Annotated in this window: 42 protein-coding genes and 1 riboswitch; of the genes, 31 read left to right on the forward strand and 11 right to left on the reverse strand. The window is 65.8% G+C overall.

The window, feature by feature from the left end:
* Positions 1-31: 31 nt before the first annotated feature.
* The 5 genes from SD72_RS09890 to SD72_RS09910 all read right to left on the reverse strand — a co-directional run bounded on the left by SD72_RS09890 (position 32) and on the right by SD72_RS09910 (position 6,082).
* A complete protein-coding gene (locus tag SD72_RS09890) occupies positions 32-1,699 on the reverse strand; it encodes a long-chain-fatty-acid--CoA ligase (RefSeq protein WP_042544293.1) in 1,668 nt (555 codons plus the stop codon).
* The gene (locus tag SD72_RS09895; RefSeq protein ID WP_084767098.1) at positions 1,696-2,610 is read right to left on the reverse strand and encodes a CoA transferase; all 915 of its coding nucleotides are present in this window, start codon (positions 2,608-2,610) and stop codon (positions 1,696-1,698) included. Before SD72_RS09895 ends, SD72_RS09890 begins: the two co-directional genes overlap by 4 nt.
* Before the next feature lie 84 nt (positions 2,611-2,694).
* Entirely contained in the window at positions 2,695-3,387 is a 693-nt protein-coding gene (gene nucS / locus SD72_RS09900; protein ID WP_042544294.1) for an endonuclease NucS, read from the reverse strand.
* A 9-nt stretch (positions 3,388-3,396) separates the two neighbouring features.
* On the reverse strand, positions 3,397-4,665 hold the full coding sequence (locus SD72_RS09905) for an MFS transporter (RefSeq protein WP_042544295.1): 1,269 nt from the start codon (positions 4,663-4,665) through the stop codon (positions 3,397-3,399).
* Positions 4,666-4,726: 61 nt separating this feature from the next.
* Positions 4,727-6,082: an MATE family efflux transporter gene (locus SD72_RS09910; protein WP_042544296.1), complete on the reverse strand. Its 1,356-nt coding sequence runs from the start codon at positions 6,080-6,082 to the stop codon at positions 4,727-4,729.
* 93 nt (positions 6,083-6,175) lie between these two features.
* On the opposite strand from SD72_RS09910, the gene SD72_RS09915 reads away from it, so the two are divergent.
* Positions 6,176-8,164 (forward strand): M13 family metallopeptidase, encoded by a 1,989-nt coding sequence (locus tag SD72_RS09915; protein ID WP_042544332.1) that lies wholly within the window; start codon positions 6,176-6,178, stop codon positions 8,162-8,164.
* A 64-nt stretch (positions 8,165-8,228) separates the two neighbouring features.
* Here the strand turns inward: SD72_RS09915 and SD72_RS09920 are convergent, their stop codons facing one another.
* Positions 8,229-9,143 carry a hypothetical protein gene (locus SD72_RS09920; RefSeq protein WP_198141930.1) on the reverse strand — a complete coding sequence of 305 codons (915 nt, stop codon included), beginning with the start codon at positions 9,141-9,143 and terminating at the stop codon, positions 8,229-8,231.
* Between the two features lie 124 nt (positions 9,144-9,267).
* A riboswitch (TPP riboswitch) is annotated at positions 9,268-9,362 on the forward strand.
* On the opposite strand from SD72_RS09920, the gene thiM reads away from it, so the two are divergent.
* The 3 genes from thiM to SD72_RS09935 all read left to right on the forward strand — a co-directional run bounded on the left by thiM (position 9,353) and on the right by SD72_RS09935 (position 12,491).
* Positions 9,353-10,294, forward strand: coding sequence for a hydroxyethylthiazole kinase (thiM, locus tag SD72_RS09925; RefSeq protein WP_042544297.1), 942 nt, complete (start codon positions 9,353-9,355; stop codon positions 10,292-10,294). (Overlaps the previous riboswitch by 10 nt.)
* Positions 10,291-10,938 (forward strand): thiamine phosphate synthase, encoded by a 648-nt coding sequence (thiE, locus tag SD72_RS09930; protein WP_042544298.1) that lies wholly within the window; start codon positions 10,291-10,293, stop codon positions 10,936-10,938. The genes thiM and thiE overlap by 4 nt, the downstream gene beginning before the upstream one ends.
* Entirely contained in the window at positions 10,935-12,491 is a 1,557-nt protein-coding gene (locus SD72_RS09935; RefSeq protein ID WP_042544334.1) for a bifunctional hydroxymethylpyrimidine kinase/phosphomethylpyrimidine kinase, read from the forward strand. Before thiE ends, SD72_RS09935 begins: the two co-directional genes overlap by 4 nt.
* 168 nt (positions 12,492-12,659) lie before the next feature.
* Here the strand turns inward: SD72_RS09935 and SD72_RS09940 are convergent, their stop codons facing one another.
* Both SD72_RS09940 and SD72_RS09945 read right to left on the reverse strand, forming a co-directional pair.
* Positions 12,660-13,601, reverse strand: a complete 942-nt coding sequence (locus SD72_RS09940) for a tRNA uridine(34) hydroxylase (protein WP_042544299.1) — start codon at positions 13,599-13,601, stop codon at positions 12,660-12,662.
* A gap of 66 nt (positions 13,602-13,667) precedes the next feature.
* Entirely contained in the window at positions 13,668-14,789 is a 1,122-nt protein-coding gene (locus SD72_RS09945) for a hypothetical protein (RefSeq protein ID WP_042544300.1), read from the reverse strand.
* A gap of 930 nt (positions 14,790-15,719) precedes the next feature.
* On the opposite strand from SD72_RS09945, the gene rpmB reads away from it, so the two are divergent.
* The 25 genes from rpmB to SD72_RS10075 all read left to right on the forward strand — a co-directional run bounded on the left by rpmB (position 15,720) and on the right by SD72_RS10075 (position 39,559).
* Positions 15,720-15,956 (forward strand): 50S ribosomal protein L28, encoded by a 237-nt coding sequence (gene rpmB, locus SD72_RS09955; protein ID WP_042544302.1) that lies wholly within the window; start codon positions 15,720-15,722, stop codon positions 15,954-15,956.
* The gene (gene rpmG, locus SD72_RS09960) at positions 15,956-16,123 is read left to right on the forward strand and encodes a 50S ribosomal protein L33 (RefSeq protein WP_042544303.1); all 168 of its coding nucleotides are present in this window, start codon (positions 15,956-15,958) and stop codon (positions 16,121-16,123) included. The genes rpmB and rpmG overlap by 1 nt, the downstream gene beginning before the upstream one ends.
* 2 nt (positions 16,124-16,125) lie before the next feature.
* The gene (gene rpsN / locus SD72_RS09965; protein WP_042544304.1) at positions 16,126-16,431 is read left to right on the forward strand and encodes a 30S ribosomal protein S14; all 306 of its coding nucleotides are present in this window, start codon (positions 16,126-16,128) and stop codon (positions 16,429-16,431) included.
* A 319-nt stretch (positions 16,432-16,750) separates the two neighbouring features.
* Positions 16,751-17,029: an HU family DNA-binding protein gene (locus SD72_RS09970; RefSeq protein WP_042544305.1), complete on the forward strand. Its 279-nt coding sequence runs from the start codon at positions 16,751-16,753 to the stop codon at positions 17,027-17,029.
* Between the two features lie 78 nt (positions 17,030-17,107).
* On the forward strand, positions 17,108-18,604 hold the full coding sequence (locus SD72_RS09975; protein ID WP_269745578.1) for a DHA2 family efflux MFS transporter permease subunit: 1,497 nt from the start codon (positions 17,108-17,110) through the stop codon (positions 18,602-18,604).
* Positions 18,605-18,682: 78 nt separating this feature from the next.
* The gene (locus tag SD72_RS09980) at positions 18,683-20,551 is read left to right on the forward strand and encodes an ABC transporter ATP-binding protein (protein ID WP_042544306.1); all 1,869 of its coding nucleotides are present in this window, start codon (positions 18,683-18,685) and stop codon (positions 20,549-20,551) included.
* A gap of 121 nt (positions 20,552-20,672) precedes the next feature.
* Complete coding sequence (locus tag SD72_RS09985; protein ID WP_042544307.1) at positions 20,673-21,947, forward strand: sensor histidine kinase; 1,275 nt, start codon at positions 20,673-20,675, stop codon at positions 21,945-21,947.
* Positions 21,935-22,636 (forward strand): response regulator transcription factor, encoded by a 702-nt coding sequence (locus SD72_RS09990; protein ID WP_042544308.1) that lies wholly within the window; start codon positions 21,935-21,937, stop codon positions 22,634-22,636. Before SD72_RS09985 ends, SD72_RS09990 begins: the two co-directional genes overlap by 13 nt.
* Positions 22,633-23,493, forward strand: a complete 861-nt coding sequence (locus SD72_RS09995) for a hypothetical protein (protein ID WP_052492595.1) — start codon at positions 22,633-22,635, stop codon at positions 23,491-23,493. The genes SD72_RS09990 and SD72_RS09995 overlap by 4 nt, the downstream gene beginning before the upstream one ends.
* A gap of 127 nt (positions 23,494-23,620) precedes the next feature.
* Positions 23,621-24,850 carry a pyridoxal phosphate-dependent aminotransferase gene (locus tag SD72_RS10000; RefSeq protein WP_232299718.1) on the forward strand — a complete coding sequence of 410 codons (1,230 nt, stop codon included), beginning with the start codon at positions 23,621-23,623 and terminating at the stop codon, positions 24,848-24,850.
* A gap of 40 nt (positions 24,851-24,890) precedes the next feature.
* Positions 24,891-25,349: a 23S rRNA (pseudouridine(1915)-N(3))-methyltransferase RlmH gene (rlmH, locus tag SD72_RS10005; protein ID WP_198141931.1), complete on the forward strand. Its 459-nt coding sequence runs from the start codon at positions 24,891-24,893 to the stop codon at positions 25,347-25,349.
* A 66-nt stretch (positions 25,350-25,415) separates the two neighbouring features.
* Positions 25,416-25,775 carry a hypothetical protein gene (locus SD72_RS10010; RefSeq protein ID WP_157000537.1) on the forward strand — a complete coding sequence of 120 codons (360 nt, stop codon included), beginning with the start codon at positions 25,416-25,418 and terminating at the stop codon, positions 25,773-25,775.
* A gap of 372 nt (positions 25,776-26,147) precedes the next feature.
* Positions 26,148-26,381, forward strand: coding sequence for a glutaredoxin-like protein NrdH (nrdH, locus tag SD72_RS10015; RefSeq protein ID WP_042544310.1), 234 nt, complete (start codon positions 26,148-26,150; stop codon positions 26,379-26,381).
* A gap of 21 nt (positions 26,382-26,402) precedes the next feature.
* The gene (gene nrdI / locus SD72_RS10020) at positions 26,403-26,804 is read left to right on the forward strand and encodes a class Ib ribonucleoside-diphosphate reductase assembly flavoprotein NrdI (RefSeq protein ID WP_042544339.1); all 402 of its coding nucleotides are present in this window, start codon (positions 26,403-26,405) and stop codon (positions 26,802-26,804) included.
* Complete coding sequence (nrdE, locus tag SD72_RS10025; protein ID WP_042544311.1) at positions 26,804-28,945, forward strand: class 1b ribonucleoside-diphosphate reductase subunit alpha; 2,142 nt, start codon at positions 26,804-26,806, stop codon at positions 28,943-28,945. The genes nrdI and nrdE overlap by 1 nt, the downstream gene beginning before the upstream one ends.
* Before the next feature lie 64 nt (positions 28,946-29,009).
* Positions 29,010-29,978 carry a class 1b ribonucleoside-diphosphate reductase subunit beta gene (gene nrdF / locus SD72_RS10030; protein WP_042544312.1) on the forward strand — a complete coding sequence of 323 codons (969 nt, stop codon included), beginning with the start codon at positions 29,010-29,012 and terminating at the stop codon, positions 29,976-29,978.
* Between the two features lie 531 nt (positions 29,979-30,509).
* The gene (locus SD72_RS10035) at positions 30,510-31,553 is read left to right on the forward strand and encodes an ABC transporter substrate-binding protein (RefSeq protein WP_198141932.1); all 1,044 of its coding nucleotides are present in this window, start codon (positions 30,510-30,512) and stop codon (positions 31,551-31,553) included.
* Entirely contained in the window at positions 31,546-32,361 is an 816-nt protein-coding gene (locus SD72_RS10040; protein WP_042544314.1) for an ABC transporter ATP-binding protein, read from the forward strand. The genes SD72_RS10035 and SD72_RS10040 overlap by 8 nt, the downstream gene beginning before the upstream one ends.
* Positions 32,362-32,365: 4 nt before the next feature.
* Complete coding sequence (locus SD72_RS10045; RefSeq protein ID WP_084767103.1) at positions 32,366-33,211, forward strand: ABC transporter permease; 846 nt, start codon at positions 32,366-32,368, stop codon at positions 33,209-33,211.
* Between the two features lie 35 nt (positions 33,212-33,246).
* A complete protein-coding gene (locus SD72_RS10050) occupies positions 33,247-34,752 on the forward strand; it encodes an aldehyde dehydrogenase family protein (RefSeq protein ID WP_042544315.1) in 1,506 nt (501 codons plus the stop codon).
* Positions 34,753-34,787: 35 nt separating this feature from the next.
* On the forward strand, positions 34,788-35,816 hold the full coding sequence (locus SD72_RS10055; RefSeq protein ID WP_232299719.1) for a membrane dipeptidase: 1,029 nt from the start codon (positions 34,788-34,790) through the stop codon (positions 35,814-35,816).
* A complete protein-coding gene (locus SD72_RS10060) occupies positions 35,813-37,387 on the forward strand; it encodes a phytoene desaturase family protein (RefSeq protein WP_042544316.1) in 1,575 nt (524 codons plus the stop codon). Before SD72_RS10055 ends, SD72_RS10060 begins: the two co-directional genes overlap by 4 nt.
* Positions 37,384-37,680, forward strand: coding sequence for a muconolactone Delta-isomerase (locus tag SD72_RS10065; protein WP_198141933.1), 297 nt, complete (start codon positions 37,384-37,386; stop codon positions 37,678-37,680). The genes SD72_RS10060 and SD72_RS10065 overlap by 4 nt, the downstream gene beginning before the upstream one ends.
* 5 nt (positions 37,681-37,685) lie before the next feature.
* On the forward strand, positions 37,686-38,702 hold the full coding sequence (locus SD72_RS10070; protein ID WP_084767107.1) for a LacI family DNA-binding transcriptional regulator: 1,017 nt from the start codon (positions 37,686-37,688) through the stop codon (positions 38,700-38,702).
* An 80-nt stretch (positions 38,703-38,782) separates the two neighbouring features.
* Positions 38,783-39,559 carry an isocitrate lyase/PEP mutase family protein gene (locus tag SD72_RS10075; protein ID WP_042544318.1) on the forward strand — a complete coding sequence of 259 codons (777 nt, stop codon included), beginning with the start codon at positions 38,783-38,785 and terminating at the stop codon, positions 39,557-39,559.
* A 53-nt stretch (positions 39,560-39,612) separates the two neighbouring features.
* Here the strand turns inward: SD72_RS10075 and SD72_RS10080 are convergent, their stop codons facing one another.
* Positions 39,613-40,836: an MFS transporter gene (locus SD72_RS10080; RefSeq protein WP_042544319.1), complete on the reverse strand. Its 1,224-nt coding sequence runs from the start codon at positions 40,834-40,836 to the stop codon at positions 39,613-39,615.
* Between the two features lie 144 nt (positions 40,837-40,980).
* Here SD72_RS10080 and SD72_RS10085 point away from each other — a divergent pair, with 144 nt between their 5' ends.
* Positions 40,981-42,705: a long-chain-fatty-acid--CoA ligase gene (locus SD72_RS10085; RefSeq protein WP_042544320.1), complete on the forward strand. Its 1,725-nt coding sequence runs from the start codon at positions 40,981-40,983 to the stop codon at positions 42,703-42,705.
* Between the two features lie 108 nt (positions 42,706-42,813).
* Here SD72_RS10085 and SD72_RS10090 read toward each other — a convergent pair whose 3' ends face one another.
* Together SD72_RS10090 and SD72_RS10095 are read right to left on the reverse strand one after the other, a co-directional pair.
* Positions 42,814-43,248 carry a TFIIB-type zinc ribbon-containing protein gene (locus tag SD72_RS10090; protein ID WP_042544321.1) on the reverse strand — a complete coding sequence of 145 codons (435 nt, stop codon included), beginning with the start codon at positions 43,246-43,248 and terminating at the stop codon, positions 42,814-42,816.
* Positions 43,249-43,342: 94 nt separating this feature from the next.
* Positions 43,343-44,512 carry a PucR family transcriptional regulator gene (locus SD72_RS10095; protein ID WP_042544322.1) on the reverse strand — a complete coding sequence of 390 codons (1,170 nt, stop codon included), beginning with the start codon at positions 44,510-44,512 and terminating at the stop codon, positions 43,343-43,345.
* A gap of 207 nt (positions 44,513-44,719) precedes the next feature.
* Here SD72_RS10095 and SD72_RS10100 point away from each other — a divergent pair.
* The coding region (locus SD72_RS10100) for a sodium:solute symporter family transporter (protein ID WP_420038425.1) at positions 44,720-45,160 on the forward strand (441 nt) is incomplete at its 3' end.

The following is a 45,160-nucleotide window of genomic DNA, read 5'->3' on the forward strand; positions in this document are numbered from 1 at the left end:
TAGTACCGATGGTCGTCCTGGCGCGACATCATCACTCCGCCTGCGCGTACGCGCCCTCGTGCTCGTTGCGCAAGACCTTCTTGTCGAGCTTGCCGACCCCGGTGCGCGGGAGCTGGCTCACGTGAATGACCAGATCGGGAAGCTGCCACTTGGCGAATGCTCCTGCGAGCGCAGCGTGCACCTCGGCTACGGAAATCGGCTCCCCGTCGGTCGTGACGACCAGGGCGAGCGGGCGCTCCTCCCACTTCGGGTGGGGCACGCTGATCACGGCGGCGTCAGCAACGCGATCCATTCCGACGATGGCGTTCTCCATGTCGATGGAGGAGATCCACTCGCCCCCACTCTTGATAACGTCTTTGAGGCGGTCCGTGAGTTTCAGGTACCCGTGCTCGTCGAGGCTTCCCACATCGCCGCTGCGCCAGTAGCCGTCGAAGAAGTGCTCGGAATCGTCGTCTTGGTCGTGATACCGGTCGGCGATCCACGGGCCGCGAAGCAGAACCTCCCCGACGGTCTTCCCGTCGCGCGGGACGTCGTTGCCCTCGGCGTCGACTACGCGAATGTCGACGCCGACGATCGGAAGGCCCTGACGGCGCTTAAGGTCCCACTGCTCCTCCTCGGAGAGCGTCCCACGCATCGCGGGTTTCATTCCCATGTTGACGCTCACAAACGGTGATGTCTCGGTCGCACCGTACGCGTGGATCACCTCGGCACCCGTGGTCTCTGCAAACTCGCGCATGAGCGAGAGTGCCGGCTCCGTCGAACCCGAGATGAGGCGAGCTCCGGAGAGATCTGGCGGCGCCGTGAGGGTCTTCATGTAGCCGAGCATCGGCTGGAAGATCGCCGGAGCGCCGTTCGCTACCGTCACCCCCTCCTCGATGAGTTTGTCGACGAGCGCAGGTAGATCCTCCGCCTGGTAGCGCCCGGGAAGCACGAGTCGGGCCGCGCTCAAGACGGCCGCCTGCGGAAACCCCCAGCTTTGGCAGTGGAACATCGGCGTCACCGGCATCACGGTGTCGTCAGGGCCCATCCCCAGCGCGGCAGCGGTCGTCATCGTGTGGAGGTAGATGCTGCGGTGCGAGTAAAACACGCCTTTCGGTCTGCCAGTCGTGCCCGTCGTGTAACAGGCGCTGTACGCGGAACGCTCATCAATGACGGGCCACGCAAACTCGGGGTCCGCCGCTGCGACGAGGTCCTCAAAGTGCCGCGCACCGGGGAGGCTGGTGGAGATCTCAGACATCGGCCTGTCAGACATGATGACCCACTCGCGCACGCCCGTGGACTGCGCGGCGAGCGCTTCGGCGACGGGAATAAGGGTTTCGTCGACGAGGATGACGGAGGCGCCGCTGTGCGCCACAACGTAGCCGAGATCCTGCGGTGCGAGTCGCAGGTTCATCTGGAGCATCACCGCGGCGGTTCCTGGGATCGCCCAATACAGCTCAAAGTGACGCTTGCTGTTCCAGTCGAGGATCCCGACAACGTCGCCGGGGGCGACGCCGAGACCGCCGAGCGCGTTCGCGATCCGCTGCGCCCTGGCGTACGCCTCCCCGTAGGTGTAACTCTCCCACCCTCCTGTCGGAGTGCGGAAGATGATCTCCTGCTCGGGGTAGGTGCGCGCTGCGTGGCGGATGATCGTGCTCGTGTTGAGTTGGTAGCTGTCCCCAATGGTCGATGGCAATCCGGTAACAAACTGAGCGGTCATGATTCCTCCTCGAAACGTTGACTCAGTGCGGGGTCTGGGAGTGGGGTCTGGGGGTGGGGGACACGCTGCGCGGCTGCTCCCGCGGTTGGATGCACGCGCGCGAGCGGCACATCGGCACTTTCGGCTCGCCGTAGCCACGCTTCGGTCGGCTTTGAGCGGAACGCGGTTGTGAGCGCTTCGCGTGAGGATCCGCCGACCATGGCGGCGAGTCGTCTGCGGAAGTGTGGTTCGAGGGCGGCGAGCGCGACGTGGCCGTCCGCGGTTTCGTAGATGCCGTAGGCCGGATCGCCACCGCCAAGCACGCCATCCGGAGTTGTGAGGCCGAAGCGACCGGGTGCACCGGCGTCGGCGGCGGCAGCTTCGATCACCACGCGCTGGTGGTCGCCGCGCCCTGTTCGCTTTTGGGTAAGGATCGCGAGCAGGGCGGCGGACACCGTGCGCTCCGCGGCGAGGAGGTCGGCGATGAGTGCCTGTGGCAGCGCGGGCGGTGTGAGGAGCCCGTGCTCGGCCTGGTAGGTGAGGTCGTGGCCTGGGGCCTCTGCTCGCTCCCCTGATGAGCCGACGATCTCAACGACGGAGAGCTTGGGGAAGCTGTGAGCGATTCCCGTGAGGCCGAGCCTGCGCGCGGCGGAGGGACGCAGCGAGGTGACGAGTATGTCCGCGCTCGCGAGCTCCTCCTCGAACGCAGCGTGATCCGTTGGGTCCTTGAGGTTCAACCGACGTACGAGTTGCCCCGCACAGAGCTCCTCGTACCAGGCTGGCGCGACCATCGCGAGCGGGTCGCCTGTTGGTGGCTCGATCTTCACGACCGATGCGCCGAGCGCCGCGAGCCGAGCAACGCCGATCGGCCCTGGCACGTTCAACGCCAGCGATGTGACCCGAACTCCGTGAAGTGGCAACGTGTGTGACACCTGCGTCTCCCTGTTTCACTACAACTGTACAGCGACTCGCTGTGTTGCGTGAGGGGTGATGCGATGCGCTGCCAAGCGCGGCGGCTAGAACAGGGTGTTCTTGTCTTCCATTCCGCGCATCGCGTCGTAATCGAGCACGAGGCAGCGGATCCCGCGATCCTCCGCGAGGGTTCGCGCCTGCGGCTTGATCTCCTGCGCCGCGAAGACGCCCTGCACGGGGGAAAGTTTCGGGTCGCGGTTCATGAGCTCAAGGTAGCGAGTGAGCTGCTCGACGCCGTCGATGCCGCCGCGGCGTTTGATCTCAACAGCGACCGAGGCGCCGCTCGCGTCGCGCGCGAGGATGTCGACGGGGCCGATCGCCGTCATGTACTCGCGGCGCACGAGCGAATGGCCGTCGCCGAGTAGATCGATCTGCTCCGCGAGGAGCTCCTGCAGGTGCGCTTCGACGCCGTCCTTGATCAGGCCAGGATCCACACCAAGGTCGTGTGAGGAGTCGTGGATGATCTCAAACAGCGACACGATGAGCTTGTCTGCGGTCTTCTTGTGCGTGACCTGCCACTGTTCGACGATGCCGGCCTCGCGCACCTCGTCGTCGAGTTCGAGTGTCTCGTGGGAGCATGGCGGGCTCATCCAGTTCAGCGGCTTGTATGAGCCACCGTCTGAGTGGACGAGGATACTCCCGTCGCCCTTCAGCATGAGCACGCGCTTGGCGCGCGGCAGGTGCGCCGAGAGACGACCCGCATAGTCAACGGAACAGTCAGCAACCACGATACGCACCGTGCCAGTTTAGCCGGTTGCGCCGCTTCCCGCCTTGCGCCCTGGCTCGCGTGCCGCGCCCGCAGCGAAGATCACGAAGATGAGGAACACCGCGATTGGGAGGAACGCCCTGAGGAGTCCGAAGTGTTCGCCAAGGAACCCGATCGCCATGGGGCCGACGAGGAACGCTGCGTAGGTGATGGCGGAGACAGTAGCGACACCGCGCACGGCTTTCTCCGGGTCGTCGGCTGCGGCAGACACCCCGATCGGGAAGCCGAGCGCGCTGCCGATGCCCCACAGCGCGGCGAAAACGTACGACGCCCACGGGAAGGGGACAACGTTCAACAGCACGATGCTGCTGCCAGCGACGACCGCACTCGCACGAAGAATCCAGACCCTGCCGAACCGGCCAAGCAACCAACTTCCCGCGGCTCGCGTCGACAGCATCGCGACGAAGAACACGCCGAGCGCGAGCGCAGCTGCCGGGTTCGAGAAGCCCCGGTGATCTGCGAGGGCGAGCGGGAGCCAGTCGGTCGCTGTTCCCTCCGTCAGCCCCATGCTCATCGCGAGCAGGCCAATCACAATGATGCGTGGGTCGCGCCACGGGTTGTAGCTCGCGGGTCGCTGCTTCACCGCCTCCACCGCGGGGGTGGCCAGCAACTGGATCGGGCCAGTGTTCGTGGTCACGACGAGCGGCTCGCCTGCCGGGGCCGCAGGCTCCACCCGCGGGATCCGCTGGATTGCGAAGAGGATGCCAACGACGATGACCGCGAAGACGATCCCGAGGTGGATGGGCACCGGAACCTTGAACGTTTCCGCGAGCGCACCGACACCCATGGCGCTCACCCCGCCGAGGCTGTAACCGCCGTGGAGCAGTGGCATGCGCGGCTTCCCAAGCGCACGCTCCGCCGCGGCCCCACTGACGTTCATCGCCACGTCGCTCGTGCTGAAAAAGAAACCAAAGACCGCGAGTGCGAGCATGCCGGGGGCCGCGAAACCAAACCACAGCAGCGTCGCGCCGAGCGGCATGAAGAGCGCCTGGCCGAGGGCGCCGTAGTAGATCGTTCGCCGCGGGCCAAGCCACGTGACCGTGCGACCGGCAATGACGAGCCCGATGACCGACCCGGTCGCGAGCACGAGACCGATGATGCTCATCTGCAGCGTGCTGGCGCCGAGATGGTCACGCACGGCAGGGATGCGGGCAAGCCAATTGCCGAACCCGAACCCGAACATCGTGAAGACGATGAGTACGCCAAACGTCCACCCCGAAGGCGTGATCTGAGAATCCTTTGCGGCCACAGAACTCCTGACGAAACAAGGTGACCGCGCGGCGGCTGAACTCCACCATTCTACGGCCGCGTTACGCTCCGAGCACGATCCATTTTCCGCCGCGGGTGCGCAACCCGAGCGTGGTTGCGCGCGCGAGCATGAACACGATCATGAAACTTGCGACGATCGCGACCAGCGCAGCCGTTCCGGTCGGCACCAGACGCGTCGCCAACCACAGCACAGGCAGGTACACGGCGAGGTTCAGCATGCTCGTCCACGCGAGATACCGCGCGTCACCCGCGCCCATAAGCACACCGTCGAGCACGAATACGAGGCCACCGAGTGGCAGTGACGCCCCGAGCACAATGAGGGCGGGTGGAAGGATCGCGAGTACGCCGGCGTCACTCGTGAATGCCATGCCAATGATGGGACTGCCGAGCGCGAGCACCGCCCCGATCGCCGCACCGGAGGCGAGCCCCCAGAAGATCGTTCGGGCAACCACACGACGCGCCTGCGCAGCGTTGCGGGAACCGAGCGCGTCACCGATGAGCGCCTGCGCCGCGATCGCGAGCGCATCGAGCGCGAACGCCGCTGTCGAGAAAATGGTGAACACCACCTGATATGCCGCAGTCGCCTCCGTGCCGTGGCTCGTCGCAGCGAAAACCGTTGCGAGGAACGCGGCCCTGAGTCCGAGCGTGCGGATGAAGAGCCAGCCACCTGAGCGCCCCGCCCGCGACAGGCCGTCGCGCTGTGGCAGCCAGCTCGCGCGTGCCTGCCTCGCGTGCCGCGCAACGACGACGACGTAGACGAGCACCATGCCCCACTGCGCGGCCACCGTGCCCCACGCGCTCCCAGCGATGCCCCACCCAAGGCCGTAAATGAACCACCAATTGAGCAGCGCGTTCGCGGAGAACCCGATCGTCGCTACATAGAGCGGTGTGCGCGTGTCTTGGAGGCCGCGGAGCAGGCCGGTGGCGGCGAACACGAGGAGCATCGCCGGGATACCGAGGCATGACACCGTGAGGTAGGCGAGCGCCTGCGCTGTCGTCTCAGCGCTCGCACCGAACGCGCGCACCAGCGGGGCGCTGAGTAGCCACAGCGCACCGCCAACGACGACGCCAATGCCGAGCGCAAGCCAGAACCCGTCGATGCCTGCCTGGACGGCGCCGCGCACATCCCCAGCCCCGCGCCTGCGCGCAACCATCGGGGTCGTGGAATACGCGAGGAAGATCATGAGGCCAACAGCGGTCTGCAGGATAGCGCTCGCGATCGCCAGCCCAGCGAGGGGAGCGGCCCCGAGGTGGCCGATGAAGATCGCGTCGAGGGTGAGGAGCAGCGGCTCGACGATGAGCGCGCCGAGCGCGGGAATCGCGAGCGCAGCGATCCGCCGATCGATAGCCCTGCGACTGTCGCGCCAAGGGCCGGCCCCGGCAACTTCCCCCACCATGGGCTACAGGCTACCCGTACCGCGACAGAGCCGTGAGGATCGCTGAGAGTGAACGCCCTGGGCACCCCGATCACCCGCAGCTAGGCTGTGGACATGAGCAACTCCGGTATTGACCTCACCGAACTCGACGCGTCGGTGCGCCCACAGGACGATCTGTTTCGGCACATGAACGGAAAGTGGATCGACCGCACCGAGATCCCAGCCGACAAGGCCCGTTACGGATCCTTCGCCGTTCTCGCGGAGAACGCCGAAGAGGCGGTGCGCGACATCATCACGGGAACCGATTCGCCTGCCCCCGGCCTCATCGAGGGCGGCGCAGACGCGGAGGCCGACAAGGTCGCCGCGCTGTACACGAGCTTCATGGACACCGAGCGCATCGACTCGCTCGGCGCCGAGCCGATCCGTGCCGACCTTGAGCGCGCCCTCGCCGTGCCCTCGATCCCCGAACTCGTGCGCCTCACGGCGGAGCTCGAGCGCCAGGGCCTCGGCGGCTTCTACGGCATGTTCATTGACAACGACCCAGGCGACCCGGCGCGCTACATCCTCTTCGTGATGCAGGGCGGCATCGGCCTGCCAGACGAGTCCTACTACCGCGAGGACCAGTTTGCCGAGATCCGCGAGCAGTACCGCGCGCACATCGCGCGCATGCTCACCCTCGCGGGCGTCGGATCCGAGACCCCCGGCGACGCCGAGCGCCTCGCGGGCCTCGCGTTCGACCTTGAGACGCGCATCGCGGCGAGCCACTGGGACACGGTCGCGAGCCGTGACATCCAGAAGCTCTACAACCTGCGCGACTTCGCTGGGCTGCAGGAAATCACCCCCGAGCTCGACTGGAGCGCGTACATCGCCGCGATGGGCGCTCCGGAGGCCGCGTTCGCCGAGGTCGTCGCCGCGCAGCCAGACGCGCTCGCCGGTCTCGCTTCCCTGCTCGTCGAGGACGAACTCGAGGCATGGCAGGCGTGGCTCGCCTGGTCGATCGTGCGATCCTCCGCCGCGCTCCTCACGCAGGAAATGTCGCGCGCAAACTTCGACTTCTACGGCACCGCGCTCACCGGGGCGACCGAGCAGCGCGAGCGGTGGCGCCGCGGCGTCTCCTTCGTCGAGGGTGCGATGGGCGAGGCCGTCGGCCGCATCTACGTCGAGCGCCACTTCGACGAGAACTCGAAGGCCGCAATGGACGAGCTCGTCGGCCACCTCATCGGCGCCTACAGCGACTCCATCAAGGAGCTCTCGTGGATGGGTGAGGGCACGCGCGAGCGCGCACTCGAGAAGCTCGGTAAGTTCACGCCGAAGATCGGCTACCCCGTGCAGTGGCGCGACTACGCTGCGCTCGCCGCAGACTCGAGCGACCTTGTCGGCAACTCGCGCCGCGTCGCCGAGTACGAGTTCCAGCGCGAGTTCGGCAAGATCGGCAAGCCCATCGACCAAAACGAATGGTTCATGACGCCGCAGACCGTCAACGCGTACTACAACCCCGGCATGAACGAGATCGTGTTCCCCGCGGCGATCCTGCAGCCCCCGTTCTTCGACGCAACCTGGGATGCTGCGACGAACTTCGGCGCGATCGGCGCCGTCATCGGCCACGAGATCGGCCACGGCTTCGACGACCAGGGGTCGCGCTACGACGGCGACGGCAAGCTCACCGACTGGTGGACCGAGCAGGACCGCGAGGCGTTTGAGAAGCTCACTGGCGCACTCATCGGCCAGTACAACGAGCTCTCGCCGGAGGGCGCTGACGGCCAGACCGTCAATGGCGAACTCACGATCGGCGAGAACATCGGCGACCTTTCGGGCCTCGAGATCGCGTGGAAGGCGTACCTGCGGTCGCTCGCAGGCGCCGAGTCACCCGTCATCGACGGCCTCACCGGCGCCGAGCGCTTCTTCCTCGCTTGGGCGCAGGCCTGGCAGCAGAAGTCGCGGCCGGCAGAGGTTGTGCGGCTCTTGACGATCGACCCGCACTCACCGAACGAGTTCCGTTGCAACCAGATCCTCAAGAACCTCGCAGCGTTCCACGAGGCGTACGACACGAAGCCGGGTGACGCGCTCTACCTCGCCCCCGAGGAGCGCGTGAGCATCTGGTAGCACTGGGCGTTCGACATTCTGGCTCGGCGCGCGCAAGCGTGCCGGGCCAGAATGTTGAGCGCTCCTAGTCGAGTGCGTCCGGGTCCGCGCCGAAGCGTTCGAGCTGTTTGCGCTCAGCTGCCACCTGTTTGCGCTCGCTGCTGAGCTGCTTGCGTTCAGCGCTCAACTGCTTGCGTTCAGCGCGCCGCACCTGCCGCGGAACCTTCGGCGGGATCGCCGCAAGGTTCTCGGGGTATGCAAACGGTGCCGGCCCAAACGCCGACCGCGCGGAGCGCACGACGCGACGGCCGAGCACGCGGTTGCCCGTCCCGCCGATGACCGCGCCAACCCCGTACGGAATCGCCTTGCCGATCATCGATGCCGTGCCGGTCTTCGCGAGCTTCTTGAGGAACATCGAGCGGAGCTGATCCACCGCCGGCGCAACGAGGTTCTTGGGCATCGCGGTCGTCACGATCTCGCTCCAGAACGTGTTCCGGGCAACCCCACCTGCAACCTGACCGGTGACCTGCCGCAGCAGCGTCGCACCCTCGTCCCCGAGCATGAGGGCGAGGATGAGCGCGTGCGTGCGGTCTCGGTCGGTGAGCACGATTCCGTGGACCTCTGCGACGGCGTGCGCGAACAGGGCTGTCGCCTCAATGAAGCCGAGGGTCTCAGCTCCGGCGAGCGCGAGCGCCGCCGCCGTGCCCACCGCGGGAATCGCCGCTGCCGCGCCCACCCCGGCTCCGCCTGCCATCACGGTCATGAGGTAGTGCCCCTCGAGCATCTCGACGAGCTGCTGCGGGCTCGCGCCAGGGTGGCGGGAGCGGATGCGCTTGAGGTGCGCGAGCACGATCGGTCGCTGCACGGTGAGCACACCGTCGAGCGCCTTCGCCACCGTCGGGTGCTGCTGGTGGTAGCCGCGGGCGGAGGGTCCCTGCTGCGCAGCATCGATCACGATGATGGGCTCTTCCGGCCGGGGCGCGTAGCGGGGCTGAGTCATAGGCACATGCTAGCCAGCGAGTCTGTGGGTGTGGCATGTGTTCGCTAGCGGGGGACGCGGGGTCCAGGGCGGGGGAGCGCGGGCGGAGCTTGCCAACCCCTTGCCCTGGTGGGCTAGGCTGGCCAGCAACGACACGGGGTGCCGCATCCAGCGGCTGAGATCAGACCCGTCGAACCTGCTCTCGTTAGTACGAGCGAAGGGATGTCCCTATGCACGCACCATTTTCCGCGCCCGCAGCTGAGCTCGCGGAGGTGACGGCCGCACTCCTCACGAGGCTCAGGCAGCGCACCCCGCTTGTGCACAGCATCACGAACGGCGTCGTCCAGGGTTTCACCGCGAACGTGCTGCTCGCCCTCGGCGCTGCCCCCGCGATGGTCGACATCACGGGTGAGGCTGGCGCGTTCGCGGCCGCCGCAGACGGGCTGCTCATCAACCTCGGCACCCCGGCCCCGGAGCAGCGCGACGCCATGCGCGAGGCGGTTGCTGGGGCCACGGCCGCCGGTACGCCATGGGTGCTCGACCCCGTCGCGATCGGCTCGCTCCCGATTCGCACGGCGCTCGCGCACGAGCTCGTCGCACTGCGCCCAACCGCGGTGCGGGGCAATGCCTCCGAGGTGCTCGCGCTCGCAGGCCTTGGGGCCGGCGGCAGAGGAACCGACGCGGCCGACGCGGGCGCAGCTGCGCTCCCCGCTGCGCGGAAGCTTGCGGTGGATCACGGCTCCGTTGTCGCCATCTCCGGCCCTGAAGATCTCATCCACGGCGCAGGCGGCACCCTTCGCGTGTTTGGCGGCGACCCGCTGCTCACCCGCGTCACGGGTGGGGGCTGCGCGCTCGGTGCCGTCGTCGCCGCATTCCTCGCCGTGCGCGGCGACGAGGCCGGGGCAGCGCCAGACGCAGCGGCGGTCGCCGCGGCGCACGCCGTTTACGGGCTCGCTGCGTCAGCGGCGGCCGAGGTTGCGGCAGGGCCAGGGAGCTTCGCGGTGCAGCTGATCGACGAGCTTTCGCGGCTCACCCCCGAGCGGGTGCGTGAGGCAGCCCGGATCGAGGAGTGGGATCCCTCCGAGGAGGGAGGCGAGGCGGCCCCCTCCCGCAGCACCGCAGGGACGAGCCACACCCCGCCCACCATCACCACAGGGGAGGCCAGCGCATGAGGCTCGACCTCTATCTCGTCACCGACGCAGCGCTCTGCGGTGACCGCGGGGTCGCCGAGACCGTGCGCCAGGCCGTGCAGGGCGGCGTCACGACCGTGCAGCTGCGCGACAAGCGCCGCACCGCGGCCGAGCAGCTCCGAGAGCTCGAGCTGCTCGCAGACGCGATCGAGGGCCGCGCCGACCTCGTCATCAACGACAGGCTCGACGTCGCTGTTGCGGCCCGCGAGCGGGGACTCCCCGTCGCGGGCGTGCACCTCGGGCAGGGCGATGACGCGGTGACGCGCGCCCGCGCCGAGCTCGGCCCAGACGCGATCGTCGGCCTCACCGCGAACACCCCCGCACACCGTGAGGCGGTCGCGCGGATGGCCCCTGGCACCGTCGACTACCTCGGCGTCGGCGTGATCCGCCCAACGTCGACGAAGCCGGACCACCCCGAACCGCTCGGCGTCGCGGGTTTCCGCGCCTTCGCGGCCGCCGCCGCGCTGCCGTGCGTCGCGATCGGCGGCGTGCGGTTCGCCGACGTCGCGCCGCTGCGGAACGCTGGCGCAGCTGGCGTCGCGCTCGTCTCGGCGCTGTGCGCAGCACCCGACCCCGAGGCGGCAGCACGAATGTTTCTTTCTGAGTGGCAGGAGGCCGCACGTTGACCGCAGGAGCAGTACCCACAGCAGAGCAGACCCCCAACATTCTGTCGATCGCTGGAACCGACCCGACGGGCGGCGCGGGCATCCAGGCCGACCTGAAGTCGATTGCGGCGGGCGGCGGCTACGGCATGGCCGTCGTCACCGCCCTCGTCGCGCAGAACACGCGAGGGGTGCGCGAGGTGCACGTGCCGGGAACGGCCTTCCTCCGCGCGCAGCTTGACGCTGTCTCCGACGATGTGCGCATCGACGCACTGAAGATCGGGATGCTCGCGAACGCCGACGTCATCACGACGGTCGCGGCCTGGCTCAGCGAGGTGCGGGGCCGTGGCGCGACGCCAGAGGGTGCGGCGGCGCAGCCGGCGTTTCCGGTCGTGCTCGATCCCGTCATGATCGCGGCGAGCAACGATCCGCTGCTCGATCCTGAGGCAATCGCGGCGCTGCGGGCCCTCGTGCCGCTCGCAGACCTCGTCACCCCGAACCTCTTCGAACTCGCCGAGCTCGTTGGCGAGCCTGTCGCTGTGGACTGGCCAGAGGCTATCGCCCAGGGCGCTCAGCTCGCGGCCACCTTCCGGGTACGGGTACTCGTGAAGGGCGGCCACCTGGCGGGCGACGCCACCCCGGACGCGCTCGTCGCACCCGACGGCGCGGTGACGGAGTTTCCGGGGGAGCGGATCCACACCCCGCACACCCACGGCACAGGCTGCTCGCTCTCCGCGGGCGTCGCGACCCGGATCGCGCGGGAGCCTGGGGACTGGGTGGCTGCGGTCGCGGGGTCTAAGGCGTGGCTGCGCGAGAGCCTCGCTGCGGCCGAGCTGCTGCGTGTCGGCCGCGGATCCGGCCCCCTCAATCACCTCGTCGGCCTCTGGCGCCGCGGCGGACTCGCGACAGCGCCCACCCCGGCTGCCGTGCGGGAGGCGTGGTGGGGCGCGATTGCGCCCGTGCGTGAGCAGACCGAGGAGCTCGGCTTCATCCGGGGGCTTGCCGACGGCACGCTCGACCGCGCGCACTTCCTCGAGTACATCGCGCAGGATTCCGTCTACCTGCACGCCTACGCGCGCGTGCTCGCGCGGGTCTCCGAGATCGCCCCGACCCCCGAGGAACAGGCGTTCTGGGCGCGCGCCGCGCACGGCGCGATCATGGGCGAGCTCGAACTGCACCGGGCGCGGCTCGGCGACGACGCACCGATCCACGTCGCAACGCAGGCACCGTCACCCGCAACGAGCGGCTACGTGAATCATCTGCTCGCCGCGAGCACGAAGGACTACGCGGAGGCCGCGGCCGCCGTGCTGCCCTGCTTCTGGATCTACGCCGACCTCGGCAGGCGACTGCTCGCGGGCGAGATCCACGAGCGCGCGCAGTCGCCAGAGCACCCGTACGCGGAGTGGATCGCCACCTACGACGACCCCGGCTTCGCCGCCGACAACGAGACCGCGATCGGCTTCGTCACGCGCACCGCGGCCGCGGCGACCCCCGAGACGCGTGAGCGCATGTGGCGCGCGTTCGAGGCCGGCGCGGTCTGGGAGCGGGAGTTTTTCGGGCAGACGCCTGCTGGGTAGCTGGGCGCGGCGGCCGGCCCAGGCGGGGCGCGACGGCCGGCTGCAGCAATACACATGGGATCGGCGATAGGTAGGTCAAGACCGGCCCAAAGCTGCAGAGTTACTGCAGAACACAGTGTTATTGACGACCTGTCGGGGTGGGGCTTGCGGGGAGCCCCGCCACGTCAGCTACTTCGTGACGAGCAGGTGCGCCTCGCAGCGCGGAGCGTCGTGCTCCGCGCATGCGACGAAGCGCTCGCGGCAGGATCCCTCGGCGCAGTCAACGAGATGCGAGGTGGGCGCCTGGCACACCGCGCAACTGCCGATCACCGCAGCACCGGGCGCGAAGTCCATCGCCTCGCGGCCGTCGAACACGGCCAGCGAACCCTCCCAGAGGCCGTCGTTGCCGAACGCCTCGCCGTAGCGGACGATGCCGCCGTCGATCTGGTAGACCTCCTCGAAGCCGCGGGCGACCATCGCCGCCGAGAGGATCTCGCAGCGGATCCCGCCCGTGCAGTACGTCACGATCGGCTTGCCCTTGATGTCGTCGAACGCACCCGACTCGATCTGCGCGATGAAGTCGTGCGTCGTCTTCACGTCGGGCACGACCGCGCCCTTGAACTTGCCGATCTCAGCTTCCCAGGCGTTGCGGCCGTCGAAGAACACCACGTCGTCGCCACGCTCGGCAACAAGCTCATTCACCTTCTCCGGAGAGAGATGCGTGCCACCACCGACGATCCCGGTCTCATCAACCACGGTCTCGGCGGGGATGCCGAACGCGACGAGCTCGTCGCGCACCTTCACGCTGAGCTTCGGGAAGTCGGAGATTGCCTGCCAGGGCACTGAGCGATCCACACCCTTGAGCATCGCGGGCGCGAGCTCGTCGAAGCCGGTCCCCTCGCTCCACTTCACGTCGAGCCCGGAGAACGGACCGAACTCTCGCGTGCGCTTGAGGTACTGCTTGCAGGCATCGATCTCGCCGCCGACGGTGCCGTTGATGCCGTGCTTGGAGATGATGATGCGGCCGCGCAGGCCGAGCGACTCGCACAGCTCGCGCTGCCACAGGCGCACGGCTTCGGGGTCGCTCACGGGGGCGAACGCGTAGTACAGCAGAATCTTTGGATGGCTCACGCCCTCAATGGTACGCGCTTCCGGATTTGCGCTCGCCGGGTGCGGGGCTTGGCCAGCTCCCGGGTCTCAGCCGCAGTTGCCTTCGTGGATGAGCCGGGCTCCCGTGTCGGAGGCCTCGCTCGTGAGGTAGGCGGGGGAGCGGCTGTTCGCGGCGTTCAGACGTTCCCGGTCGCCGCCGAAGAACAGCACCGCGTAAGAGCTTGTCGCGGCCTCGAAGTTAACGCCGGCGGGGAGGCTCGCGGGGTTTATCGTGTTGCACGTTCCCGCGATGCGCGCGTGCGCGAACTCGTGCTTGATCAGATCGACGAAATAGGGATCGTAGATGATGTTGCCGTGGTTCGGGTGCTGCTCGTTGAGATAGATGGTGAACGGCGTCGTCGGACAGTAGGCCCCGGCGAGCTCGTGCGGCTGCAGCACCATCTGATCCATGTTGGGGCAGGCAGCGGCGAAGTCGTCCATCGAAGTGCTCAGCTCCATGCCGAGGCCGCCAACGAGGTCGTTGACCGCCGCGACGTAGGTGCCGTTCGCGTCGAGGTAGGGAACAAAGCCGGTTGCGAACGCCTCGCGCTCGGCGTTGTAGGCGTCCGAGCCCTGCGGGTAATACTCGCCCATGTGGGAGTAGCGGCTGCCGTCAGGCAACTGGACGATGATCTTCCGGTTGAAGAACTCCTGCGCGAGGAACTTCCGCTCGAACTCGGTTGTCCCGTCGACAACATCCTGGATCGCCGTAGCGATCTCGGGCTCGGAGGCGCGCACGACGGCTGTGAGCCGCAGCTCCTTCGTCTGCGAAGAGAGGAACTCGACGAAGGCGCCAGCGTAGTCCTCGTTGTATCCGGCTCGGCCGTGGGGGAAGAACTCGGAGATCTCCTCTTCGCTCATCGCGGCGTACCGTTCGTAGGTCCCCGTGACGAACTCTTCTGCCGCAGCAAAGCTCGGGTGCTCCGATCCGAGAACCGTGTCTCCGAAGTCCGGCTCGGCGGGGGCGGAGGTGGCGGGGCCTCCCCTCGAGAGGGCACCGCCCAGGTCGGCAGCGGACCGTATGAGGTTCGAGAAGCTGACGACGAGCGCCACGATGACGATGATCGCGACCGCGCCGCCGGCAAGGGCCAGCCAGAGCCCGATGCGCCCCTTCTTCGCAGGCGGCGAGGTGGGCCAGGGGGTCTGCCCACTGGGCTGGCCGGGGGCCAAGCCTTGGGGGTGTCCCGAGGGTGGGGGCGGGGGTTGGGTCGGGGCTTGCCCGGCGTAGCTTGTGGGAGCTTGGCCCGGGTAGATCGGAGGGGCCTGGCCCGGGTAGACGGGAGGGGCCTGGCCCGGGTAATGCGCGGGCGCCTGCTGCGGGTAGGGGGATGGGGAGGGATGCTGCGCACCGGGCGGGTACGGTGCCTGCGCTGGAGGGTGCCCCGGCGCGAAATCCTGTGGCTGTAGCTGTGGCTGGCCGAAGGGTTGCGGCGGAAGGTTGGGGAAGGGTTGCGTTGGAGCCTGGCCGGGCTGTTGCGCGAGGGGCGGGGTGACGGTCGGCGCGCTCGGCTGCCGGGCCGGATCGAAGGGCTGAGCCTGCTGAGTGGGCTGAGTGGGCTGAGTGGGCTGAGCCGGTTGAACGGGCTGAGCGGGGTGAGCCGGCTGAACGGGGCGGGCCTGCTGAGCCTGCTGAGTGGGGTGAACCGGCGGGGCAGGCACCTGCCCCGGTACTTGCCCCGCCGCCTGCCCAGGCACCTCGGGCGGTGCCTGGCCAGGTGCCTGCGCGTGAGCCTGCCCTGGTGCGTGCGGGGGAGTCCCCGCTGGCGACTGCCCGTAGAGGCGCTGCAGCTCGTCTTGCGTGAGCTGGCGCGGGGGCTGTGCGGGATTCGTCACTGAAATCAGACCGTTTCTGCTGGCGGCGTGTGGACGGGTCGAGTCTACAAGCGCCTTCGCGCCGGGGGGTCAACCCGCGAGGGCGACGGCTCGCGCACCAACTGGGGATTGCGGTGAGGGCCGCGGGCGCGTAAGCTTGACCCTTGGTCGTGCGCCGTCCCAGTGCGCGTACCGCGGAGACCGTTTTGTGAGGCTTGCCTCGGCGGGTTTCGCAGACAAGAAATCTTGGGTGAGGCCGTCCGGCCTCACGGTATGAGAGGAAACATCATGGCAGCAGTGTGCCAGGTGACCGGCGCCGTTCCCGGCTTCGGACACAACATTTCACACTCGCACCGTCGCACCAAGCGTCGGTTCGATCCGAACATCCAGAAGAAGACTTACTACGTGCCGTCGCTTGGCCGTAAGGTGACCCTCACCCTCTCGGTGAAGGGCATCAAGGTCATCGATGCACGTGGCATCGAGTCCGTAGTCGCTGACCTGCAGAAGCGTGGGGTGAAGTTCTAATGGCGAAGGACAAGGACGTACGTCCGATCATCAAGCTGAAGTCGACGGCAGGTACCGGGTTCACTTACGTGACCCGCAAGAACCGTCGCAACACCCCCGACCGCCTCGTGCTGAAGAAGTACGATCCGGTCATCCGCAAGCACGTTGAATTCCGAGAGGAGCGCTAAGCATGGCTAAGAAGAGCATGATTGCAAAGAACAAGCAGCGCCAGGCGATTGTTGCGCGTTACGCTGAAAAGCGTCTCGAGCTCAAGAAGGCGCTCATCGACCCCAACGGTACCGACGAGAGCCGCGAGGCTGCTCGTGTCGGCCTGCAGAAGCTTCCCCGCAACGCGTCGCCCGTACGCGTTCGGAGCCGCGACGTCATCGACGGCCGCCCCCGTGGCGTGCTGACGAAGTACGGTGTTTCGCGTGTTCGCTTCCGCGACATGGCACACCGTGGCGAGCTGCCCGGTATCACGAAGTCGAGCTGGTAACAGCTCAACCGTTGCCGCTGCCGAGTTCGGCTTCCGCGTGCGGAATCTGGGCCGGTAACAGCTCTGCAGCATCGCTGTAGCAGAGGGGCGGGGTGGGATCGTAATTGATCCTCCCCGCCCCTCTTGCATGCCGCTTTGGGCGTTCACCCTGAGCGAATATGGCACCCAGTCCGAAGAAATCCGCGTAATCGCGCCGCTTTTCGGCAAACGTAGGGTAGATTCATACCGATCAAACTGATCGGAACCTCTTAGCGGAGGTGACACCCCGAATAGATCAGGGGCCGGCCACAATTCGGTCACCGCCCTGAAAGGACACAACATGGCACTCAACAAGACCGAGCTCGTCGCAAAGATCGCCGCTGAGACTGGCCAGAGCCAGGCTGCAGTTTCGAACGTGCTTGACGGACTGTTCGCTGCTGTTTCCGAGACTGTCGCCGCAGGCGAGAAGGTTTCGATCCCCGGCTGGCTCTCGTTCGAGACGGCGACCACCGCTGCTCGCACCGGCCGCAACCCGCGCACCGGCGAGACCATCGACATCCCCGCTGGCAAGCGCGTCAAGGTGTCGGTTGGTTCGAAGCTCAAGGCTGCCGTGAAGTAGCTTTCGCTTTCCGCGCGACCCCCGAGAGGCTCCGGCCTCCGGGGGTTTCGTGTTTTTTCCGGGGCGTAAGCTAGTGCGGTGCGCAAGAACTTTACAGATCAATCAGAGATCCGCCCGTGGGCTGCGCTCTGGACTCTCGTCCTCGGTTTCTTCATGATCCTCATCGACACGACGATCGTGTCGGTCGCGAACCCGACGATCATGGAGAGCCTGAACACCGATATGACGGCGACGCTGTGGGCGACGAGCGCGTACCTGCTCGCTTACGCGGTTCCGCTGCTCATCACCGGCAGGCTCGGGGACCGCTTCGGCCCGCGCCGCGTCTACCTCATCGGCCTCACAGTCTTCGCGCTGTCGTCGCTCGCGTGCGGGCTATCGCCAACCATTGAGATGCTCGTCGTTGCGCGTGTGTTCCAAGGTTTCGGGGCGGCGCTCATGACGCCGCAGACGATGTCGGTGATCACCCGCATCTTCGCCCCGCGCGAGCGCGGGCAGGCGATGGCGGTTTGGGGCATCACGGCCGGCGTTGCGACGCTCGTCGGGCCCATCCTTGGCGGGTTCTTGATCGACGCGGTTGGGTGGGAGTGGATCTTCTTCATCAACGTGCCCGTCGCGGTCGTCGGGTTTGTGCTTGCGTTGAAGTACGTGCCGCGGCTGGAGACGCACGCGAACCGTTTGGATTGGCTTGGCGTTGTGCTCAGCGCGGTCGGCATGTTCCTCGTCGTGTTCGGCATTCAGGAGGGCGAGAACTTCAACTGGGGCCAGATCTGGGGCCCGATCTCCGTGTGGCTCATCATTGGGGTTGGTCTTGTGGTGCTCGGCGCCTTCGTGTGGTGGCAGCATGTGCAGCGGGGCGAGCCGCTGTTGCCGTTGCGGATCTTCCGTGACAGGAATTTCTCGGTCGGCACCTCGACCATCACGACCGTAGGGTTCGCGGTGACGAGCATGAGCATGCCGCTCATGTTCTTCTTCCAGTTGGTGCGTGGGCTTACGCCGACGCAGTCTGCACTCATGCTTGTTCCGATGGCGGTGATTTCCGCTGGGCTTGCCCGCCCCGTGGGCAAGCTCATCGATCGTGGGGACCCCAGGCGTATCGCAACCTTCGGTCTGCTGCTCGTCGCTGCCGGCATGCTGCTGTACTTTGTGCTTCTGCAGCCGGGAACGCACCTCTGGTTGCTGCTCATTCCAAGCGCAGTACTCGGCGTCGCGAACGCGTGCATGTGGGGGCCGCTGTCTGCGATCACGACATTCAACCTGCCGATGGATCTTGCGGGCGCCGGTTCGGGGGTCTACAACACGAGTCGCCAGGTTGGGGCTGTGCTCGGCTCGGCTTCCATCACTGCGCTCATGGCGTCGCGGTTGTCGGCCGAAATTGGAACGGGCGACTTCTCGGGTGGTGGCGCGGGTCAGCTGCCCGAACCGCTGCGTGAGGGCTTTGCGCTCGCAATGGGGCAGTCGCTGCTGCTGCCCGTCGCGGTTATTGCGCTCGGTGCGGCGCTCACACTGCTCTTCGCACCGCGGCCGCCGCGCACTGGCCCGGTTCGCGTGACGGAGAGCCCCGCGAAGTCTGCCTAGGCTCGCGGCGCGGGGCGGGAAAAATCGGGCGCCTGTCGCCCGTTTCGCCCCGCGTCCGGGTACGCTCAAGTCATGAGCATGGGTGGAGGCGGCGGCGGCCGCGGGGGACGGGTTTCCGGGGGCGATTTCGCCGCGCAGCGCAAACTCAACGAGGCAGCTCCGAAGGTGGAGCGTCTCGGCGGACGCATCGCTGAACTGTTCCAGCCGTACAAGGGGCCGCTGGCGGCGATCATTGTGCTCGTGCTGTTTTCGGCGGCACTCGGCATCATGCCGCCGCTCATCACTCAGCGGGTATTCGATGATGGGCTCTTTCCCGTAGCTGGCGGCGGCCCGAACATGCCCGTGCTTGCGTGGCTGGTCGGGATCATGATCCTTGTCTTTCTTGTGTCGGCGCTGCTCGGGATCGTGCAGACCTACTTCACGGCTCGCGTCGGCAACCGGGTCATGGGCGACCTGCGGGTGAAGCTCTTCTCGCACCTGCAGTCGATGGAGCTCGGCTTCTTCACCCGCACGAAGACCGGCATTATCCAGTCGCGGCTACAGAACGACGTCGGCGGCGTATCGAACGTGCTCACGAACACCGTTTCGAACGTTATCGGGAACACGGTCACCGTGATCGCCGCAGCCGTCGCGATGATCCTGCTCAGCTGGAAGCTCACGATCATCGCCGTGATTCTCATGCCGGTGCTCGTCATTGCGCAGCGCCGCGTCGGCCAGGTGCGTGCCAGGATCGCGGGCAAAACGCAGGAGTCGCTCTCCGAGATGAGCGCGATCACGCAGGAGGCGCTGTCGGTCTCCGGCGTGCTCCTCGCGAAGACCTACTCGCGGCAGACGGCCGAGACCGAGCGCTACGCGAACGAGAACACGACCCAGGTGTCGCTGCAGGTGAAGCAGGCGATGAGTGGCCAGGTGTTCTTCGCCCTCGTGAACGTGTTCCTCTCGGCGGTGCCTGCGATTGTCTACCTGGTGTCCGGCTGGCTGATTGTGCGTGCGACCGGGCAGGGGCTCGACGCCGGCATCACGGCAGGCACCATTGTCGCGTTCACGACGATCCAATCACGGTTGCTCTTCCCGCTGATGGCCCTCATGCGCGTCGCCCTCGACCTGCAGACGTCGAGCGCGCTCTTCGCCCGCATCTTCGAGTACATCGACCTCAAGCCGCAGATCGTCGACAAGCCTGGCGCGAGCCAGCCGACGGAGGAGCCAGGTCTCGCCGGCCGGATTGAGTTCGACGACGTCGTGTTCGCGTACCCGGATGCCGGCCCCGACGACCGGCCGACGATCGACCACGTGTCGTTCGTCATCGAGCCGGGTGAGTTCGTCGCTTTCGTCGGCGCCTCGGGGTCGGGGAAGACCACGATTGGCTCGCTCATCCCGCGGCTGTACGACGTGAGCGGCGGAGCGGTGCGCTACGGCGAAGACGATGTGCGCGATCTCGGGCAGGAGGCGCTCATGGACCGCATCGGCGTTGTCACCCAGGAGCCCTACCTGTTCCACGCGTCGATTAGCGACAACCTCCGCTATGCGAAGCCAGACGCGACTGACGAGGAGCTCGCTGCTGCGGCGAAGCTCGCGAACATTCACGAAACAATCGACTCGTTTGCCGAGGGGTACGACACGATCGTCGGGGAGCGCGGCTACCGCCTCTCCGGAGGTGAGAAGCAGCGCATCGCGATCGCGCGCGTGCTGCTCAAGAACCCGCGCGTGCTCGTGCTCGACGAGGCGACAAGCGCGCTCGACACCGTGAACGAGCGCATTGTGCAGCGCGCGCTCGACGACGCCAGGGAGGGTCGCACGACCATTGCGATCGCGCACAGGCTTTCGACGGTCGAGGGGGCGGATCGGATCTTCGTGCTCGGCGCCGGCCGGATCCTTGAGCAGGGGACGCACTCGGAGTTGCTCGCGCTCGGCGGGTCGTATGCGGAGTTGTACGCGCAGCAGACCTGAGCTGCTGCGGGGTGCTGGCCGCAGCCCGCGGGCAGAGCGTGGCCGGGGGTAGGGAAACCCCGAACGAGGGTCTCCGGTCACCCAGGTATTGGTTGCACACAATGCGCTCTAACGTAGAGACATGACCAATTCATTGGGAGCCCCGATCACGCGGGCACGCCCACCATTTCGCGTGTTCATGACCATGCTGCACCTTGCAGCCCTCGGACTGCTCGGCTGGGCGGTGTTCGCCGTGTCCATGGTCTTCCTCGGGGTGGGAATCGGCCTGACGCTGGTGTTCGGCATCGGCCTCGTTTTCCTCTTCGCGCTCGTCTATGTGCTCTTCGGCGTTGCATGGTTCGAGTCGGAGCGCGTCGACGGGCTCTACGGCCTTGGCACCCCAGCGCTGAGCGTGGTGCAGCGGCGTGGCGGCGGCTTCGGCGGCTTCATCCGCACGCTCGGGGCGCAGGCGATTGATGTGCGGATGTGGCAGGGTATTGCGAGCTTCATCGTCGCTTCGCTGCTCGGGCTGCTCTTCCTCGTGTGCGGGCAGAACCTCGTGTGGGGTGCGGCATCATCCGGGCTCGCCCTTGCTGGGCGCACGGTCGAATACCACCCGGGATTCGGCACCCTCATTGCCCCGAGGCTCAGTGCGCTCTCGCCGCTCGCGTACGCCGGTATCGCGCTGCTCGCCGCTGCTGCGATGGTGGGCATTGCGCTGCTGCACCGCGTGCTCACGGTGTGGATCGCTGGGGCCGGAGCCGCGACATGGGAGCTGCAGGCCGCTGCGCTGCGCTCGGAGCAGCAGCGCGTCGGTGCGGTGCGGGCGGCTGATGTCGAACGGACACGACTCGAGCGCGACCTCCACGATGGCGTGCAGCCGCGGCTTGTGTCGGTTGGGATGACGCTCGGCCTCGCGCAGCAGCAGATTGACGCCAACCCTGACGCTGCGAAGGATCTCATCGCTGAAGCGCACACATCGACGAAGGCGGCGATCACTGAGCTGCGGCAGCTCGCACGGGGGATTCACCCGTCTGTGCTTGAGGATCGCGGACTCGACGCGGCACTGTCAGCGCTCGCGGGGCGGTCACACATCCCCGTGCAACTCGATGTGCAGCTCGGCGGGCGGTGCAGCAGGGACGCGGAGACTGCGGTGTACTTTGTTATCGCTGAGTCGCTGACGAACGCCGCGAAGCACTCACGTGCGAGCGAACTACGGGTAACGGTGCGGCTGCGCGAGGGTGCGACGCTATGGGCGCGCGTCGAGGACAACGGCTCCGGCGGTGCGCGTGTGGTGCCAGGAGGCGGGCTCGACGGGATCACGAATCGGGTGCTCGCAGCTGGCGGCACCTTCCGGCTGGAAAGCCCTGCCGGTGGACCGACATCGTTGGAGGTGAGCGTCCCGTGCGCATCTTGATCTGTGAGGACTCCGTCCTGCTGCGGGAGGGCCTCGTCCGGCTACTTGAGCACTCCGGCCACGAAGTGGTTGGCGCGTTTTCTGACACGGTCGGAGTTGCCGGGGCTGTCGCGAACGAGCTTCCTGACCTGTGTATCCTCGACGTTCGCATGCCTCCGAGATTCACCGACGAGGGCATCAGGCTCGCGCTCGAGTTGCGAGCCGCGCACCCGCAGCTACCCGTGCTGGTGCTGTCGCAGTACGTCGAGGAGCAGTACGCGAGCGAACTGATAGCTGCGCAGGGTGGCGCCTTCGGGTACCTCCTCAAGGATCGCGTTGCCGACGTTGCCGACTTCGTTGACGCGCTCGTGCGGATCGCGGGAGGTGCGACGGTGCTCGACCCAGAGGTCGTCGCACAGCTGCTCACGAGGCGGAGCAAGGATGCGCGCATGGAGCGGCTCACCGCCCGTGAACGAACCGTGCTCGCAGCGCTCGCAGAGGGGCGCTCCAACCAGGCCATCGCCGCGCTGCTCTTCCTCTCGGAAGCGAGCGTGGAGAAGCACATCACCGCAATTTTCCAGAAACTCGAACTCGAACAAGACGAGTTCGGCAACCGGCGTGTGCTCGCAGCTATCGCGCACCTCGAGAGCGCAGGGTCTGCTCAGCAGCCCCCCGCACCCAACGCCACACAGACAGGACAGGCACGATGACCCAGCAGCCAACACCACAGACCAGTGCGCCGCGGCCCCGCGGGCGCGGGATCGCGATCGCTACCGCGGTTGTCGGAGGGGCCGTGCTCTTCGGGCTCGGCGCGAGCGCGGCGATCGCGATGGCGGTCTCCTCGCGAGATGCGGACACGGTGCAGGCGGAGGGCGTGCCGCTGCGCCCGGTCGATGTCGGCGGAGTGACGAGCCTAGATGTCACGGTTGGTGTCGCTGAGCTCGACCTCGTGTTTGGGGACGTTGATGCTGCGACGCTGAGTGCGTCCCAGGGCGCCGTCGGTCGCTGGGAGTTCTCGCGCAGTGGGGACGAACTCGTTGTGCGCGCGCCGAAAACAAGTACGGGCTGGTGCATTTTCGGGGTCTGCCCGTCGCAGCGCGGCCAGCACGTTCGGGCGACGCTCACCCTGCCGCAGGAACTCGCTGGCAAGGGGCTCGACGCCGACATCAGCATCGGCTTCGGCAGTGTCCGCGCTGTCGGTGACTTCGGTGAGCTCGACGTGAAGGTGGACGCCGGTGAGGCGTCCGTGAACGGATCGGCTAGGGAACTCGGAATCGAGGTCGGTCTTGGCACGTTCGAGGGCGAGATCGCTGGGGCGAGCACCGTCGAAGCGCGGGTGGAACTCGGCGACGTGTCGCTCGCGCTCAGGGGAGACCCTCCCACCGACGTTGAACTGAATGTGAGCGCGGGCTCGATCGACCTTGCCGTTCCGGCTGGCCAGTACGACCTGTCCTCCAAGAACAGCGCGGGCAGCATCGATAGCAGCCTGCAAACGGCCCCCGGAGCCCCGAACCGGATCTCCGCGAAGGTGGAGCTCGGAGATATCACGCTGCGCGAGGTGCGCTGACGGGCCGGCCGCTCCCGCCAGATGCCGGGCGGGCCGCGGAAGCTCGCCAGCGCGCACGCCCGCGCAGTTGGAGGGTTTTCTCGGGCCGTCGGCCGCACGCGCACCCGCACAGGAGTAAACTCGGTCCGTGAGCTCGAAGACGCGACAGATTACACAGTCCAGCAAGCTCGCCGGCGTGCGTTACGACGTGCGTGGGCCGATCCTCCAGGAGGCGGAACGGCTCGAGGGCGCTGGCGAACGGATCCTCAAACTCAACATCGGCAACCCGGCGCCGTTTGGGTTCGAAGCGCCACCGGCGATCGTCGAGGCGGTCAGGGACGCACTCCCGCACGCACAGGGATACACCGACTCGCGTGGGATCCTCCCGGCACGTGAGGCAGTCGCCGAGCACTACACGGCGCTCGGCATCGCGAATGTTGGCCCGGATGACGTCTACCTCGGCAACGGGGTGAGCGAGCTCATTTCGCTCGTGCTGCAGGCGCTCGTGAGCCGCGGCGACGAGATCCTCGTACCAGCGCCCGACTACCCCCTGTGGACGGCGCAGGTCACGCTGCAGGGCGGCAGCGCGGTGCACTATCCCTGCGACGAGTCGAACGGGTGGATGCCAGATCTCGCGCAGATCGAGTCGCTCATCACACCAAAGACCAAAGCAGTCGTGCTCATCAACCCGAATAACCCGACCGGGGCGGTGTATTCGGCCGAGCTCGTGCGCGGCTTCGCTGCGCTGGCCGAGCGGCACGGCCTCGTGCTGCTCGCCGATGAGATCTACGACAGGATCCTCTACGACGACGCGCAGCATGAGCACGCGGCGCTGCACGTGCGTGACACGCTCTGCCTGACCTTCAGTGGGCTCTCGAAGGCGCAGCGCGTTGCCGGGTACCGGGCAGGATGGCTCCTCGCCTCCGGGGATCGTGCGCTCGCCGCAGACTTCCTCGAGGGCCTCACCCTGCTCGCAAACATGCGGATGTGCTCGAACGCGCCGGCTCAGCACGCGATCCCCGTCGCGCTCCGCATCGACTCCTCTATTGACGCGCTGTGCGCTCCGGGCGGCCGACTGCTCGAGCAGCGCAATGTCGCACACCGGCTCCTCACCGACATCCCTGGGGTGACCTGCGAGCTGCCAGGCGGTGCCATGTACCTGTTTCCCAAGCTCGACCCAGAGCGCTACCTTATCGACGACGATCAGGCGTTCGTGATCGATTTGCTACGCGCGACCCGAGTCCTCGTGACCAATGGGCGCGGCTTCAACCTGCCAACTCCCGACCACCTGCGCTTCGTCACGCTGCCAGAGGTAGCGGTGCTCGAAGAGGCGATCGGGCGGATCGCTGAATACCTCGATTCGGTGCGGGTGGCGTGATCGTGCGAGTGCGGAGCGCGGCCGGCGGGTGGCGTGCGCGGTGAGCCTGAAGATCCTCGCCGTAGGCAAGAAGCACGAGAAGTGGGTCACCGAGGGGATCGACCGCTACGAGCGGCGCCTGCGAAAGCCGTTTGATGTGTCGTGGCAGCTCATCCCGCACTCCGCGCGGGAGGGGGAGGCCGCGCGCAGCGAGGAATCCGAGCGCATTCTGCAGCGTGTGGATCGCGACGTCTTTCTCGTGCTGCTCGACGAACGAGGGGCAAACGTTGACTCGCCGGCGCTCGCTGCGCGACTGCAGTCGGCGTTTGACGCGGGCAAGCACGTCGTTGTGGTGATCGGCGGCGCCTACGGCGTTGACGAGGCGGTGCGGGCGCGCGCGAACTTTGTGTGGAGCCTGTCCCAGCTCGTCTTTCCGCACCAGTTGGTGCGGCTCATCCTCGCGGAGCAGTTGTACCGGGCTCAGGAAATTGCCGGGGGTAGGCCGTACCACCACGTGTAGTGGCTCACTATCTTCAGCGTGCACTGCGCAGTTCCCGGTGTCGGTGGCGGCGGGTACGCTCACCGCATGTCACCGTTTCGTCTGAGTCTGCGAACGCTGCCGCCCCGGCCAGGTGCCCCGCCGCGCGCGGTGCGCGCCTCACCTCGCCCTGTCCCCGTTCCGTGGCAGGTTGTGCGCCGCGGGCTTGGGGTCATCGAAATCGAGCACGTCGGGTGCGACACCGCCCACTCGGTGCGGTTCGCCCTCTCGGGTGACGGGTTGCTCGGCCTCTCCCTGCCGCGTGCCGTGCATCCGGGGGAGCGGGTGCGCGTCGCCGTGCGCGGGGCGCAAGCGGTTGGGGCGGCAACAGCCCACGACGCGATGCTCGTGCTGCGGTGGTTTCAGCCAGACGGAACCGAACTGCTCTGGCCGATTCCCTTGGAGTGACACCGTAATCCTGGCCCTTCCGACGCCCGGCCACCACCGGTTACGGCAGCGAATTTCCGGGCACTGTGGGGTGCCACATACGGGCATAAAAGGGGTCGCCGAGGCGTTGCATTAAGTAGGGCTGGCGGGTGTCGTGCGACACGCCGATCAGGGGCAGTGGATAAAAATTCTTTTTGTCTCCCCAGCCTGTGGATAACCTCCGGTTGGGGGCGGAACTGAGCCAAAAGTTCTCCCCAAGTTCACCCCGGGGGCGGTGGAAAGCTTCGAGAAAACTACATCGGTGTAACTACATCATCTTGTGGTCGGCCTCGGTGTGGTTCACTAGATGTTGTGGCTCACACGAGCAAAGAGTTTTGAGGGAAGGGCATAAAAATGGCAGTTACGGTCTACACCAAGCCGTCGTGCGTCCAGTGCACGGCAACCTACCGCGCTCTCGACAGCAAGGGCATCGAGTACGAAGTTCACGACCTTTCTGAGGACGAGACTGCGCTGCAGGCCGTCAAGGAACTCGGCTACCTGCAGGCGCCCGTTGTCGTCACCGATGACGAGCACTGGTCGGGTTTCCGACCCGACAAGATCGCGGAGCTCGCTGGCCGGATGCTCTAGCCAAGAAGATGTGTGGTTACCGTGAGTAATCTCGTGTATTTCTCCAGCGTCTCGGGGAACACGCACCGCTTTATTGAGAAGCTCGGTATCCCAGCGAAACGCATCCCGTTGTACGCACGAGAAGCACCGTTAGCGGTCACAGAACCCTACGTGCTCCTCGTGCCAACCTACGGGGGTGGACCAGCACTCCGCGCGGTTCCCAAGCAAGTGATCAAATTCCTCAACGACGAGCAGAATAGATCCCTTATCCGGGGCGTGATGGCCGCTGGCAACACCAACTTCGGAGAGGCCTACGGCATCGCCGGCAGCATTATTGCCCGCAAATGTCAGGTGCCTTTCCTGTACCGATTTGAACTCTTTGGAACTCCGGACGACGTGACAGCCGTCCAAGAAGGATTGGATACGTTTTGGAAACAGCAGTAATGGAGCCGGGGCTCGACTCGTCGAAGATCAGTGAGATGGACTACCACTCGCTGAACGCGATGCTCAACCTGTACGACGCGGACGGCAAGATCCAGTTCGACAAGGACCGCGAGGCTGCCAGGCAGTACTTCCTGCAGCACGTCAACCAGAACATGGTGTTCTTCCACAACTTTGAGGAGCGCCTGCGCTACCTCATCGACAACGACTACTACGAGAAGGCGCTGCTCGACCAGTACTCGACGAAGTTCGTTGAGAAGCTCACCGACGAGGCGTACGCAATGAAGTTCCGGTTCCCGGCCTTCCTTGGCGCGTTCAAGTTCTTCACCTCGTACGCGTTGAAGACGTTCGACGGGAAGCGCTACCTCGAGCGCTTCGAAGACCGCGTAGTCATGGTCTCCCTCGGCCTCGCTCAGGGTGACGAAGAGCTCGCGCGCGGCTTCGTCCGCGAGATGATCTCCGGCCGTTTCCAGCCGGCGACGCCGACCTTCCTGAACATGGGCAAGGCACAGCGCGGCGAGCTCGTCTCCTGCTTCCTGCTCCGTGTTGAGGACAACATGGAGTCGATCTCACGCGGCATCAACTCATCGCTGCAGCTCTCGAAGCGCGGCGGCGGCGTCGCGCTCTCGCTCTCGAACGTGCGCGAGGCGGGCGCTCCGATCAAGAAGATCGAGAACCAGTCCTCGGGCATCATCCCCGTCATGAAGCTCCTCGAAGACAGCTTCAGCTACGCGAACCAGCTCGGTGCGCGTCAGGGTGCTGGTGCGGTGTACCTGTCGGCACACCACCCCGACATCATGAAGTTCCTCGACACGAAGCGCGAGAACGCGGACGAGAAGATCCGCATCAAGACGCTCTCGCTTGGCGTGGTCGTCCCCGACATCACCTTCGAACTCGCGAAGAAGAACGAGGACATGTACCTCTTCTCGCCGTACGACGTTGAGAAGGTCTACGGCGTCCCGTTCGGCGACATCTCGGTCACCGAGAAGTACTACGAGATGGTCAACGATTCGCGCATCTCGAAGACGAAGATTAGTGCACGCCACTTCTTCCAGACCGTTGCTGAGCTGCAGTTCGAGTCGGGCTACCCCTACATCGTGTTCGAAGACACCGTGAACAAGGCGAACCCGATCAAGGGCCGCATCAACATGTCGAACCTCTGCTCCGAGATCCTCCAGGTCAACACCCCGACCACCTACAACGAGGACCTCAGCTACCGCGACATCGGCAAGGACATCTCCTGCAACCTTGGCTCGATGAACATCGCCATGGCGATGGACGGCGGCAACTTCGGTGAGACCGTGGATCTCGCGATCCGCTCGCTCACCGCGGTCAGCGACATGAGCTCCATCAGCTCGGTGCGCTCGATTGAGGACGGCAACGCCCAGTCGCACGCCATCGGCCTCGGCCAGATGAACCTCCACGGTTACCTCGCTCGTGAGCACGTGCACTACGGCTCTGAAGAGGGCATCGACTTCACGAACATCTACTTCTACACCGTGCTCTTCCACGCGCTCACCGCGTCGAACAAGATCGCGATTGAGCGGGGGCAGGTCTTCGGCGGCTTCGAGGATTCGAAGTACGCGTCGGGTGAGTTCTTCGAGAAGTACACCGACGAGGTCTGGGAGCCTGCAACCTCCCGCGTTGTCGAGCTCTTCGAGAAGTCCGGGGTCGAGATCCCCACGCAGGACGACTGGCGCGCGCTGAAGGCCAGCGTCATGGAGCACGGCATCTACAACCAGAACCTGCAGGCTGTTCCGCCGACCGGTTCGATCTCCTACATCAACAACTCGACGAGCTCGATCCACCCGATCGCGTCGAAGGTGGAGATCCGCAAGGAGGGCAAGCTCGGCCGCGTGTACTACCCGGCGCCGTTCATGACGAACGACAACCTCGAGTTCTACGAGGATGCCTACGAGATCGGCCCCGAGAAGATCATCGACACCTACGCCGCGGCAACGCAGCACGTCGACCAGGGGCTGTCGCTCACGCTGTTCTTCAAGGACACCGCGACGACGCGCGACATCAACAAGGCGCAGATCTACGCGTGGCGCAAGGGCATCAAGACGATCTACTACATCCGTCTTCGCCAGCTCGCGCTCGAGGGCACCGACATGACCGAGTGCGTCAGCTGCATGCTCTAAGGAGCAGCGCGCAGACCGACATCGACGTAGACGACACAGACGTAGAAGACACAGAGGAAAAGCAATGAACTTCAAGTTGGGTCATGCCGTGCAGGCTATCAACTGGAACCGCATCGAGGACGAGAAGGACCTTGAGGTCTGGAATCGTCTGGTGAACAACTTCTGGCTCCCTGAGAAGGTGCCGCTCTCGAACGATGTACAGTCGTGGGCGACGCTGACGCCTGACGAGCAGCTGCTCACCATGCGCGTCTTCACCGGCCTGACACTGCTCGACACGATTCAGGGCACCGTTGGCGCAGTTTCGCTCATCCCCGATGCAATCACGCCGCACGAGGAAGCCGTCTACACGAACATTGCGTTCATGGAGTCGGTGCACGCGAAGAGCTACTCGTCGATCTTCTCGACGCTTGCCTCGACGCAGGAGATCGACGACGCGTTCCGGTGGTCGACCGAGAACGCTGCGCTGCAGAAGAAGGCGCAGATCATCGTTGACTACTACGAGGGCGACGATCCGCTGAAGCGCAAGATTGCCTCGACGCTGCTCGAGTCGTTCCTGTTCTACTCGGGCTTCTACCTGCCGATCTACTGGTCGTCGAAGGCGAAGCTCACGAACACGGCAGACCTGATCCGCCTCATCATTCGCGACGAGGCCGTGCACGGCTACTACATCGGTTACAAGTACCAGATTGCCGTCGCGAAGGAAACGCCGGAGCGTCAGGAAGAGCTCAAGGAGTACACCCTTGCGCTGCTCTACGACCTCTACGAGAACGAGATCCTCTACACGCAGGATCTGTACGATCCCGTGGGCCTCACCGAGGACGTGAAGAAGTTCCTGCACTACAACGCGAACAAGGCGCTCATGAACCTCGGCTACGACCCGATGTTCCCGAAGGAGATGACCGACGTCAACCCGGCCATCCTGTCGGCGCTCTCGCCGAACGCCGACGAGAACCACGACTTCTTCTCGGGCTCTGGCTCCTCGTACGTCATCGGCAAGGCTGAGGCCACCGAGGACGAGGACTGGGACTTCTAGAGGTTCTCGACTTGCGGGCCTGAACACGGCCTCGCTGCGCACCCCCGATCTGCGAATACTCGCAGATCGGGGGTGCTTTCGTATGCCCAGAACGAAGGCGGGGAAGAGCTGTTGGCAGGTGCCCTCGTGGGGCCTGCGCACGGGCTACGCGGGGACTCCCGATGTGGCGTACGCGGGTGTTGAGGGGCGCCATCAATTTGTCGCTCCCGTTCGCCGCCAGGGTCAACGCACTGATGTTCGTTCTTGCCAATAGGTGCATGCGGATGAGGGGTTCCGCTTGTCTGCGGGCTGCTGGTGATGCGAGTGGGGCGGACTCATGCTGACCTGCTTGACGGGCTCGTCGACCAAAGCTCTGTGGCGGATCCGCCCGGACCCTCATGTGCTCTCCGTAATCCAGGTGATTAGACGCCGCCGAAATGTAATCCATTACATTTTTCGGCGAAGTGCCTTGCGGGGGCCTGTCGGGGTGTGTAATGTGGCTCAATGTACACGATTACATACAGTCGCAGTCGCAATCAAAGGGGATCTCGCATGCACGCTCAACGAAAGCCGCTTGTCACTCGCAGAATGCTCGCAACGCTCGTCGCGCTCTCCGCGACGGCGACGCTCGCCGCGTGTTCCAGCTCAGCGCCGGGCGGGGCATCCGGTCCCGAGGGCGAAGCTGACCTGGCTCCGGTTAGCCTGTCGCTGGATTGGAACTCGTACGTCGCCTACCATGCCCCCTTCGTGCTCGCACAGGAGAACGGGATCTGGGCAGAGCATGGCCTCAGCGTTCAGCACACGATGCCAGGGGGATCCGGTGACGCGCTACTCGAGGTCGGCACCGCTAAGACTGACCTAGCCTGGGCAGACCTCTCCACATCGGTGGCGTCAATGCTGCAGGATGTGCCGGTTACGGCCGTCGCGAAGGTGCAGGATCGAAACGCGAGCGGCCTCACTGTCTTAGAGGGAACCAAACTCGACAGCGCGGAAGACGTAAAGGGCATGCGCATCGGCTCAACGCCAGGAGGCTCCGACTCGACGCTCATCGGTGCCTTTCTGCGAGCCAACAACATCTCCGAGAACGATGTGCAGATTGTGAGCTTGCCAGCAAACGGAAAGTTCGCCGCACTCATGACGGGCGAGGTCGATGCCATTAGCGGACAGGTCTACTACTACATCAGCAATGCCGCGGGTCAAGGCGCAACTGCGGAGGGCATGTCCTATTCAGACCTGGGTCTCGACGTGCTCGATCACGGCTTCGTGGCGGGCAACGACTTTCTGGAGCGTGAACCGGAAACCATTACGAGCTTCCTCGCTGCGTACCGGGAGGCACTCGCGCTCACGATAGCCGACCCCGCGGCGGCCTGCGCTGTGTTGTCGGGGAAATCTGAGGGTGCACTGCTGCAAGCGGACTGCGAAGCGCAGCTCGACGGCTGGCTCCCGTTGGTAGGAGACCCGAGCGAGCCTGGCTGGGGCGAGAGTACCGAAGCAGAGTGGGCGAGTACTGTCGCGATCCTCACCGAATTCGGCGGCGCCGACGGCGAACGCGAGACGGCAACGATGTTCACGAACGAGGTGCTCCCCAATGACTGAGGTACAGCGAACCCCGATCGCAGTGACGTGCGAGCACGTGAGTAAACGCTACGCCGGTCGCGCTACCGAAGTGGTTGCGCTGAGCGATGTCACGATGAACGTTCGGCCCGGAGAATTTGTCTCGCTGCTGGGGCCGAGTGGCTGTGGAAAAACAACGCTGCTGCGCCTCATCGCAGGGCTCGAGCAGGCGAGCGAGGGGAGTGTTCGGATCGACGGCGAGGGTGTGGTCGAAGCTCACCCCGAGCTTGGCGTCGTGTTTCAGAGCGACCTACTGATGCCATGGCGCACCGTGCTCGACAACGTCCTGTTGCAAGTAGAGGTGCGTGGGCAGAAGAACCCAGAGTCGATTCGGCGCGCTGAGGCCCTGCTCGAGCAGGTGGGGTTGCAAGATTTCGCGCACAGTTACCCCCACGAACTCTCGGGCGGAATGAAGCAACGCGTTGGCATCTGCCGGGCGCTGTTGCATCAGCCCCGTCTGCTCCTCATGGACGAACCCTTCGCTGCACTGGACGCGATGACTCGCGACCAAATCTCCGTTGAGCTCTCCGAGCTGGCGGCCAAGGCCGGCACAACCATCGTGTTTGTCACTCACTCCATCCCCGAGGCGGTCTTCCTTTCAGACCGGATCTACGTCATGTCCGCACGCCCGGGACGCATTGCCGCGGAAGTTGCCATCGACGAGCAACAGCCGCGGCAACTGCATCACAGGCAGCACCCGGCGTTCGTTTCAAAGGTCGCCGAGGTAACGGCGCTGTTCGAGTCCCTCGGTGTGCTTCGCGACAACACCCAGCAACCAGTGGAGGCGTAGACAGATGTCCAAACAAATGGAATCCACCGTGGCGGTGTCCCTGCGGCACGCCGACAGCGGGAAGCGGCGCGGCCGTTCTAACGGCACAACGCACTGGCTTGCGCGAATGCCGTGGATCGCGCCAGTACTCACACTCGTGGCCCTCGTGATTGTGTGGGAGGTTGGGGTGAGGAGCTCGGGAGTCCCACGCTTCCTGCTCCCGGCCCCAAGCGCGGTTGCGCAGTCAATGGTCGAGAACTGGGACCTCCTCATGCGGCACGCCGGGGTGACGCTGCTCGAAACACTGATCGGGTTCGCGCTGAGTGTGGTGGTCGGCATTGCCCTCGCGATTGTCATGGTGATGTGGCCGCTCGCCGGCGCAGCCATGTTTCCGATCTTGGTCGCATCGCAGGTGATTCCAAAGGTCGCCATCGCGCCACTGATGGTGGTCTGGATCGGTACGGGAGTCACCACAGCATCACTCATCGCATTCGTGATGGCGTTCTTTCCCGTGGTGGTCAACGCCACTTTGGGGATGAAGTCCGTCGACGCTTCTTCTATTGATCTCCTCAACTCGATGCGGGCAAGCAAGTGGCAGGTCTTTCGCTACCTGCGCTTCCCAAGCGCGATTCCCCACATCTTGACGGGCCTCCAGCTCGCCGTAGCGTTCGCGATCGTCGGCGCCATCGTCGGGGAATTCGTTGGAAGCGATTCCGGTCTCGGATACCTCCTCATTGTCGCCCAGGGAAACCTCCGAACCGAGTTGCTCTTCGCGGACCTCGTTGTGCTCACCGCGATGGGCTTGATCCTCTACTACGGAGTCGAGCTGCTGGGGCGGCTCTTCCTCAGAAACCGACAGGGGCGTCGCTAACTCCGGTTGGCTGGCCCTGATTTGAAAGGACGTACATGCACGAGCAAGCACAGGCCGGGAGTCTGCAATCCCTTGACAGCACATTCGGGTCCATTATTCGAGGCGAAGAGCGGGTCGGTGGCACGACGGAGGAGCTGATTGACCCGGCGACAGGTGAATCCTGGGGTTCGGTGTCGTGGGACGGTAGCTTCGCTTCCGAGGCTGTCGAGGCGGCGCGCCTGAACTTCGCTGGGCGAAGCTGGGCTGACTGGTCGCGCACAGAGCGTGCCGACCTGTTCGACGCAATCTCGCGCGGCATCGAGTCTCGGGCAGACGAGCTGGCAGAACTGGAAACCAGGGCAAACGGCAAACCGGTCGCAGCAACGAAGGCTGAGGTGCTCGCCGGCGTGCGATGGTGGCAGTATTACTCTGCCCTCCTGCGCGGGCTCCGTGAGTCACACTTTCGGAATTCGAACACTAAGCACACCTTGATTGAACACGAGCCGGTGGGGGTTGTGTGCCTCATCACGCCCTTCAATGGTGCCTTCTCGCTCGGCACGTGGAAGCTTGCTCCCGCCCTGGCCGCTGGCAACTCGGTTATTGTGAAGCCCCCACTCACTTCCCCTGGCTCCACGCTCCTGCTTCTCGAGATCCTCACCGACGCAGGGCTCCCAAGCGACGTAGTACAGGTCGTGCAGGGCGGTGCAGAGGTGGGGAATGCGCTCGTGCAGCATCCGGGCATCGACATGGTGTCGTTTACCGGGAGCACGGCTGCGGCGCAGCGGGTTGGCGCTGCGGTTAGCGGCAGGCTTGCCAAGTTCGTTGCAGAGGCGGGAGGCAAGTCAGCGCACATCGTGTTTGAGGACGCCGATATTGAGGAGGCGGTGACCGCGGTAATTCAGGGAGTCTTCTCCGGCTCCGGGCAAACCTGCGTCGCTGGCTCCCGCGTGCTGGTGCAGCGCGGCATCGCGGCGGAATTCAGTGCCGCTCTCGTGGCTCGCGTGCAGCAGTTGCGCGTTGGCGACCCGCGCGATCCTGCGACGCATCTCGGGCCGATAGCGACGCAGCAGCAGTTGGAACGAATCCAGGAGATGCTCCGCCAGGCGGCGGACGAGGGAATTGAAACGCTTTCCGGCGGCTCGGCGCCGGGAGATCTCGCGGCGCCACTCAGAAGCGGGTATTGGCTCGCGCCCACCGTGCTTCGGAGCACGCAGGGGGCAGAGACGATCTGGCGAGAAGAGGTCTTCGGTCCCGTGCTCACGCTCGTGGAGTTCGCGGATGAGGAGGCGGCGGTCGAGCTGGCCAATGACTCCGAGTTCGGGCTGGCAGCAGGATTCTGGACCCAGGATGCTCGCCGCATCGCGCGAGTATCGCGGCGGCTCCAGGCAGGAACGGTCTGGGTTAACTGCTACCGCGGAATGGATTGGGAAACGCCCTTCGGTGGGTTCAAGCAATCGGGCCTTGGCCGGGAAAACGGCATTGAGGGGCTCCGCGAATTTCAGCAGGTGAAGGCAATCGTTATGGACAGCGGGCGCGCGGCAGACCCATTCGGGATCCGCTAACTCGCACCATGCTCAACACAAAAGGAGAACGTAAAGTGAATACGACTGTCGGACAGGGCCAGGCGAGCCCAGCAATCATTGTGGATTGCCTCCAGTACAGCAAGCCGTCTCGAGAGCGCTTCCTCGAGTGGCAAGCTGGCCGTGTGGGCTGTGTGCATGTCACGCTCGCCGTGTGGGAGACCGCGAGGGAAACGCTCAGCGTCATCGGCCAGTGGAACGACTTGTTTGCAGAGAATGCTGACCTGGTTGCGCTCGCACGCACAGCGGAGGAGATCCAGGCCATCGCGGCCTCGGGTCGGACCGCCGTCGTGTTTGGGTTCCAGAACACCGCACCGCTCGAGGACGACATTCGACTGGTGCAGGTCTTCCACGACCTGGGCGTGCGCATCGTGCAGCTCACCTACAACACGCAAAACAGCATTGCCGCTGGCTGCTGGGAGAACGAGGACAGCGGCCTGTCCACCCACGTCGGCAGGCAGTTCGTGCGAGAACTGAACCAGGTGGGGATGCTGATCGACCTGTCGCACTGCTCGGAGCGGACCTGCCTGGACACGATCGAGGCAAGCAGTGCGCCGGTAGCGGTCACGCATGCCAACCCGATTGAATTTGTCGGGTCAGAAGTTGAGTTGGGGCGTCGCCCGAAATCAACCGAGGTCCTCAACGCGCTCGTCGCGCGGGGCGGCGTCGTGGGGCTCAGCCCGTACGTGAGGATGCTCAAGAACGGTATCCACACCACTGAGCAGGAATTCGTCGACATGATCTCCTGGAGCGTCGACAAGTTTGGTGCGGAACACGTTGCGCTCGGGACCGACTTCTATACGGGATACGGGATCGAAGCCGTGAAGTGGTGGCGGATGGGGCGTTGGGGCAGGGAAAGCCCGTTCCCCATCGATGAGCAGGCTCCCGTGGTCGAATGGCCGGCATGGTTTACGTCGCCAGAGGCATTCCCGTCGATGGTTGCGGCGATGGAGAAATCTGGCTTCGGCACCACCGAACTCGACCTGGTACTCGGGGGCAACTGGATCCGTCTGTTCGGCGAGGTGTTTGATCGGCAGACACCGTGACGCGTGATGCGGTAGTAATCGGTGGCGGGCATAACGGGCTCGTCGCCGCGAACTATCTCGCGTTGGCTGGCTGGCGGGTCACCGTGGTGGAGCAGCGGCCGTCGCTCGGCGGCGTAGTCGGGCGATATGAGTACTTCCCGGGGTTTACCTCATCAGTGACGAACTCGCCGGGGTCGTTCGAGGGGACAGTGCTTGAGGAGCTGCAACTGCAGCGCTACGGGTTGCGGTTCCATAAGCCGGATGTGACCCTGCTGCATCCGATGGGGGACTCGCTGTTCGTCGGATGGCGGGATCAAGACGAGGTGAAGCGTCAACTCGACTCCTATGCGACTGGTGAATACGCGAGGCAGCGAAACCTCATCGCGCGGTTGGACGCGCTGGGTGCTGCTGCAGGGCTTTCTCTGTGGCGGCGGCCAGAATCACTCGGCACGGTGCTTGAAGGAATCGAAAGCCCATGGCGTTCGGAATTTGAGCGCGACATTGTGCACGGTTCGTTGCGTGAGCTTCTCGACTCCGCGCTCGAGTCCGACGAAGCGAAAAGCCTCATGATGATGCTCGCCCTGAATGGGCAGCTGGTATCCCCTGACGCGGCCGGTTCAGCGTTTGGCTTGCTATTGCGCCCCATCGCTCGCGCGTCGAGCAGCATTGACCCAATGGGAAACGGCAGCTCCCCGCTGCGAGGATCTGTCGGGCTACCCCAGGGGTCGATGTCGGCCATTATTGACGCGCTGGTTGCTTCGGCGCGCGCGCACGGCGTCGAGTTCAAGCTAGGAAGCGGCGTGCGCGAGCTCGACACAAACGAGGATGGGCGGATTGTCGGGGTCCGGCTTGAGTCGGGTGAGCGCATCACCGGGATGGATGCCACGATCGCTGCCGTAGAGCCCTCGCGGCTTGCTGGCATGTTGCCCGCTGATTGGCGCCCAGAGGTGGATCGGCCGGCCCCGCCGAAGGGGTCGGCGTTCAAGCTCGCCCTCGCCCTTGACCGGTTGCCAGAGATCGGCAACGCGCCACAGGAGGTGCCGCTGCAAACACTGCTCGAAGCGCAGTTCAGGATCGGACCGAGCACCGACTACATCACGCGAGCCGTCGAAGACGGTATCGCGGGGGCGCCTTCTCAACGCCCAATTATTTGGGGGCTGATCCCGAGCCTAAGTTCTCCAGGCATCGCGCCGGAGGGAAAGCACTTGATGAGCCTGAACGTCTGGCACGCGCCGCACGCGCTTGGCGAGACATACTGGCGCGACAATGGTGCGGCGTTCGCTGATCAGTGCATCGCGCAGGTCGAGAACGCCTTTCCCGGGCTCAGGAACTGCATCGTCGACAGGAGATGGCTTGGCCCGCACGACCTCGAAGCGGAGTTTGGCTTGACGGCGAGCAACATCACCCACGGCGACATGCTGCCAGCGGACATGCTCAACAGCCGCCCTGGTCGGGCCTTCACGGAGGCACTGGAAGGGTCAGGTGTCGTTCTCGGGGGTGCTGGCGCTTGGCCGGGCGGCTACGTCACAGGAATTCCGGGCCGCAACTCAGCTGCACGGGTACTCAACATGGATAGGGAATTTGCACGATGAGCGAGATGAACGAGTTTTTGGTGAACATTCAGATCGAGTGGCCGCGCGATCTCTCAGAGGAGAAGATTGCGCAGCTCTCGGTCGACGAACGTCAGATGGCTGCCGAGTTGGCCGCAGCCGGAACGCTTGTACGAATGTGGCGGGTGCCAGGGCGGAGGGAGAACTGGGGGCTGTGGCGTGCGCGTGACGCAACTCAGATGCACCAGATCATCAGTGACCTCCCCGTGTGGCCGTACATGACTGTGAGCGTGCATCCCCTCGCGCAGCACCCCGTTGACCCCGTCTACACTTGAACACAATGAAGCAAGTGGGCGTAGTCGACATCGCACGCGAGGCGGGAGTGTCCACCGCAACCGTCTCGCGTGTGTTGAACGGCGCGGAATCGGTGACCGGGGCCACACGCGAGCATGTGCTCGAGGTTGTGGCGCGGCTGGGATATACGCCGAACGCGTTCGCGGCGAGCCTTCGCAAGGGACGCAACGACGCGATAGGTATCGCTGTTGCGAGCATCTCTCAGCCCTGGCACGTGAAGCTCATCCGGGAGCTACGGCGCGCCATTCGCGAACAGGGCTTCACCACCATCGTTTACGATCTTGAACACTCGGAATCAGTGCTCATCGAGCACACGGAGAGCGCCAGGCGGCTGCGGCTCGCTGGGATGGTGCTCGCCACCGGTGACCGCATCGACGGCGACGAAGTGCGCGCTGCGCTTGACCGGATGGCCGGAACGGTCCCGCTCGTGGTGATCGGCCAGGAACTTCCTGGTGCCGGGTGGACGACTGTGGCGTTTGATGATGTCGCGGCATCTGAGCAGGCGATTCTCGAGCTCCTCGGGAGACGCCCAAAGCCCGTGCTCTTTCTGGGCGAGGCAGCCTCCTCGTATCTCAGCGAGGAACGTCGCATCGGCGTGGAACGGGCCCTCTCACAGTTCCCCGATCTGCTGGCTGGATCGGAGTTGGTGGCTCTCGACGCGGGCATGGATTTCTCTGTTGGTTACCGTGAAGTCCAGGCAAGGGCGGGAGCGCTGGCAAGGTTCGGGACCATTTTCTGTGTCAACGACGAGCTCGCTCTCGGAGCCTGCAGAGCGCTGAGCGAGCTTGGGGTGCGTGTGCCGGAGGACATGATGGTGATCGGCTATGGCGACGTCGATATGCTCCCGTATCTCACCCCTTCACTCTCATCGCTCAGCGGCGACGTTGGTGGTGTTGCTGAGCGCGTCGTGCGGGCCCTCCTTGCCCGTATCGAAGGCGGACACGTAGACGTTGGCCCGAAACTCCAGCGCAAGATTGTGCACAGGGAGTCCACTGGCGGCTGAGCGCCCTGTGATGCTCGGGTTAACTGTTGACCCGCTGTGAGCGTCTATCGCCGGGCGGCAGGGATTGCTAGCGTGGTGCCATGAGCACACAACTTACGAAGGCTCAGCGCCTCTCCGAACTGCACGCAGCCCCCGAAATTCTTCGCGTCGTCAACGTGTGGGATGCGATTTCCACGAAGGCCGTCGTTGACCTGCCAGAGACGCGCGCAATCGCGACCGCTGGGCACTCCATCGCGGCGACCTTCGGGTACCCCGACGGGGAGATCCCGCTTGAGCTGACGCTCGACATGATCGGGCGCATCGTTGAGGCCGCAGGTGACCTGCCGGTGAGTGCCGACCTCGACGCAGGTTACGGCGATGCTGGCGAGACCGTGCGCCGTGCGATCGGCAAGGGCGCTGTCGGCGCGAACGTTGAGGATCGCCTGAAGCCGCTTGCCGAGTTCGTTGCCGACGTGGAGGCAATGGTCGCCGCGGGTGAGTCCGAGGGCGTGCCCTTCGTGCTGAACGCTCGCACTGACGCGCTCGTGCGCGGGGGTGACAGGCCGCTCGACGAATCCATCGCTGACGCTATCGAGCGTGGCCGCGCCTACCTCGCGGCCGGCGCAGACATCGTGTTTGTGCCAGGTGTGCTCGACGCTGACACCACGCGCAAGCTCGTCGCGGGCATCGGCGAACGCAAGATCAGCGTGATCGGCCTCCCCGGTGCGCTCACCGCGCGCGAGTACGAGGAGCTGGGCGTCGCCCGTATCTCCTACGGCCCGATGACGCAGCGGGTCGCGCTCACCGCGTTCCAGGATCTCGCGAGTGATCTTTACCGCGACGGTGCCATCCCCGCCACGGTGCGCGAACTGAACTGAGGCCAGCGCCGCGCACGCCGCACACGCCGCGCAGAGCGCTGAGTGCCGCCGCTCTAGCCGCGCGAGCGTGCCGCCTGCGGTAGCGCCCTGAGTGTAGGCCGTCGGAAGAGCGCGAGCAGGGTGACTGCGCAGAGCACTATCGCCCCGGCAAACCACGCGATTGCCGCAGGCAGACCGATAACGTCGGCAACTCTACCGAGGGCCATCACGGGGAGCGAGTTCGCGAGAAACAGCAGGCACAGGAATATCGCGGTGTACCTACGACGCTGGTGCTGCGGAGCTGTGCCGTTCACAATAGCGAGCGTGGAGACGAAAACGAGCCCAAGGCCTGCGCCAGAGAAGATCGCGCCGATGCCGAGGACAACCGGATGCTGCACGAAGAAGGACAGGCTTGTGGCCGTGGCGCCCAATGCGAGGCTTCCGAGTCCCGCCGTCAGGTTGCGGCGGTCGTCGAGGTAGAACGCACCGACCTCAGCGGCGCAGGCGAACGCGAACAGGACCGCAACCGTTCCGCCCGTGACAAGAAAGCTGCTCGTCGTGAGTAGCTCGCCAGCGTAGCTCGGTCCGACCGCCAAAAACGTCGCTCCGAGGGCCCAGGCGGCCATGACCGACACGCAGCACATGGTGAAGAGCGGGGCGGACCACTGGAAGGCCAATGGTGCGGTGTGCCCGGCCAGCTGCGCGTGGGCTGGCCGGGTCACGGTCGAGCGGAATATCAGGAGCAGCACGAGCACGACGACGGTCACGCCAATATGAACCATGAAGGCGAGGCGCGTCGGCCGCGCGGTGAACTCCGCCAGCACCCCGGAGCCCAGCGCGCCTGCGGCCAGGCCTGCGGCAACGGAAACAGCGGTGGCAACGGAGGCGCGACGGGAATCCCTTCGGGGCTCGAGCCGGAGTGCCGCGTTGGTGGCGGCGGCATTCACGAGCCCGACGGCGACGCCCTGTAGCCCCCTACCCGCGACGAGCAGTCCAGGCGTCGACGCCCACATGAATACCGTGCTCGCAAGAACGCAGGCGGTCAGGCCGGAAACGAGCAGGTACCACTCCGCGTGAGCTCCCGCGGCGCTCAGCCTCGAGCCGACGAGCAACGCCGGGATGAGCGTGATCGCGTAGACGCCGAAGATGACGCTCTGCATCCCAATCGAGAACCTCATTTCAGCGCGCCAGACGTCGTACAGTGGCGAGGGAATGGCGGCCAACGCCAACGCGGTGAAGACCGTCAGTAGGGTGAGCCAGTACCCCAGCGGGGCGGTGTGTTTCGGCGGGTGAGCCATGGTGTCCTCGTTCGAAACGTGAGCGGATGGCAGCGTGCAACTGGTGGCCGGAGCGGGCGGGAAGCCGCACCCGCGACCCGGGGCGCTTGGGAGCCATTGTGCCCCTCCACGATCGCCCCCGCAGCTGCGACTACGCTTAGAATCATGCACCCCAACGAAACACGCGCGTGGAACCGGTTCTACGCCAAGGGCACCCCGGTCGACATTGAACCGGTGACCGGGTCGCTCGTCGACCTGCTTGATGAGCGCGTCGCGCAGTGGTCCGATCGCGACGCGATCAGCTTCTTCGGCCGCACCGTCACCTACCGCGAGCTCGGCGAGCGGGTCGCCCGCGTCGCGCAGGGCCTCGCCGACCTCGGGGTCGGCGCGGGGGATCGCGTCGCGCTCATCATGCCGAACGCGCCCCAGCACGTCGTCGCGTTCTACGCCGTGCTGCGGCTCGGCGCGATCGTCGTTGAGCACAACCCGCTGTACACGCGCGGCGAGCTCGAGACGCAGTTCCGCGACCACGGGGCGGAGGTCGTGATCGCCTGGGACAAGATGGTTCCGACGGTGCAATCGCTTCCACAGGAGCTCGGGATCCGCACCATCGTCGCCGTCGATGTGACGCGCGCGATGCCGTTCGCGACCCGCGCGGCCCTGCGCCTCCCGATCGCGAAGGCGCGGGCCTCGCGCGAGAAGCTCACCGGCCCGACGACTGGCGCGATCCAGTTCGCCGAGCTCGAGAAGGCGCGGCCGCTCGCCGCGAGCCACCCGCGCCCCGGCCGCGACGACATTGCCTGCCTGCAGTACACCTCTGGCACGACGGGCACCCCGAAGGGTGCGATGATCTCGCACGGCAACCTGTGGGCGAACGCCCGGCAGGGTGCAGCCTGGATGCCCGACTTCACCCGCGGCGAGGGAAGCATTTACGGGCTGCTGCCCATGTTCCACTCGTTCGGCGTGCTGCTCTCAATCATCTACTCGATCGAGACGGGCTCGCGCGCGGTGCTCTTCCCCACCTTCGACCCCGAGCTCGTGTCGCAGGCCGCGAAGCGCTTCCCGCCGACGTTCGTGCCAGCGGTGCCGCCGATGTTTGACCGGCTCGCCCGCGTCGCCCGCGACGGCAAGCTCGACCTCACGGGCGTCGTCTACGCGATCTCCGGTGCGATGACGCTCACCCCAGCGGTCGTGAAGCGCTGGGAGGCGCTCGCGGGCAGCATGCTCAACGAGGGCTACGGCCTCACCGAGACGAGCCCCGTTGCCCTCGCGAACCCCTTCAGCGACGCCAGGCGCATTGGCGCGATCGGCATCCCGTTCCCCTCGACGGACATCCGCGTCGTCGACCCCGAGGAGCCGACCCGCGAGGTCGCCCTCGGCGAGGTCGGGGAGCTGCTCATCGCCGGCCCGCAGGTGTTCCAGGGCTACTGGAACCGGCCAGACGAGACCGCGGCGGCCCTCCTTGACGGCGGCTGGCTGCGCACGGGCGATCTCGTCGTGCAGGATGACGACGGTTTCGTCACCGTTGTGGATCGCAAGAAGGAACTCATCATCACGGGCGGCTTCAACGTCTCCCCGAGCGAGGTCGAGCGGGTCGTGAACACGGTTCCTGGCGTCGCGGAGTCCGCGGTCGTCGGCATCGCCCGCGGCGGGGGTGCTGAGGTGGTGACCGCTGTTGTCGTGCTCGACGACGGTGCTTCGTTCGACGAGGACGCAGCGCGTGAGGCCGCCCGCGAGCAGCTCGCGGAGTTCAAGCGTCCGAGCAGCTACCTCGTGTGGGAGGAGCTGCCGAAGTCACTCATCGGCAAGGTGCTCCGCCGCACGGTGCGGGACACCCTCGTCGCCGATCGCACCGCGGTCCGCGCGCCAGCGGTGGATCCGGAGGCATAGGAGCCACACCCGCCCGCGCCCCGGGCGCGCACGGCCACTCAAGCACTGCACCCCGCCCGGTATCGGGCGGGGTGCAGTGCTTGGCGCAATCGCTGGCGCTGCGTGTGCTTAGGAATCGAAGATGTCGCCGAGGAATTCGAATGGGCTCTTCTTCTTGCGGGCGCGGGGGTCGCCGTAGCCGCTGCGCCCGCGGTCGTCGTAGCGCGGCTTTGCGTCGCGGGCATCGTAGCCGCGTCGCTCATCGTAGCCGCGCTCGCCGTAGCCGTATGGCTGCGGCGGCACCGGTTGCTGGTACTGGCCAGCGACCGGGGGAGCTGCCTGCGGAACGACCGGCGGCTGCGGTGCCTGCGGGGCCTGGTGCTGGGGAGCCTGCTGGGGAGCCTGCTGGGCAGTGAACGCCTCCGCTTCCGCCTGGGCGCGCTCAAGGATCTTGTCGAGCTCGCCGCGGTCGAGCCAGATGCCGCGGCACTGTGGGCAATAGTCGATTTCGATTCCCTGTCGCTCACTCATGAGCAGGGTGGTTCCGTCACTAGGGCAGTTCATGTTTCTTACATTAGGGTTCCCGATGCGGCGGGGCCTGTGACACCCGCATTTCAGGGCGTGTTCTCAGCCAGCGCCGCGGGGGACGGCAAGGCGGCTATGCCCACCCGACCACTAACCTGGCGGCTTCAGCGGGAATCGTCGGGTCGACGCCGGTGAGTTCGGCGAACCTGCGGAGTCGATTGGACAGGGTGTTGCGGTGGCAGAAGAGCTCGGCGGCTGATTCCGCGACGCTACCGGTCGCGAGGTAGCTGCGCGCCGCCTCCTCGAGGCGTACGCGCTCCGCCGGGCCGCAAGCATCGAGTGCGCCGCGCACGTCGGCAAGGATGGAATTTCCTGAGCTGAGCAGGTGCCCTGCCGCGAGGCGCGCCCACCCGCGCCTCCAGGTCATAGCCCCGGTCTCGCCCGCGGCGAGAAGCCTGCTGAGGTCCCGAGCGGTGAGCGCCGCGGCCCGGAGCTCGCCGACGCCGTCTGCCTGCCCGACCCCGACGCGCAGCGAGAAGAGGTCCTGAGCGAGGTGCTCGGTGCGCGTCCCTGGCAGGCGGGTGTCCCTGCGAAACATGATGAGCGCGTCGCCGAGGTGGTGAGTGAACACCGCGTCGCCTGCGCGGTCGAACTCTGCGATGAGTACCCGCAGGGCTGGGATGTCTTCGCCCGTCGCCGCGGCGACCGCGAGCGGGGCGGTGAAGGGGAGCCCGAGGTCGGCAGCGATGCGGGTGAGTTGCTCGGTGCTCGGTGCGGGGTCTTGAAACACGGTGGCGATGAGGCCGCGCCGAACCGAGGCCTCCGCGTCGCGCATCCGCTGGCGTTCAGCGACGTAGGCCGACTGGGTCTGGGTAGCGAATGCCTCGACGGTGGAGAGCACGTTCCCGGTGTGGCGGACGATGAGTTCGGCGTCGCTCGCACGTGCGATGCGCGTGAGTGACTCCCACAGCACGGTGAAATCCTGCCGGATCGCGGTCACGAGCGCGTCGATCGCGACCCCGGAACGTGCGCGGGAGACGCCGATCTCGTGCGCGATGGCGATCGCGCCAGGCTCCTCGTCAGAGGCGAGCTCGTCGAGGAGTGCGCGGAAGGTGAGTCGCCCCGTGCGGCGGAGCTCACCGAGCGGCACGGGTGAAGGATCGTAGCCGGGGATGAGAGCGACCCGGGTGAGGAAGGTTTCGGTGAGCTCGTCGGGGTTGAGCTCGTTAATGAGTCGCTGCCATCGCCGGTGGTCTCCCGCGACTGGGGTGGCGAGGAGCGTGCGCTCTGGCGAGTCGACCATGGCACCAGTTTATGTGCAAATGCACAATAATCACCGGTTTTCGGTGGCAAAACTGAGCTTTTCGCGGGCGTCTACCCTGCAAAGCTAGATGGGTTGCGCCTCGCAGCGAGCGGCCATGGTCGGTCGGAGCTGCGGCGGCGCGTGCCACGGCGGCGTGCTCGCCTGTGACGGAATTTCTGTACCTTGGACCAAGGAGGGTCATACGGCATGAATATGGTGATTGGATTCGGGGGCATAGCGCTCTTCTTGCTCCTCACAATCGTGGTGATGGAACGCGGAAAGAAGCGTGACGCGAGCTTCAGCGACTACGCGACTGCCGGCAGGTCGTTTGGCCCGTTCTACGGCACCATGGCATTCATCAACACCTTCCTCCCGGGGACCGTGTTCATTTCGTTCGCCGGGCTCGCAGCGCTCAGCGGCATCGTCGGCTATTACCTGCTCGCGTACGCACTGCTCGGCGTGCTACTCATGCTCGCGCTGTCAAAGCCGGTGTTCCGCTGGGGCAAGCGCTTCAATCTCGGCACACAGTCAGACCTGCTTGCGCTGCGCTACCGCTCACGCTCCGTACGGGTCGTCGCATCGGTCATCGGCATCGTATCGACGATCCCGTGGATCGTGCTCGGCCTGCAGTCGCTCGCGCTCGTCTTC

Source organism: Leucobacter komagatae, assembly GCF_000834055.1.
Taxonomy (GTDB): domain Bacteria; phylum Actinomycetota; class Actinomycetes; order Actinomycetales; family Microbacteriaceae; genus Leucobacter; species Leucobacter komagatae_A.

What these genes read in the sequence shown, in the direction of transcription:
- nrdE (WP_042544311.1), top strand. Translation starts at nt 26,804, where the DNA reads ATGGAGCCGGGGCTCGACTCGTCGAAGATCAGTGAGATGGACTACCAC.
- SD72_RS10010 (WP_157000537.1), top strand. Translation starts at nt 25,416, where the DNA reads ATGTCACCGTTTCGTCTGAGTCTGCGAACGCTGCCGCCCCGGCCAGGT.
- SD72_RS09970 (WP_042544305.1), top strand. Translation starts at nt 16,751, where the DNA reads ATGGCACTCAACAAGACCGAGCTCGTCGCAAAGATCGCCGCTGAGACT.
- SD72_RS10050 (WP_042544315.1), top strand. Translation starts at nt 33,247, where the DNA reads ATGCACGAGCAAGCACAGGCCGGGAGTCTGCAATCCCTTGACAGCACA.
- nrdF (WP_042544312.1), top strand. Translation starts at nt 29,010, where the DNA reads ATGAACTTCAAGTTGGGTCATGCCGTGCAGGCTATCAACTGGAACCGC.
- SD72_RS09980 (WP_042544306.1), top strand. Translation starts at nt 18,683, where the DNA reads ATGGGTGGAGGCGGCGGCGGCCGCGGGGGACGGGTTTCCGGGGGCGAT.
- SD72_RS10040 (WP_042544314.1), top strand. Translation starts at nt 31,546, where the DNA reads ATGACTGAGGTACAGCGAACCCCGATCGCAGTGACGTGCGAGCACGTG.
- rpmB (WP_042544302.1), top strand. Translation starts at nt 15,720, where the DNA reads ATGGCAGCAGTGTGCCAGGTGACCGGCGCCGTTCCCGGCTTCGGACAC.
- nrdH (WP_042544310.1), top strand. Translation starts at nt 26,148, where the DNA reads ATGGCAGTTACGGTCTACACCAAGCCGTCGTGCGTCCAGTGCACGGCA.
- SD72_RS10095 (WP_042544322.1), bottom strand. Translation starts at nt 44,512, where the DNA reads ATGGTCGACTCGCCAGAGCGCACGCTCCTCGCCACCCCAGTCGCGGGA.
- SD72_RS10045 (WP_084767103.1), top strand. Translation starts at nt 32,366, where the DNA reads ATGTCCAAACAAATGGAATCCACCGTGGCGGTGTCCCTGCGGCACGCC.
- SD72_RS10035 (WP_198141932.1), top strand. Translation starts at nt 30,510, where the DNA reads ATGCACGCTCAACGAAAGCCGCTTGTCACTCGCAGAATGCTCGCAACG.
- SD72_RS10090 (WP_042544321.1), bottom strand. Translation starts at nt 43,248, where the DNA reads ATGAACTGCCCTAGTGACGGAACCACCCTGCTCATGAGTGAGCGACAG.
- thiE (WP_042544298.1), top strand. Translation starts at nt 10,291, where the DNA reads ATGAGGCTCGACCTCTATCTCGTCACCGACGCAGCGCTCTGCGGTGAC.
- SD72_RS10080 (WP_042544319.1), bottom strand. Translation starts at nt 40,836, where the DNA reads ATGGCTCACCCGCCGAAACACACCGCCCCGCTGGGGTACTGGCTCACC.
- SD72_RS09995 (WP_052492595.1), top strand. Translation starts at nt 22,633, where the DNA reads ATGACCCAGCAGCCAACACCACAGACCAGTGCGCCGCGGCCCCGCGGG.
- SD72_RS10075 (WP_042544318.1), top strand. Translation starts at nt 38,783, where the DNA reads ATGAGCACACAACTTACGAAGGCTCAGCGCCTCTCCGAACTGCACGCA.
- SD72_RS10085 (WP_042544320.1), top strand. Translation starts at nt 40,981, where the DNA reads ATGCACCCCAACGAAACACGCGCGTGGAACCGGTTCTACGCCAAGGGC.
- SD72_RS09890 (WP_042544293.1), bottom strand. Translation starts at nt 1,699, where the DNA reads ATGACCGCTCAGTTTGTTACCGGATTGCCATCGACCATTGGGGACAGC.
- rpmG (WP_042544303.1), top strand. Translation starts at nt 15,956, where the DNA reads ATGGCGAAGGACAAGGACGTACGTCCGATCATCAAGCTGAAGTCGACG.
- rpsN (WP_042544304.1), top strand. Translation starts at nt 16,126, where the DNA reads ATGGCTAAGAAGAGCATGATTGCAAAGAACAAGCAGCGCCAGGCGATT.
- SD72_RS09910 (WP_042544296.1), bottom strand. Translation starts at nt 6,082, where the DNA reads ATGGTGGGGGAAGTTGCCGGGGCCGGCCCTTGGCGCGACAGTCGCAGG.
- SD72_RS09920 (WP_198141930.1), bottom strand. Translation starts at nt 9,143, where the DNA reads ATGACTCAGCCCCGCTACGCGCCCCGGCCGGAAGAGCCCATCATCGTG.
- SD72_RS09985 (WP_042544307.1), top strand. Translation starts at nt 20,673, where the DNA reads ATGACCAATTCATTGGGAGCCCCGATCACGCGGGCACGCCCACCATTT.
- SD72_RS10070 (WP_084767107.1), top strand. Translation starts at nt 37,686, where the DNA reads ATGAAGCAAGTGGGCGTAGTCGACATCGCACGCGAGGCGGGAGTGTCC.
- SD72_RS10065 (WP_198141933.1), top strand. Translation starts at nt 37,384, where the DNA reads ATGAGCGAGATGAACGAGTTTTTGGTGAACATTCAGATCGAGTGGCCG.
- thiM (WP_042544297.1), top strand. Translation starts at nt 9,353, where the DNA reads ATGCACGCACCATTTTCCGCGCCCGCAGCTGAGCTCGCGGAGGTGACG.
- SD72_RS09915 (WP_042544332.1), top strand. Translation starts at nt 6,176, where the DNA reads ATGAGCAACTCCGGTATTGACCTCACCGAACTCGACGCGTCGGTGCGC.